Source organism: Arenibacter certesii DSM 19833 (assembly GCF_000429545.1).
Taxonomy (GTDB): domain Bacteria; phylum Bacteroidota; class Bacteroidia; order Flavobacteriales; family Flavobacteriaceae; genus Arenibacter; species Arenibacter certesii.
Map to the genome: position 1 here is coordinate 331,991 of NZ_KE386914.1, position 57,671 is coordinate 389,661.

45 protein-coding genes and 1 riboswitch (2 of these 46 running past the window's edge) are annotated in these 57,671 nt (G+C 37.8%); of the genes, 28 read left to right on the top strand and 17 right to left on the bottom strand.

Annotation, left to right across the window (positions count from 1 at the left end):
- Together G466_RS22900 and G466_RS0120220 are read right to left on the bottom strand one after the other, a co-directional pair.
- A protein-coding gene (locus G466_RS22900; protein ID WP_034236270.1) for an LTA synthase family protein crosses the window boundary here: on the bottom strand, positions 1-709 show its 5' end (the start). It extends 1,325 nt beyond the left edge of the window; only the first 709 of its 2,034 coding nucleotides appear in the window; it begins with the start codon at positions 707-709; the stop codon falls past the left edge of the window.
- A 417-nt stretch (positions 710-1,126) separates the two neighbouring features.
- Positions 1,127-1,816, bottom strand: a complete 690-nt coding sequence (locus G466_RS0120220) for a sigma-70 family RNA polymerase sigma factor (protein WP_026815239.1) — start codon at positions 1,814-1,816, stop codon at positions 1,127-1,129.
- Between the two features lie 266 nt (positions 1,817-2,082).
- On the opposite strand from G466_RS0120220, the gene G466_RS0120225 reads away from it, so the two are divergent.
- From G466_RS0120225 to G466_RS0120235, 3 genes are all read left to right on the top strand, one after another.
- The gene (locus tag G466_RS0120225; RefSeq protein ID WP_051315815.1) at positions 2,083-2,628 is read left to right on the top strand and encodes a DUF4142 domain-containing protein; all 546 of its coding nucleotides are present in this window, start codon (positions 2,083-2,085) and stop codon (positions 2,626-2,628) included.
- Positions 2,625-2,969 carry a plastocyanin/azurin family copper-binding protein gene (locus G466_RS0120230; protein ID WP_034236271.1) on the top strand — a complete coding sequence of 115 codons (345 nt, stop codon included), beginning with the start codon at positions 2,625-2,627 and terminating at the stop codon, positions 2,967-2,969. The genes G466_RS0120225 and G466_RS0120230 overlap by 4 nt, the downstream gene beginning before the upstream one ends.
- 253 nt (positions 2,970-3,222) lie before the next feature.
- Complete coding sequence (locus G466_RS0120235; protein ID WP_229797127.1) at positions 3,223-4,026, top strand: SDR family oxidoreductase; 804 nt, start codon at positions 3,223-3,225, stop codon at positions 4,024-4,026.
- A gap of 143 nt (positions 4,027-4,169) precedes the next feature.
- Here the strand turns inward: G466_RS0120235 and G466_RS0120240 are convergent, their stop codons facing one another.
- Entirely contained in the window at positions 4,170-5,555 is a 1,386-nt protein-coding gene (locus G466_RS0120240) for an exonuclease domain-containing protein (RefSeq protein ID WP_026815243.1), read from the bottom strand.
- Between the two features lie 431 nt (positions 5,556-5,986).
- Between G466_RS0120240 and G466_RS0120245 the strand changes: the two genes are divergently transcribed.
- From G466_RS0120245 to G466_RS0120260, 4 genes are all read left to right on the top strand, one after another.
- The gene (locus G466_RS0120245; protein ID WP_205622060.1) at positions 5,987-13,678 is read left to right on the top strand and encodes a T9SS type B sorting domain-containing protein; all 7,692 of its coding nucleotides are present in this window, start codon (positions 5,987-5,989) and stop codon (positions 13,676-13,678) included.
- A 2-nt stretch (positions 13,679-13,680) separates the two neighbouring features.
- Positions 13,681-14,679: a PorP/SprF family type IX secretion system membrane protein gene (locus G466_RS0120250; protein WP_026815245.1), complete on the top strand. Its 999-nt coding sequence runs from the start codon at positions 13,681-13,683 to the stop codon at positions 14,677-14,679.
- A 191-nt stretch (positions 14,680-14,870) separates the two neighbouring features.
- The gene (locus G466_RS22905) at positions 14,871-15,380 is read left to right on the top strand and encodes a peroxiredoxin family protein (protein WP_084419039.1); all 510 of its coding nucleotides are present in this window, start codon (positions 14,871-14,873) and stop codon (positions 15,378-15,380) included.
- The gene (locus G466_RS0120260) at positions 15,381-16,625 is read left to right on the top strand and encodes a hypothetical protein (protein ID WP_026815246.1); all 1,245 of its coding nucleotides are present in this window, start codon (positions 15,381-15,383) and stop codon (positions 16,623-16,625) included.
- Between the two features lie 71 nt (positions 16,626-16,696).
- Here G466_RS0120260 and G466_RS0120265 read toward each other — a convergent pair whose 3' ends face one another.
- Entirely contained in the window at positions 16,697-17,257 is a 561-nt protein-coding gene (locus G466_RS0120265; protein WP_373296565.1) for a DUF1572 family protein, read from the bottom strand.
- Positions 17,258-17,447: 190 nt separating this feature from the next.
- A riboswitch (cobalamin riboswitch) is annotated at positions 17,448-17,676 on the top strand.
- A gap of 101 nt (positions 17,677-17,777) precedes the next feature.
- Between G466_RS0120265 and G466_RS22910 the strand changes: the two genes are divergently transcribed.
- Genes G466_RS22910 through G466_RS0120285 form a run of 4 tightly spaced genes read left to right on the top strand, consistent with a single transcriptional unit; the run spans position 17,778 to position 24,185 of the window.
- Positions 17,778-19,829, top strand: coding sequence for a TonB-dependent receptor plug domain-containing protein (locus tag G466_RS22910; protein WP_084419022.1), 2,052 nt, complete (start codon positions 17,778-17,780; stop codon positions 19,827-19,829).
- A 30-nt stretch (positions 19,830-19,859) separates the two neighbouring features.
- Positions 19,860-21,017 carry a YncE family protein gene (locus tag G466_RS0120275; RefSeq protein ID WP_026815248.1) on the top strand — a complete coding sequence of 386 codons (1,158 nt, stop codon included), beginning with the start codon at positions 19,860-19,862 and terminating at the stop codon, positions 21,015-21,017.
- Between the two features lie 12 nt (positions 21,018-21,029).
- Positions 21,030-22,589: a PKD-like domain-containing protein gene (locus tag G466_RS0120280; protein ID WP_051315811.1), complete on the top strand. Its 1,560-nt coding sequence runs from the start codon at positions 21,030-21,032 to the stop codon at positions 22,587-22,589.
- 42 nt (positions 22,590-22,631) lie between these two features.
- Positions 22,632-24,185 carry a DUF5074 domain-containing protein gene (locus tag G466_RS0120285; protein WP_026815250.1) on the top strand — a complete coding sequence of 518 codons (1,554 nt, stop codon included), beginning with the start codon at positions 22,632-22,634 and terminating at the stop codon, positions 24,183-24,185.
- Between the two features lie 287 nt (positions 24,186-24,472).
- Here the strand turns inward: G466_RS0120285 and G466_RS0120290 are convergent, their stop codons facing one another.
- Positions 24,473-24,730 carry a hypothetical protein gene (locus tag G466_RS0120290; protein WP_026815251.1) on the bottom strand — a complete coding sequence of 86 codons (258 nt, stop codon included), beginning with the start codon at positions 24,728-24,730 and terminating at the stop codon, positions 24,473-24,475.
- A 109-nt stretch (positions 24,731-24,839) separates the two neighbouring features.
- On the opposite strand from G466_RS0120290, the gene G466_RS0120295 reads away from it, so the two are divergent.
- The gene (locus G466_RS0120295; protein ID WP_026815252.1) at positions 24,840-25,583 is read left to right on the top strand and encodes an SOS response-associated peptidase; all 744 of its coding nucleotides are present in this window, start codon (positions 24,840-24,842) and stop codon (positions 25,581-25,583) included.
- An 87-nt stretch (positions 25,584-25,670) separates the two neighbouring features.
- Here G466_RS0120295 and G466_RS0120300 read toward each other — a convergent pair whose 3' ends face one another.
- Both G466_RS0120300 and fabF read right to left on the bottom strand, forming a co-directional pair.
- The gene (locus tag G466_RS0120300) at positions 25,671-26,483 is read right to left on the bottom strand and encodes a DUF6503 family protein (RefSeq protein WP_026815253.1); all 813 of its coding nucleotides are present in this window, start codon (positions 26,481-26,483) and stop codon (positions 25,671-25,673) included.
- Positions 26,484-26,560: 77 nt separating this feature from the next.
- The gene (fabF, locus tag G466_RS0120305) at positions 26,561-27,802 is read right to left on the bottom strand and encodes a beta-ketoacyl-ACP synthase II (protein WP_026815254.1); all 1,242 of its coding nucleotides are present in this window, start codon (positions 27,800-27,802) and stop codon (positions 26,561-26,563) included.
- Positions 27,803-28,833: 1,031 nt separating this feature from the next.
- Between fabF and G466_RS0120310 the strand changes: the two genes are divergently transcribed.
- From G466_RS0120310 to G466_RS0120340, 7 genes are all read left to right on the top strand, one after another.
- Positions 28,834-29,712 carry an SDR family oxidoreductase gene (locus G466_RS0120310; RefSeq protein WP_026815255.1) on the top strand — a complete coding sequence of 293 codons (879 nt, stop codon included), beginning with the start codon at positions 28,834-28,836 and terminating at the stop codon, positions 29,710-29,712.
- Between the two features lie 29 nt (positions 29,713-29,741).
- Complete coding sequence (locus G466_RS0120315) at positions 29,742-30,707, top strand: nuclear transport factor 2-like protein (RefSeq protein ID WP_026815256.1); 966 nt, start codon at positions 29,742-29,744, stop codon at positions 30,705-30,707.
- Between the two features lie 62 nt (positions 30,708-30,769).
- A complete protein-coding gene (locus G466_RS0120320; RefSeq protein WP_026815257.1) occupies positions 30,770-31,078 on the top strand; it encodes an EthD family reductase in 309 nt (102 codons plus the stop codon).
- Positions 31,079-31,123: 45 nt separating this feature from the next.
- Complete coding sequence (locus G466_RS0120325; RefSeq protein ID WP_026815258.1) at positions 31,124-32,161, top strand: methyltransferase; 1,038 nt, start codon at positions 31,124-31,126, stop codon at positions 32,159-32,161.
- Positions 32,162-32,574: 413 nt separating this feature from the next.
- Entirely contained in the window at positions 32,575-33,201 is a 627-nt protein-coding gene (locus tag G466_RS0120330; RefSeq protein WP_026815259.1) for an FEKKY domain-containing protein, read from the top strand.
- A 311-nt stretch (positions 33,202-33,512) separates the two neighbouring features.
- Positions 33,513-35,030, top strand: a complete 1,518-nt coding sequence (locus G466_RS0120335) for a catalase (protein ID WP_026815260.1) — start codon at positions 33,513-33,515, stop codon at positions 35,028-35,030.
- Between the two features lie 118 nt (positions 35,031-35,148).
- Positions 35,149-35,718, top strand: a complete 570-nt coding sequence (locus G466_RS0120340; RefSeq protein WP_026815261.1) for a YceI family protein — start codon at positions 35,149-35,151, stop codon at positions 35,716-35,718.
- 46 nt (positions 35,719-35,764) lie between these two features.
- Here G466_RS0120340 and G466_RS0120345 read toward each other — a convergent pair whose 3' ends face one another.
- Positions 35,765-36,133 (bottom strand): winged helix-turn-helix transcriptional regulator, encoded by a 369-nt coding sequence (locus G466_RS0120345; RefSeq protein WP_026811292.1) that lies wholly within the window; start codon positions 36,131-36,133, stop codon positions 35,765-35,767.
- A gap of 201 nt (positions 36,134-36,334) precedes the next feature.
- Between G466_RS0120345 and G466_RS0120350 the strand changes: the two genes are divergently transcribed.
- Complete coding sequence (locus G466_RS0120350; RefSeq protein ID WP_026815262.1) at positions 36,335-37,261, top strand: ClpXP adapter SpxH family protein; 927 nt, start codon at positions 36,335-36,337, stop codon at positions 37,259-37,261.
- A 234-nt stretch (positions 37,262-37,495) separates the two neighbouring features.
- Here G466_RS0120350 and G466_RS0120355 read toward each other — a convergent pair whose 3' ends face one another.
- From G466_RS0120355 to G466_RS0120385, 7 genes are all read right to left on the bottom strand, one after another.
- Entirely contained in the window at positions 37,496-39,031 is a 1,536-nt protein-coding gene (locus G466_RS0120355) for a YifB family Mg chelatase-like AAA ATPase (RefSeq protein ID WP_026815263.1), read from the bottom strand.
- A 172-nt stretch (positions 39,032-39,203) separates the two neighbouring features.
- Complete coding sequence (locus tag G466_RS0120360; protein ID WP_026815264.1) at positions 39,204-41,600, bottom strand: penicillin acylase family protein; 2,397 nt, start codon at positions 41,598-41,600, stop codon at positions 39,204-39,206.
- 215 nt (positions 41,601-41,815) lie between these two features.
- On the bottom strand, positions 41,816-43,798 hold the full coding sequence (locus G466_RS0120365; protein WP_034236277.1) for a protein-disulfide reductase DsbD family protein: 1,983 nt from the start codon (positions 43,796-43,798) through the stop codon (positions 41,816-41,818).
- Positions 43,798-45,102 (bottom strand): tRNA lysidine(34) synthetase TilS, encoded by a 1,305-nt coding sequence (tilS, locus tag G466_RS0120370; RefSeq protein WP_026815266.1) that lies wholly within the window; start codon positions 45,100-45,102, stop codon positions 43,798-43,800. Before tilS ends, G466_RS0120365 begins: the two co-directional genes overlap by 1 nt.
- Before the next feature lie 72 nt (positions 45,103-45,174).
- Positions 45,175-46,020: an alpha/beta hydrolase gene (locus tag G466_RS22915; protein WP_034236278.1), complete on the bottom strand. Its 846-nt coding sequence runs from the start codon at positions 46,018-46,020 to the stop codon at positions 45,175-45,177.
- Positions 46,021-46,087: 67 nt separating this feature from the next.
- Entirely contained in the window at positions 46,088-47,404 is a 1,317-nt protein-coding gene (locus G466_RS0120380; protein WP_026815267.1) for an anthranilate synthase component I family protein, read from the bottom strand.
- 6 nt (positions 47,405-47,410) lie between these two features.
- Complete coding sequence (locus G466_RS0120385; RefSeq protein WP_026815268.1) at positions 47,411-47,944, bottom strand: NADPH-dependent FMN reductase; 534 nt, start codon at positions 47,942-47,944, stop codon at positions 47,411-47,413.
- A gap of 137 nt (positions 47,945-48,081) precedes the next feature.
- On the opposite strand from G466_RS0120385, the gene G466_RS0120390 reads away from it, so the two are divergent.
- Positions 48,082-49,281, top strand: coding sequence for a heparan-alpha-glucosaminide N-acetyltransferase domain-containing protein (locus G466_RS0120390; RefSeq protein ID WP_026815269.1), 1,200 nt, complete (start codon positions 48,082-48,084; stop codon positions 49,279-49,281).
- 56 nt (positions 49,282-49,337) lie between these two features.
- Positions 49,338-49,577, top strand: coding sequence for a CDGSH iron-sulfur domain-containing protein (locus G466_RS0120395; protein ID WP_026815270.1), 240 nt, complete (start codon positions 49,338-49,340; stop codon positions 49,575-49,577).
- A 1,020-nt stretch (positions 49,578-50,597) separates the two neighbouring features.
- On the opposite strand, the gene lpdA is transcribed toward G466_RS0120395, so the two are convergent.
- Positions 50,598-52,004: a dihydrolipoyl dehydrogenase gene (gene lpdA / locus G466_RS0120400; RefSeq protein WP_026815271.1), complete on the bottom strand. Its 1,407-nt coding sequence runs from the start codon at positions 52,002-52,004 to the stop codon at positions 50,598-50,600.
- 117 nt (positions 52,005-52,121) lie between these two features.
- Positions 52,122-52,580 carry an Lrp/AsnC family transcriptional regulator gene (locus G466_RS0120405; RefSeq protein WP_026815272.1) on the bottom strand — a complete coding sequence of 153 codons (459 nt, stop codon included), beginning with the start codon at positions 52,578-52,580 and terminating at the stop codon, positions 52,122-52,124.
- 157 nt (positions 52,581-52,737) lie between these two features.
- On the opposite strand from G466_RS0120405, the gene G466_RS0120410 reads away from it, so the two are divergent.
- From G466_RS0120410 to tpx, 6 genes are all read left to right on the top strand, one after another.
- On the top strand, positions 52,738-53,937 hold the full coding sequence (locus G466_RS0120410; RefSeq protein ID WP_026815273.1) for an aminotransferase class I/II-fold pyridoxal phosphate-dependent enzyme: 1,200 nt from the start codon (positions 52,738-52,740) through the stop codon (positions 53,935-53,937).
- A 248-nt stretch (positions 53,938-54,185) separates the two neighbouring features.
- Entirely contained in the window at positions 54,186-55,688 is a 1,503-nt protein-coding gene (nhaC, locus tag G466_RS0120415) for a Na+/H+ antiporter NhaC (RefSeq protein WP_026815274.1), read from the top strand.
- Positions 55,689-56,109: 421 nt separating this feature from the next.
- Positions 56,110-56,754: a peroxiredoxin gene (locus G466_RS0120420; protein ID WP_026815275.1), complete on the top strand. Its 645-nt coding sequence runs from the start codon at positions 56,110-56,112 to the stop codon at positions 56,752-56,754.
- A 76-nt stretch (positions 56,755-56,830) separates the two neighbouring features.
- Positions 56,831-57,145 (top strand): thioredoxin family protein, encoded by a 315-nt coding sequence (locus G466_RS0120425; protein ID WP_026815276.1) that lies wholly within the window; start codon positions 56,831-56,833, stop codon positions 57,143-57,145.
- Positions 57,126-57,380 (top strand): DUF6952 family protein, encoded by a 255-nt coding sequence (locus G466_RS0120430; protein ID WP_026815277.1) that lies wholly within the window; start codon positions 57,126-57,128, stop codon positions 57,378-57,380. The genes G466_RS0120425 and G466_RS0120430 overlap by 20 nt, the downstream gene beginning before the upstream one ends.
- A gap of 198 nt (positions 57,381-57,578) precedes the next feature.
- Positions 57,579-57,671, top strand: the start of a protein-coding gene (tpx, locus tag G466_RS0120435; protein WP_026815278.1) for a thiol peroxidase. It continues 414 nt past the right edge of the window; the window shows 93 of its 507 coding nt (coding positions 1-93); its start codon is at positions 57,579-57,581; its stop codon lies beyond the right edge, outside the window.

Sequence of the window (57,671 nt, forward strand, 5' to 3'; positions counted from 1 at the left end):
CTGGTCCCCCTAAATAGTCTTCGGCATAAATATCTACTTCATAACCATCACTAAAAAAGTAATTTGCTGCCTCACTATAGAAATGCTCCGATTTATTAATTATCATGTTATTGGCAAATTCTGTGCTTAATTGAGGCTTTGCAATTACACTGGCAATCCCCGTACTATAAAACAAGAAGGAAACTACAGGTAATGCAAAAGCTAAGACATTGGGGGCCTTCCATTTTTTAGGTATAAAATAAAGCGCCAATAAAAATGGGATCAGTACGATGAGTAAACTTATGACTGACATAAATGATACGCCACCAGAAGCCCCTACTGTCTGTTTAATATCTTTTATAGAATACCCAAAAAGGTCGGCGCCAAGTAAAACAAGTGATGTATTGTAGTAATTTATTAAGCTTAAATGGATAATAAATAGGAGAACCAATATGGACCCTAACAAAATCTTTGCAATTTTTTGATGTAAGATGAAAATGACTGTGAAAATAATAAAAGGAATAAAAACCCATTGTACCCAGAATACCGTATCAATAAGCAAGCTAGATTTCAACAAGCTAAAGTACCCTATTGGTAAATAGTGACTTTCCTTATAAATAAAGAGTTCTAAAGCACTAATAACCCACAGGAAAAACAGCGCAATAAGGGCATAGATACTAAAGGATTGTAAGGCTTTAAATAAGGACGATTTTAATGTACTTAAGGTCATAGGGAACTTCAAATTATTTACTTCAACTACCGGTCTTTATTTTATTACTTTGAAATTAACATTTTGCTTGATGATTTAAATTCAAGTGAGTCTGTAGTTTATCTAATACGACAAATATAAGTTTGTATTCTTAAAAAATCTCTATCGCTATAGTTTTAATAAATGACTAAACAATCTACTAAAGGTGAATAGTAAGAGCATCTATTATCTCAGAGAAAGTAGCTGCGACCTCTGATGGAACTAGTAACATGTAAACGCCCGTTCGGGCAGGCTTGCCCGAACGGGCGGGATTGTGTTAGAGTAATAACCTCAGTTATTAATAATGTACTACCCTATAACACTTAAAAGAAACTGTTGTAGGTATTAGAATCCAGTAACGGAGCTTTTACAACCAGAACCCTGAATAGTTTTATAAAGCTAATTCTGAACTAGACCTCTAATTTTATCCATTACACTTTGTACCAAAAGGTCGCATTTAGAGTTTCCAAATTCGAAAGCATTTTTAGCATTGGTAAGTTTAAGAATGGAATCTTGCATCATTTTTCTTGCCCTGTGCAGTCGCACCTTAACATTACTTATACTTAGGTCTAGGCTTTGTGAAACCACGGAAATCTCTAGCCCCTGGACCTCCTTTAACATATAAACAATCCGATACTTTTCTGGTAATTGGGCTATTGCTTTTTCCGCAATATGGACGGATTCTGAGTACATTGTTTCTCTCTCTGGATTCATAATGGAGGTATCAGCAATTTGAAAAATTCCTTTTTCGTTGTTAATACTTATTATTTTATTTCGTTTGAATTTCCTTTTCCGTTGTAATACCTCATTAATACCTATACGTATCAACCATGTGGAAAACAGGGCTTCATTTTTAAATTGATATAACTTCTGAAATGCCTTAATATAGGTATCCTGCATTACATCATCTATGTCTGATGGTCTGTCCATGTAACTCCTTATTGTCCTAAACAACAATTGGTTATACCTTCTCAGCAAAATCTCAAACAATTCGGTTTCACCTCCTAATACTTTTTCCACCACTACCTCATCTGGCAAGGTGGCATAAGGAGATCTTTGCAGTTTTCTTACGGGTCTACAGCTGTCCATTTCTATCATTTTATAATTTGATGCCTTGGAACAAGAAAGGTTACAAAATTGGTGCTCACTGTTTTTTTTAGGTGATTTAATAAAATCATACCAAAAGCACCTAGAAATCTAAATATCAAACTATTACAAGTTACAGAATTGGCCAACCAAATCTCATATTAATCTGTTAAATCGGTTATCAACCTAAATTAAATCTTGATTTTACTCTAATTGTAACCTTTTTTCAATTGCTGCATCAAATGGGTAAACAGTTAAACACAGAAAAGATGAAAAAGTTTGCAGATTACATCAGAGGGTTAGGAATCTTGTCATTGTTATTATTAGCCATTCCCATTCATGCCCAAGAATCGCCCCAACTTACCGATCCAGAAGTAGCCTCGGTTGCAGTAGTAGCCAATCAGATCGATATTGACTTCGCCAAGATTGCTTTAAAAAAATCAGATAACAAGGAGGTTTTGGATTTTGCGAAGCGTATGATAGAAGACCATACAGCTGTTATAGGGCAAGCCGTAGAATTAGTAACAAAATTAAAGGTTACCCCAATGGACAATGCTGTTAGCCAGTCCCTACTAAAACAAGCGGAGGATACCAAGGCCAACTTAAACAACACTAAGAAAAAAGATTTTGATAAATTCTATGTAGACAACGAAGTTGCCTATCACAAACAGGTAATTGGTGCGGTAAACGACCTTTTAATACCGCAATCCAAAAATGAAGAACTTAGAGAACTTTTGGCGACTGTAGTCCCCGCCCTGGAAATTCATTTAGGCCATGCCGAGATGTTACAAAAAAAAATGAACTCTAAGAAATGAAACAGTTTCAGTATTACTTCCGTAACGTTTTAATAGCATCGATTCTACTACTAGGTGGCTTTGGATTAAAAGATAATATCATCCAAGAACCACAAGTGCATACAGTAGAAATTATAAAGATGAAGTTTGTTCCGCAACACCTTACAGTAAAAAAAGGAGACAAGGTAATATGGATCAACAAAGATTATATTCTACACGATGTTACCGATGAGAAAAACGGAAAATGGACCTCAAAACCATTCGGTAAAGGCAAAAATTGGAGCAAAATAATTACCCATGACGAGGATTATTTCTGCAGCTTGCACAAGGTAATGAAGGGTACTATAAAAATTAGTTCTTAGTTGGTGTTTACAGTGAGGATAAGAACCAACCAGCAGCAATCTAGTTGGTTCTTAATTTTTAGCACCAAACAGCTACCATCAAAATATTATTTCCCTTTATGAATTGTAGGCTGACTTCTGTCATGGAAATTGCTTATATATTAAATTATCTTCGTGTAGAAGCACAAAACGATTTCCTCTTATTTAGAAAATAGATTTAGGGAGTGTTTTTTATGCTATTGACACCATATTGATAATATTAAAAACTATGACAATGAAGAAAACTATAGTAATTACTGGGGCTAGCGGAGGTATTGGAATGGCTTGTGCCAACGCTTTAAAGGAGTGCAAATTGGTATTGACCGATTATTCTGATTCGGTAGTAAAAAAGGTTACAGACCAATTTTCACAACAAGGATTTGATGTAACTGGAATTGCATGTGACATTACCAAGAAAGAAGATGTAGAAAAGTTAAAAGCATTCGTGCTAAAACAGGGGAATTATGGTGGAATGGTGCATACCGCAGGAGTAAGCGGAAGCGCACAGGATCTTAAAAAAGTTTTTGATATAGATCTAGTAGGCACGGATATTATAGTTGATGCATTTTATGAGCTTGCCAAAGAGAATACAGCTGTAATCCTTTTTTCCTCCATGATGGGCCATGTAGTTCCACCGAATCCTGAATATGACGATGCATTAAGAAATCCGCAGCAAGAAGGTGCTTTTAATAAAGTAGCCTCATTCGTAAATGGTGATGCAGATACCATGTACAACTTTGCCAAGAGAGGGGTGCAATTACTGTGTCAGGACAATGCAATGCGATATGGAGAAAAAGGAGGCCGAATTATCTCCCTCTCCCCTGGTGTTATTATGACGCCAATGGCAGTGAAGGCCGCCGAAGAACATCCAGAGACAATGGATAGGATGAAAAAAATAACCGCCTTAAAACGCAATGGCACTCCAGAAGATATATCTGATGTAGTACAGTTTTTACTTAGCGATAAAGCCCGTTTTATTAGTGGTAGTGATATTCTTGTGGATGGAGGGATTCTACCCCAATTATTAAAGTCTTCCTAGGGCTAACTATGTCCAAAAGAACTAAAGTTCCTTTCCATGATGGAAAGGGGCTTTTTATAAGACAGGTGTTCGTATTTTTGCGAACATCATCTTATAAGGTTATTACTTTAGTATTAGCCCATCTCGGCAAGAAACCTAGGAAATCACTGTAATATCTTTTGGGTTGGTTCTAGGACTATGCTCTTATTATCCTTTTGCCTTAAATATCTTCTTAAAATCTTATGCACGTCATTATTATCTTGCATGCGTATAATGTACGGCACGTATTCTTCAAATTGGGCTAAATTCTTCTTTTTCGGCAAATAACCAAACCCTTTATAAACTCCATTCTCAACCATCACAAAGGATTTCTCATCTTTATGTCTTCCCTCATCTTTAATTATATAAGAGGTATAGGGTTCAACGGTTTGCTCCAAGGCTTTCTCTACCCGTTTATTATAGGATTGCACTGACTCCGCCCCTATACATACTCCATTACAGCTCTTTAAGTGGAAATGGAAACAGGCCCCGGATCCATTTTGCAACTTGCAATACTTAGGGCAAAGATTATAATCCTTACAGAATTCTTCTAAGTAAGCGCGACATTCAGCTTGACTGTAAAAATTAAAAATTGGTGTTTTTAGGTTGTTTAATCGGTCATAGCTTAGGTTCTCTATCCCATTTTTATCTATATAAGTACCTATCCCGTATCGATAACCTGACCTTTTTTGAGCACGGTTATATTTTGGAAAGTGCTTTTTAATTTCGTCTGACTCCAGTAAAAAGGCTACTAGTTCGCTCCCCGTAGGCCTATACTCTATTTGTGCCGTTTCAAAACAGAGTCGCAACTCTTTAAACTCCTTACTATAACTATGACTAAGAACACGCTGTTTTATATCCTTGGCCTTACCGATATAGATAATCTCTCCAACAGAATTTTTAAAGTAATACACTCCTGTTGCATTGGGTAGCTCGTTTACGGTAGATTTAGGCCATAATGGGGGTTTTACTAACTTGGTGGTCCGGGTCCTCAGTAAAAACTGAAACGAACTATCTTTATCTATCTTCCATAATTTTTCCAATAATGCAAGCGTCGCCTCTGCACTACCTTCTGCACCCTGCGTACTACAAAAGTTGATTCCCATATGGCTACACATAGCCCCAAGACTATAACTTTGCTGCCCTGGAATAAGTTTACGCGATAATCTAGCCGTACATATCCTAGAACGTTTGAACTCCCCTCCTAGCGAGGTAAATTCGTTTTTTAAACATTGATGAGTATATTTTACAAAGTGAGAAATTATTATACAATCCTGCGTTAGCTCAACTACCCTTTTGGCAATCTCATAGAACTTTGGGGCAGAAAGTAGCATCTCGTCAGAAATTTCCGAATTTAATGACGGACTGAAACTAATTGGAATTTCAGGATTCACCAAAGTAGAAAATCGGTCTACAACTTTTATTCCATCGTGAATAAGGATACAGATCTCCGTTATCTTATTATTCTCCCCTCGAAGCCCGGTTGTGGCTATGTGAACAATGGCATACACTTAATATTCTACTCTTTAGATTCTGTTTGCTCACATAGTGAGAATTTAATTTGGCTACGCTAACCAGCCCGTTCCATTCAGGCAGGCCTGCCTGTTGCATTTAACCAGCGTCCAATCGTTATCGATCTGCTTTATCCTATGGATCATTGGCAGTAAAAAAAAGGAAAATACTGGATAAAATTTTAAATAAAACAATTTACCTCAACCGATCAATAAACATCTACGATCAGGTTACATTATGGTACTGGATGCTTAATCAGTTCATTCTAGTCTAGTCTTACCGATAAAAAGCAATGATTCACCCTTTCAATAACTTCTCAATACATCAGTAAGAAAAGTTTTGCAAAATGTAGACCACTATTATTCAGCACCGCGTATTTTGGTTTACATAAAAAAAGTAGTATAAAACCAATTCATACAGGTTAAACAAAGTGGGTCACAACACTTATTTCACGTTTCACAACAAACCGAAGTTTCCGTACAACATAACCCAAGATTATAGCAATATACTTTATATCCTTACCGTTATAGAGTCTTTTCCTACAGTTGGTAAAAATAGCATTTTATATAACGCTATTATAAAAGTAAAAGAGTCGATTATCATGATGAAAAACTCCATAAAATTAGTGCTTTCCATATTCTTGTTAACCGCAAATATATGGAATGGAAATGCTCAGCTTACTACTAATATAGAAAATTCCAGTTTTAATAGCTGCGGAGCCAACTTACCCACTAACGAACTAAATCTTGGTAGTTTAGTTCTCACAGAAGCCGTGGCAACAGATTTTAAAAATGGCACTTACTCTTTTTTTATAGAAGCACCCTCCACTTTTAATATTAATGCAGGTGCAGCCCCTAAAAATGGGAGTGACCTTACATCGGTTTCTGTAATGCAAGATCCTAATGACACATCCAGATTAAAAGTAACTGTTACTGCAAATGCCCAAACTTCCTTAGACGTTATTACAATAGATAATGTTCGCATACAATTAATTTCGCCTGAGACTACAACAGACGGGAAGTTAAAATATAGTCTAGACGGCAATACCAATAATATTAACGGTTTAGAGGATGGCGATGTAATTGCTACTGTTGGGTTTACCCCATTAAATGGTGGAAACGGAGTAAACCAACAGGTTTGTGCCCTTTCTAACGTACAAGCTATTGGTATTACAGGGTCTAATATTACTCAATCTAGAAATTATGTTTGGGAAAAGGAGATAGACGGCACCTGGACTACTATTACAGATTCCAATTATGAAACCTTACCTCTTACTATTGCCAATGTAACCAATGGAATAAACAAATATAGACGTTCAACCATCTTTAATCTATATGGGCAGTCCTGTACCCAAGTAAGCACCCCGGCAACAATTACCATAAATCAAATTACTCCTGGCCGTATTACGCAAGGAGCCTCGCAAACCATTTGTACGGGTGAAACTCCTGAATTGCTAAGCACCCCTGGCGCAGGTGATTTAGCAGTAACCCCGGGTGGTGAACATAGCTATCAATGGTATAAAAATGATTCGGGATCTTGGGAAGAGATTTCCAACGCTACAGAAAACTTTTATCAGCCCCCCGCCTTATCTTTTACTACCTCCTATAAAAGAAGGGTAACCAACGTTTTAAACGGATTTAGCTGTTATAAAGAAACACCTTCTATCACTATAACTGTAAGCTCCTCAATTTTAGGAGGTACGGTATCTAATCAAAACATCTGTTCTCTAGATCAGCTCCAGCTGTTAACTGTTAATAATGGGGACAATGGAACCTATCAGTGGCAAAAACGCAATGGAGATAATTGGGAAGACATTAGTGGCGCTACCAACATAAGTTACAATGCTGCTAATAACCTAACCCCTGGAGTTCAAGAATTCAGACGAATTACCACTGTTTCTGGAGCCAGCTGCCAGGGTATTAGTACCGTAGCTACCATTACATATACCAGTTTCACTGTAGGAAGTATTACCGGTGCCGAAACCATTTGTTATAATCAGATTCCTTCTAAGTTAACCTCGGAAACTAATGCATCAGGATCTGGTTCCATTTCCTACCAATGGGAACAATTTGATGGCAATGGATGGATGGTTATTTCCGGTGCCAACAATGCGGAATACCAACCTACTGCACTTACACAAACTACGCGATACAGAAGACAGGACAAAATAGAACTAAACGGACATAACTGTTTCGATTATTCCAATGAAATAGAAATTACCGTTCTCCAAAAAATCCTGGGAGGAACTGCTAGCTCAGATCAAACCCTTTGTAATGGAGAATACCCTGAATCAATTACTGTAATCAACGGCACTCCCCCTGGAACCAATATTACCTACCAATGGCAATCTATGACTACCGGGAATTTTACCAATATTAATGGGGAAACTAGTGCTACTCTTAGTTTTGCCAATACTCTGGAGACTACTACCACCTTTAGAAGGCAAACTATAATATCTGATAATAACAGTGTCTGTTACGAAAATTCTACAGAAAGCACGGTATATATTAACCAGATAAGTGTTGGAACAATAGGAAACAATCAGGATGTATGTGAGGGACAGCAGCCAGCTACAATTATTGCGCTAGGCAAAACAACAACGCCTGGAAATTTAACCTATGCCTGGGAAGCATCTACGGATAACGGACTGAGTTGGTCAACTATTCCCACAGCTATAGGAACTACCTATACACCAGAAATCCTAACGATTTCCACTAAGTTTAGGCGGAAAGATTCAAGCACATATAATGGCACACTTTGTACGAAAAATACTAATGAAGTGGTTATTAACGTAGCTGGAGCAATCTCTGGCGGAGAGGGATCCAAAGATCAAGTGGTATGTGAAGGCGAAGCTCCTGAAAGCGTAACCATTGTTAATGGTACCCCTGCTGGAACAGGTATAAACTTCCAGTGGTATTCTTCTATCGATAATATTAATTATTCAATAATTAAAGGTGAAACTGGGGAAAAACTAAATTTTGCAAATGGACTAACGAAATCTACCTATTTTAAAAGACATATAACCAATACAAACAATGGTTTTGCCTGTGAGGCATTTAGTACACCTACATTGGTTACTTTACTAAGTTTAACACCTGGAAGTATAGCAGATACTCAGACCGTTTGTGGCACTGAGAACATTCCTCCGCTTATCAGTATTGAGAATGCAACTTCTAATGGAACCATTACTTATTCTTGGCAAAGTTCCGCTGATGGGGAGATTTGGGAGGATATTGCCAATGAAAATCAACCAACCTATACCCCTAACAATTCTGGGGAAATACAAACCTATTATAGGAGGATTGCTACTAGTACCTTGGAGTTAACCACTTGTGAAGCCATAACCACGCCAATACTAGTTTATCTTAATAAATTTAAAGATCCAGAGGCTCACAGAATAACCTTTTCTTCAGGTGGAACAGGAAGCACCACTGTATGTAACGAAGGTGATCCACAGCCTTTTAGCGTGAATTTTCCGCTTATCGCTTCTGGTGAATTAACGCATCAATGGCAAATTTCCGCTAATAATATAAGTTTTACCAATATTGCTGGAGCCACCGATAGTTCTTATGATCCACCAATCGTAACTCAGGACAATTACTATAGAAGAATCACTACCTCTACTTTAAACGGCGTCACTTGTAGCCATACCAGCAACGTTCTTCTAATTTTAAACGGTGGAAATGCTACGGGAGGAATCATTGGAACAACTCACGCCAACGGAAGTAACGGCACAAATGAAGAAGTGATCTGCAAAGGGGATATTCCAAGTGAAATTGAACAACTGGAAGCTTCTACCGGAGATGATATTATTACCCATAAATGGTTTGCTAATGGTAGCTTAATACCTGGAGCCACCAATGTAAACTATATTCCTACAAATCCGGTAAATAAAACTACAACCTATATAAGAGCAACTACCAACACTGATATTAATGGTGTAGAGTGCACTGTAAACAGTAACCCTATCACTGTTTTGGTACCACAGGCCGATAACCTAGGTCCAGACATCACTTTATGTTATAATGATACATTACCCCCTTTGGGCAACATTAGCGCCATAGAAGGGCTCCCTTATTTAAATTTTCAATGGTACCAATCTAATGACAACATTGTATTTACCCCAATTGTAGGGGCAACAAATGCCACGTATTCACCTGGGAGCGTCCTATCAGCAGACAAATATTACCGTAGGGATTACCAAGCTACTGTAGATAATATTATATGTGGCCCTTATGTACAAAGCAATGTCATTAGAGTTTTCATTAATGATGTGGATGGAGGTACTATTTATGGAGATCAGAAAATTTGCTTTGGGGACGACCCTAGCTTATTGGGAAGTACGGTTGATGGAACTGCCGACGGAGTTCTAAAATATCAATGGTATTCCTCTGTTGATAACGCAACTTGGGGGCTAATAAAGGGGGCAATTAACGGTACTTATGACCCTAAACCTGGCAACTACCCAACAACTTATTTTAAAAGAACCACTATATCAACCCTCAACAGAGTAGTATGTAAGGAAGATAGTAATGTAATAGTAGTGCAAGTTGCAGATGAACTATTACCAGGCACTCTTAGCAACGATCAAACTATTTGTGAAGGCAATGTCCCAAACACCTTATCTGTTTCTGGAGCCAGCAATTTTCCGGATCAAAGTTATAAGTGGTTGGTTTCTATAGACGGTAATACTTGGACCGATACTGGTGCAACTACTGCAACCTATACCCCACCTACGCCTACCGAAACAAAATATTACAAGCGAACGATTACTAGGACTACATTAGGTGATATAACCTGTACGGTAGAAACAAATCCGGTTAAAATATCGTATAACGTGGTTAATGCTGGAATAATAGCCGATAACCAATCTGTTTGTATGGGCGACCAGCCCCTTGCCATAGTAGAACTTGAATCTGCTATAGGAGCAGGTGTGTTAACCTATCAGTGGTGGTCCTCAGAAGATAACCAAACCTATAATCCGGTTACCAATGCCAAGCAACCAAACTATACTCCGCCTACTACTTTAACAAAATCTACTTACTATAAGAGAGTAGTCACTAGTACCTTAAACGAAGTAGCTTGTTCTGATGAAACATCACCTATTTTAGTTACGGTTATTCCCTACCCCTTTATAAATAATGATTTAATAATAGCCAATGACATAACCAACGTTAGTTGCTTTGGTGGAAATGATGGAAGCATAATTATCCCAAACGACAGGATTACGGGTGGAAATAGCGCCCAAAAACAGATTAATACCATCTCTCTTTTTGGAAATCCCACTCTAGGCAATAAGTACAGCCTAATAATAAACGGAATTGCTTATGAACATCAGGTTACCTTAAACGGTATTAATCAGCCTCAAAATAACAATGAAGTTGCCGCTGCCCTTTCACAAAAAGTAAACATTGCCTCAGGAGCCAAAATGAGCGCTGTAAGTGCAACCGCTAATTTCAACGAGATTATAGTAACCGCTAAAGTAGAAGGCATTAGCTTTACGGTGTATGCTAGTACAGGAAGCGACTCTAATGTAAGTGCTTCCAATGTACTTACCCAAGCGAATGGAGTTGCCAATACATATGAATGGACGAAAGTTGGGGATCCAGATTTTACCACATCAACCCTTAGTATAAGCGACTTGCAAGCAGGAGTATATCAATTAGCGGTTTATAACGAATTCTGTGGTACTACCTCCTTGCCTTACCTAGTGTCCGAGCCAGAGAAATTAACGCTTACTATTGGCGATACTTGTAATACGGTTATTACTGCGAATAGTACTGGCGGTGTTGCGCCCTTTACTTTTACATTAACTAGGCCAAATGGTACCACTATGGTGCAAACGTCTAACAACCCCAATGTAACCTATACCGATTTAACAGGCGGTGCCAACTATACGGTTACTGTACAGGATGCTTCTTGCGATGTTTCTGTATCACAGGCTGTTACTCTGCCCATGGGGTTGAATTTTGATGAAGCATCCATAGAAGTGAAAAATGTGAGCTGTTTTGGTCAAAGTGACGGGTCAATAAGCTTAAACATTGGCACTACCACAGTTACTGGCGGATTCCCTCCATATAATTTTAGCTGGACGGGCCCCAATAACACTACTTATACTACAGAAAACATTAAAAATTTATTGCCAGGTGTTTACGTTCTGTCCGTTACAGATCAGATTGGATGCTCTACCACTTATACCGCTAATGTGGCTTCTAAAGGGATCTTGGAATTTAGTAGTGTGCAGGTAGTAAATGAACAATTACAGTGTGCTGGAGATTCTAATGCCGAAATTAACATTCAAATTAAGTCGGACCCAAGCAGTCAACTACAAATAAACTGGCTTAAGAATGGTACTAGCTATGCCACCAACACAACCCACATTAACCATTTAGGTGGTGGTACTTATGAGGTAGTGGTAACCGATACAAATAGTGATCCCAACGCCCCATGTACTATCCGAAAGACATTTTCAATAAATGCTCCCGAAGTGTTCGATGCTTTTGAAGGGGGATCAAAGAGTACAAGTTGTTTCGATCTAAATGTAGGAAGGTCATTTACTATAAGGGTACAAGGTGGTACTGCTCCCTATCAATATACCTTAGATAATGAAACTGCGGTACTATTTAATACCAAGGAAACCACTATAAATGGTCTTAATAACGATAGTCATATAATAACTGTAACCGATGCCAATCAATGTAAAGTAAAAAGCTTTCGCTTAGATGATTATCAAGCATTGACTTATACGGGAACCAAGGATGTTACCTTAGCTCCGTGTGAAGTAGATTATGATTTTGTTTTAGATACCAACTTCGTAACGGGTGGTACTCCTTTTATGGACACCAATAATACTCCCTATTACTTATATGATTGGACAGGTCCCAATAACTTTATTGCCCAAGATGTTACCAGCTTTACAGCTATTCCGGGCACCTATACCCTAACTATTACCGATAGTAAGGATTGTACATCACAACAAATCCAGTTTAACTTTAAAACCGCCTATGCTCCACTTGTAGTTAATAAGGATATAACATCGGTAAGTTGTGGGTCTACAAAAGATGGCGCTATATCCATTGCCGTTAGTGGCGGATCTAGACCTTATTCTTTAATCTGGGAAAAGGAAGTAGCTGGTAACCCTGATCCAGAATTTGCAACCATAGGACAAAATATAACCCAGTTGAGTAATTTGGAGGAGGGAAGATACAGACTCACCATAACCAGTTCTATTGATGGATGTACCAAGGAGAATCCCTCTTATTACTACAGAGAAATAATCCACATAAAGAAAACCGAGTCCCTAAAACTCTTGGACGGCCCATATTTAGATGAAGCCTTATGCTTAGGAAATCCGGGGAAAATTTCAGTATCGATTTTTAATACTCAGGGTGGCGATTTAAGCTTCTACTATAACAACGCATTAATGCCATCGGTAAAAACAGGCGCAGACACCTACAGCATTCAAATTGCAACTCCGATGGAGAATGCCATGCTAAACGTAGTGAACGATCAGGGATGTGGGTTTATACTCCCCATAAGTACTGGAGTAGCAGAACCCGTATTTAGTTATAATTCTGCTGAATTCGAAATTACCGGTCTCTTATTGGCTAAAGAAGAAATAAGATTCAGCATTAATAGTGAAGGGTATAGTAGAGCAAGGTGGGATTTTGGTGACGGTACTCCTGTTATGGATATAAATCCGAACATTGAAGGCTCTTTGGTTTCACATAAATACAGCTATCCCGGTAAGTTTATTACTGCCCTAACCCTTTATAACGAACAGGGATGTAGTAAAACAGTACAGCAGACCTTACAGATTGGTAAAGGCTTTGATGTAATGTTCCCTAATGTATTCTCTGCCAATGCCGATGGTATAAACGATTATTTCCAGGGAGAGTTTACAGGACTAGCATCCTTTACCTTCCAAATTTTTGATATGTGGGGCAGCCTAGTTTATAGCGTAGCCTATGACTATAACAATATGCCGGTGAACTGGGGTTGGAACGGAAATTATAGTACTGGGAAACCCTATGAAAATAAATCATTCCGATACTTGTTTATAGGGACTACCAAAGAAAATAATCAAATCACAAAAACTGGCGAAGCCTCAATATTAAGATAGCGATGAAATATAATAATCTATTAACCTTTCTGTTTATTATACTATCGGTTGGGACTTACGCTCAGGAAAAATATGTGCATAATCTCAGCAAGGTTCCCGCCTCCCTAAACCCTAGTTTTCATGCGTTTAAGGATAAGACTAGAGTGGGTGTTTTAGCTGAATTTGCTGGTCAGAATCAGGGCGCACAATCCCAACATAAATATGCCTTTGGTTCTACTGCTTTTGAGGAGTATAACTTTCAATTGGGTGTAGATCTTTTCAATAACAACCTCAACAACGAAGGATTTAAATATACTTCGGCGGCCATTAGTTATATGTACAGATTGAAACTCCCAAACGACTGGTTATTGTATCCCGGTATTACAGCGGGCTACAGTAACTATAGATACAATTTTAACAATCTTACTTTTCAGGATCAGATCAATATTTTTACTGGCCAAATAAGTGCTAACACTATAGACCCCATTACCGCATCGGAAAATGTTGGTTACTTGGATATGGGCGCTTCGGTTTTAATGCATAATGATATTAACATGCTATTTGGACTTTCGATGAAGCATTTAAATCAGCCGAGAATATCCTCAAAACAAAGTGATAACAACGTTAATTTAAATATGCTTGTTTCTGGGCAATTTGGGTACGAGCTAGATATTAACAAATACGGGCAGGCGAAATTACCGGAATATTCCTACCTCTACCTTTTTAATGCGATATCTGTTCAAGGTCCCAATACCCGATTAGACTTTTATCAAGATGTTACCCTAGGTAATTTTAGTATCGGAATTAATGAGCATGTAAATTTTATGGAAGATATCACTTTTACAGAAGTTGGGTTTGCCACTAGTTTAACATTGGAAACTTTTGAATTTGGACTAAACTATAGATTGCCTTTTGGAGCCGAAGCCAAACAGTTTATACCAAATTCCCTAGAATTATTTCTAGTGTTTGATATCTCCCGTTTTAAGGAACGCAGAAGATCTAATTACAGTAAATTTTATTAGGAAGTTTAAATAAAGCTGGTTAGAGCAGAGGTCTTAAATCGCTATACTAATCATTTACTTACTTTGAAACAACTTAAGGCATATAATTTTCTAGAAAAAACACACTATATTGTAGCCCAAAGCCTCTCATGAAAATAATAAGTCAGATTATTTTTCATAACTCTGAAAGGCTCCAAACTGTAAAAATAGGTATGAAAAAGACCGTATGTTTTTTGATCATTATTACCCTTTTTATTTCATGCAAACAAGTATCTAAGCAGAAGGAAAACCCCGAAACACCTTCTGCGGCTTCAATAGAAGCTCCTATTACAACTTCCCTATATGAAGATTTGGAGGGCAATCCAATATCGTTATCCGATTATAAAGGAAAGAAAATACTACTCAATTTTTGGGCTACTTGGTGTAAACCCTGTTTAGCCGAAATGCCATCCTTATTAAAGTCCCAAACCATTTTGGAAAAGGAGAACTTTGTATTCCTATTGGTGTCCGACCAATTGGTTAAAAAAATCAGCAATTTTAAAGAGAAAAACGATTATAATTTTAATTATATCCGGACTACCGCTGCACTTTCGCAATTAAATATCTACGCCCTACCCACCACTTTTATTTACAACGAACAAGGGGAAAAAGTAGATGAAATTACCGGAGCTGTAGAGTGGGATTCCGATCCTATTATTACCAAACTAAAAAGTATCCAATAAATGCGCCCCTATACACTTATTACCTTCCTAGCCCTTACTATACTAATTAGTGCATGCAATAACGGTGAGAAAAAAGCTAAAAAGGATTCTACTGACAACCAGCAATTAGTACATTCTATCCCATCTCCAGCGGGCACTGAGAGTTCCTTACCCTCCTTGTTTACAGATAAAAACATAGCAATGCTATCTTGGGTAGATAAGGTGAATGATTCTACGGTACGTTTAAATTATTCTTCTCTTTTAGATGGAGTTTGGCAGCAGCCAAAAGAGATAATTCAGGGCGAAAATTGGTTTGTAAATTGGGCCGATTTCCCTTCGATTACCGCTAGCAACGGGAATTTATTATCGCATATCCTTAAAAAGTCGTCCCAGGACACCTATTCCTATGATATAAGAATAAATGTACTGCCTGCGGGAGATTCTATATGGAGCAATGATCTCCCCTTGCATACGGATGGCACCGAGTCTGAACACGGTTTTGTTACCGCATTCCCTTACCAAGACAATTCTTTTTTTATTACTTGGCTAGATGGTAGGAATACTGTGGGGCACGGACATGGAAATGAACATGCTGGTGCTATGAGTCTTAGAGCTGCTGCGGTTTCTCCCAGTGGAACGGTAAGCAATGAAGTGATGTTAGACGATAGTACTTGCGATTGCTGCCAGACAACTGCCGCCATAACCAATAACGGCCCAGTAGTGCTTTATAGAGATAGGTCCGAAGATGAAATAAGGGATATTTCCATCACTCGATTAGTGAACGGGGAATGGACTGCTCCAAAAACTATATTTGATGATGGGTGGCAAATTAAGGGATGTCCTGTAAACGGACCTAAAGCCGCCGTTATGGGTAATTCACTTGGTGTAACTTGGTTTACTGCAGCCAATAATGAACCTAAGGTGAAAATGGTATTTTCTGCGGATGGTGGGGAACATTTTGATGCCCCAATAATAATTAGTGACAAGGCCCCTATCGGTAGAGTGGATATTCTTATGATTGATACCAAAAATGCCATTGTAAGTTGGATGGAAAACACAGAAAATAATGCTCGATTAATGGCGATGAAGGTGAACAGTTCCGGCAAAAAATCGGATCCCATTGTAGTAGCTAGTTTGGGAGCTTCCAGAAATTCTGGTTTTCCTCAAATGGGGCTTGTAGAAGATAAGATACATTTTGCTTGGACCGATGTGAATGACGAGACATCTACAATAAAAATGGCCTATACATTACTTGATAGTTTTTAATCCATTAAAAGTATAGAAACTCGATACTACTTTTTAGTAAACTAAAGTCTAATCTACAGGTGTTTCTCTTGCTACTTAAGATCATCGGAAAAATGACCGCCGTGCCTCCCTTTGGAAAATTTCTTTTTATTAAAATCGAGTGAATTCCCTTTGGGGATAGAAAGGCTTTTCCATTCGTTTCCCCTAATCATTCGGCCTATATAAACTAGTTGTCCCACATGATAGGCATAGTGGGCTAACTGCCTGTTTATGGCTTCTGAAACCGTATGTGCCTGATTCCTGATATAAATTATAGTATTAAAATTATCCTGGTCAATTGAACTCAGTGCATACAATACACATTGCCATCCCTCATTCCATTTAATGAGCAGTTCCTCTTTTGTTCTAATTACATCTTCAAATTCCATGTCGCGCTTTCGCCATTCTTTTTCTCCATCAGAGATCAGGAAGTCCGTCCATCTAGATTTCATATTTCCCCATAAGTGATTTACAATTATAGCTATGGAATTGGACTCTTCGTTATACTGCCAAAAGAGGTCCTTTTCTTCCAATTGATCAACCGTTTTTTCTCCTAGAGTTTTATAATACTCCATCTGCTGAATGCAATTTCTGAGGTAATCTTGTTCCATCATAATTTCTGATTTAACTATTTAAGTGTAAGCACTATACAATCCGTTCGACCTATCGCCCTGCTTATATAAATTTAACAAAATAGACTGATATTCAATGGGTTATTTGTAATCAATTTCACATCAAGACTATCTCAAGAAAAGGGTTGTTGCATTCATCCTATAAACAGCTCTTTAATTATAAGAGTTTAATTACCTTTGCCGCTGCAATGGTTCAGCTACGCTTTTCGGTGTAGATGACTAAGAGGGAATCAGGTGAAAATCCTGAACAATCCCGTTACTGTAAGTTCCATGCAACATTTTAAACACCTCGATATAGGTATAGTTTCGAGGATTAAACTTAAGCCACTGCATTGTGTAATGTGGGAAGGCGGTTTAAAATGGGAATAAGTCAGGAGACCTGCCAATGCAATTATTTTTTAAAGCTTTCGTGGAATAAGGCTTTGAAACCAAATGCAAGTTACGCACCCATTTGATTTCATTTTTCCATTGAAGCTATTTGGTATTGATCAAATAGTTTTTTATGATTTTCTATAAACAAAATGGTTTATGGATAAGGGCTAGCATGCTTTTATTCATGATAATATTTTCATTCTCGGCAAGGACTTCCGCACAAGAATCCACTAGCAAATCCTTGGACAGTTTAGATACTGTAAAGGGCTATATCTTGGGTGAGGTGATTGTTACCAGCTCCAAAAATAAGGTCCAAATAGAATCGCCCATGCCCATGCAAATCCTATCGGGCCAAAAATTAGAAAAACTTAACAGCCTTTCTGTTGCCGATGCCATTCGGTATTTCTCTGGAGTACAATTAAAGGATTATGGGGGAATTGGGGGAATAAAAACCATTAACGTTCGTAGTCTTGGCAGTGCTCATACGGCAGTCTTCTATGATGGGATGAGCGTTGGGAATGCTCAGAACGGACAGGTAGATCTAGGTAAATATTCGATGGATAACATCGAAACAATAGAACTTTATAACGGACAAAAATCTACTATTTTTCAGCCAGCACGAGGCTTTTTCTCCTCTAACACGCTATTTCTAAAAAGTAGGACCCCCAGTTTCAAGAAAGGGGAGACACATCATATACGATCGGCCTTTAAAACGGGTTCATTTGGACTAATAAACCCTTCGCTCCTATATCAACAAAAGATATCTCCTACCCTCTCCCTTTCTAGCAGTGTAGCGTGGGTAAAGGCCCATGGTAGATATACCTATAGATATAAAAAAGAAGGAGGGTATGATACCACTGCCGTTAGACAAAATGGAGATGTAAATTCCTTCCGCGCTGAAGTAGCTCTCCATGCAAAACTTGAAAAAACAGGACAGGCCAATTTAAAGGCCTACCTGTACGATTCCGAGCGGGGGCTACCAGGAGCCATTCTTGCCAATAGGTACAACCATGTGCAACGCCAATGGGATCGCAACTTCTTTCTGCACGGTTCGGTACAAAATTCGTTCTCCAAAAAACACCACCTCCTTGGGAATATCAAATTTAGCAGAGATTACAATCGATATATAGATCCCGATTACAAAACTTTAGAGGGGGCGTTAGACAATAAATATTACCAAAACGAACTGTACGCTTCATTGGTAAACTTATATGAAATAAAGGATTGGTGGAAAGTTTCCCTAGCCACAGATTTCTCCCTAAATACCCTAAAAGCGAATCTTTATAGATTCCCCTATCCTACCCGTTACTCTTATTTGGTAGCAGCCTCTAGTCAAATGCAATGGCAAAGAATGGATCTCCAAGTCAATGTCTTGGGAGGCTATATAAATGAAGAAGTGAAGTATTACCAGCAGGGCGATGATCAAACTGTTATTAGTCCAGTGATTTCGGCCTCATTCCAACCCTTCTCTACTAATGGTTTCCGCATCAGAGCATTTTATAAAGAATCGTTTCGCATGCCAACCTTTAACGATTTGTATTACACCTTTATAGGAAATAGCTCTTTACGTCCCGAATTTACTACCCAGTACAATTTTGGAGCAACATGGAATATAGCGGCGGAAGGTATTTTACAAGCTACCACTGTACAAGCTGATATATACTACAATCAGATTAAGGATAAAATAGTAGCTATGCCATCATCTAACCTATTTAGGTGGACTATGTTAAACTTGGGCGAAGTGGAAGTCAAAGGTTTAGAGGTCAATACTAATTTAGGGTTTAATCTTCCAGCCTCGGTGTTTTTAGATCTGGGCTTAAGTTATACCTATCAACAAGCTATAGATATTACCCCTAATGGCACTACCTACGGGGATCAAATTCCGTACACCCCTAAACATAGCGCTACCCTAACCTCTGCCATCATTTGGAAAGATTGGCAAATGAACTATAGTTTTATGTATACCGGGGAAAGGTATAGTCAGAAGGCAAACATCCCCGTAAATTATATACAACCCTGGTACACTAGTGATATCGCATTAAACTGGGATGGAGAATTATTAAAAAAGTCGGTCAAAATTGGAGTAGAAGTCAATAACCTATTCAATCAATATTATGATGTAGTACTGCATTTCCCCATGCCTGGACGTAATTTCCGGTTAAGCCTATCCCTTGAATTATAATTAACAATCACAATAAATAGAGACACGCAGATGCTAAAAAAGTACAGAAATACCATTTTAATATTTATTGCCATCCTTTCCATAACGGGTTGCAGGAAGGACGATCTTATTATTCCTGAGGAAGAAGATATTTTGCCCCCACAAACCGTAACTACCACAGAAGGTTTTTATCTGTTGAACGAGGGGAATATGAATATGAACAAAGCCTCCTTGGATTATTATGAATATGAGACGGGCAAATATCGCCGTAATGTTTATGGACAGGCAAATCCCGAGGCTACATTAGGATTAGGCGATGTAGGCAATGATTTAGGTATATATGGGTCCAAACTTTACGCCGTAATCAACAACTCCAACAAGGTGGAAGTTATGGATGTGGAGACCAGTAAACGACTTAAGGTAATTGACGTGAAAAACGCAAGGGATATTACTTTCTCTAATGGAAAAGCCTATGTAAGTGCATATGATGGCGACGTACAATTAGGAGAAGATTCCCCAAACGGATTTGTCGCTGAAATTGACACCACCTCCTTAGAAATAAAACGTACTGTTAAGGTGGGTCGCCAACCAGAGGAGATGGCAGTAGTAGACAACAAGTTATACGTAGCTAATTCCGGTGGATATAGTGCGCCCAACTATGAAAGTATAGTATCAGTAATAGACCTATCCAGTTTTACCAAGATAAAAGATATTGATGTTGCCATTAACCTGCACCGACTAAAAGCGGACGATTACGGAGATTTATATGTAAGCTCCCGAGGAGATTATTTTGACATTCCTTCGCAGCTTTTTGTGATCGACACTAAAACCGGTATGGTTAAAAAAAGTTTTGATCTCCCTACTTCCAACCTTACCATAGTAAGGGATACTGCTTATATTATTGGATCGGAGTTTAGTTATGAAACCTTTGGTTGGAATAGTAACTATTCCATGATAAACGTAAAAAATGAAACGCTCTTAGAGGGTAGCTTCCTACTAGAATCCGTTAGTGAAGCCATACAAACCCCTTATGCCTTGGCGGTAGATCCATTATCCCAATTCATTTATATATCCGATGCCGGGGACTATGTATCCCCCGGAACGCTTTACTGTATCGATAAAACCGGAGAACTGAAGTTCACGGTAACCACCGGAGATATACCTGCACATATTGCTTTCAAATCAAAATCAACAACAATAAATCAATAATTATAATTAATCATGCGAAAATTAGTATTTGCAGTAGCTACACTACTGCTATTAAGCGGATGTTACAAAGATGACATCAAAGACCTTAGAAATGATATCTCTGCACTTAAGGATAGAATGGCACAATACGAGAACCTATTGGAGGTACTAAATAAACGTCTTTATATAGTTGATTACGAAACAAATAATAAAGGCTATATCATCAGTATGAGCGACGGTTCTAAATTAAATGTTCGCAACACCTCTTCCTTTATTGAGATTGGGGAGAACGGCAACTGGTATATTGATGGGGAAGATACGGGTACTCCGGCTCAAGGAGATGCAGGAGAAAGTGGAAAAGCTCCCGAAATTAGTATTGGGGAAAATGGAAATTGGATCATTAATGGGGAGGATACCGGTACCTCCGCTGCTGGCCAAAGTGGTAAGGATGCCTCAGAGATTACGGCAATAACAATGGCTGATGGTACTATGACCTTCACCTTTGCGGATGGCCGCACAATAACCATTAATGCAAGTGCTCCTCAAATTCAGTTACCCCAGCCTACCGATGGATTTGTTATAGACAAAATGCAATGGTTCCGTCTTCAGCCTCAAATCATAAATGATCAGGAAGCAACATATAGCTGGTCAGTAAATGGTAGTGAAGTTTCACAAGCTGCAGATTTGCTCTATGTTTTTGCTGATGCAGGGGATTACCAATTAAAATTTGCTGCCAAAAATGGGGTGGATGAAAATTCGGAAATCTTTACGGTTACCGTAAATGAGCAGAACTACGCGAACAAAATCACACAAGTATTCGATTATTTCCCTGCTCCCGGCCAGTATACCAATAAAATGCCAGCAGCAACTGCGGAAGACAATGATGAAACTATTAGAGAAAAAGTGGAAACGGCTTTGACAAACAATAGAATGATTTCACTTGGAGGCTATGGAGGTTATGTGGTTATGGGGTTTGATCATACTATCATAAATAAAGAAGGAAACGACTTCGTAGTACTAGGAAATGCCTTGCCAACTTGGGCAGAACCAGGTATGGTGATGGTTTCTTATGATGCTAATGGTAATGGAAAGCCAGATGACGAATGGTATGAGATTCAAGGTTCGGAACACCTCAAAGAGACTACCATCCACAACTACGAAATTACTTATTATAGACCAGAGACCGAACCAGAAAACGCTAGCGAACCCAATTATATTCGATGGACAGATAACCAGGGGGAAACAGGATATGTCTCCAAGAACAGTTTTCATAGACAAACCTATTATCCTACTTGGAAAGCCGACAGTATTACCTTTAAGGGTACGTTCCTAAAATCTAATGTAACCGATCTCTCTGGACAAGGCACTAATTGGGCTAATCCTGCTTATGATTATGGATATACAGATAATTGGGGCAATAACGATGAGAGAGGACAAATAGATATCAGTTGGGCAGTGGACAAAGATGGTGAAAGCGTAACCTTAGAAGGGATCGACTTTGTAAAAGTGTACACCGCTAATCGCAATCAAGGAGGCTGGTTAGGTGAGGTTTCCACTGAAATATCAGGATTTAGGGATTTGAACTTAGAGTAAATAACACAGAGGAAAACATAAAGAAATCAAACTATAATAAAAATGAGAAAATTAGCATCCTTATTCTTTTTTGCAATACTAATACTACTTACGGGCTGTAACAAAGACGACATAAATGACCTGAACAGTAAATATGATCAACTGTCTCAAGAACAACAAGCTTTAAAGAAAGAACAAGAGCAGCAGGCAGCGTTATTAAAAAACTACGAAACGCTACTTAATGCCCTTCAAAACAAATTAACAATAGATGCTGTTGAAAATACGGCTAATGGTTATTCTATTATTTTCTCCGACGGTAGCAACATAGCCTTAACCAATGGTCACACCCCTGTTTTTACGGTAGGAGATAATGGTAATTGGTTAGTAGACGGTGAGGATAGTGGAGTAAAAGCATCTGGGAAAGATGGACAAGATGGCGAAGATGGAAATAGTCCAGAAATTAATATAATAGATGGGTTTTGGCATATAAACGGCCAAGATTCTGGAATTAAAGCAGAAGCTACGGATGGAAATGATGGTTTAGATGCCCCAAGCATTACTGATATTGTGGTATTAGACGGAACTATGGTGTTTACCTTTAGTAACGACACACAAATCACTGTGCCCATGGAGCAAACTGCGACATTTGATTATTCTAACGGGATTTTCATAATCAATGAAGGGTGGTTTGGAAAGGAATCGGGGAGCATTACCTTTTTAAGAGATGGATCCAATGAATTGGAAACGAGATTGTTTTCTACTGCCAATCCGCAAGATAGTCTAGGAAATACAACCCAATTTGCAACCATCTACAATGAGCAAATGTATATTGTATCTAAACAAGGTGCCTTAGTGGTGGCAAATGCCAAAACCATGAAAGAAACAGCACGTATCCCTAGTTTTAATACTTTAGCCGGGGACGGAAGGGCTTTTTGTGGGGTTTCTGAGGACTTAGGATTAGTAAGTACTTCCAAAGGCATTTACAAGCTAAATTTAGATCCCCTTACTCTAGGAGATAAAATTGAGGGTATTACCGGAGAGGTTGGAGAATTATTACAGTACAGACAGTACGTGTTTGCAGTTGCTAAGGGTAAAATTTATGTTATTAACACCAATACTTGGACAATCGATAAAACGTTCGATAAAGGTAAAGGTGGATTGGTAGTTAGTAAAGATGGTATGGTATGGAGTGCTGATGGCAACACCCTTTTAAAAATAAATCCCCTCACCTTAGAAATGGAAAGTATAATAATGCCTACTGGTGTAAGTGTTGCTCACAACGCTTGGGCTTGGACTGTTAGTTCCTTAGCAGCGTCTAAACAAGAAAATGCCCTTTATTTCCTTAATGGTCTAAAGGTATATAAGTATGTGATAGGCGATATTACCTCTTTAAATTCGCCCTTGCTCACTCTACCCTCGGGCAGAATGACTTCTGGAGCTGGACTAAATATTGATCCTAATAACAATCAGGTGGTGATTACAACAATAGATGGATGGGGTGCTTCGGCAGCAAAAAATAATCTCTATTTTTATGATGGTACTACAGGTGCGATGAAGAAAAATATCTTCTATGAACACTATTGGTTTCCTGCACTAATCGTTTTCGCTGAGGAATAAGTAAATGCATGTTAGTAAATAAAAGCATTAAACCCTATGATTATGGGGTTAGTGCTTTTTTCGTAACTGACTTTACCCACAAAATGTTAAAAATTTAATGGGAAGCGTTAATTTTTTTCAAGGTCCCTTTTTGTTGAATAGTTTTGCAGATCGTAATTTACTGTTCTACAGTAAACGGCGAAAAAAACAGAAAAAGGGCGTGTAATTTCGGGAGCGCCCTTTTTTTTATTTATCAGCACTTCAATTACTAAAGGTCTTCTTAAACCACTTTTTATTTATAGCTGTTTTTATTCCATGATTACCCTTGTCCACCCAGCTTCAGGTAGTTCGTACCTATCCAATTTCATAACTTTTCTTTCCCCATCATAATATTTATATACTAGATATACACAGGCATCTGTACTCTCTATATAAAATAGTCCCAATCTTTTGGGAAAAGGTAAGCGCATCTGCTCACACTCCTTAGTTAATTGGTGTGCTCCTATTTCCATAAGGAGTCGCTTTATGGCATAACGATCATGATTTCGATATACTATATTCTTCATTTCTATTGGATATTATCCTAGTTTATGGATTTTATCCAAAATTAGTAATTTATTCTATTAAGGCTTCCTCTTAAAAGTTAAATTCTTAAATTAGAAAAAAACTAATGTAATGTGTTTTGGCACTAGGGTAATCACCTCCGTAAAAAGCTTGCAAAAATCTTATAATGTATCCAAGTTAATTGGCAAAGCACCTATTAATGACGATTTAGTATATCACCATGCCAACGGTTGGGCCCATCCTATAATGTGGATGATTCCCCAAGAAAGCAGTGAGCACATTACCCCTTCAATGTGGGGCATTATGCCCGCTAACGAAAATGGTGCCAATTATAAAAATTACTATAAGGAAGCCGCACGGTTTGGTGCGGGATTAAATGCGCGCTCCGAAAAACTTTTTGACCATTTTATTTATAAGAACAGTGCCTTTACTAAACGATGTGTTGTTCCTGTAGATGGATTCTTTGAACCCCATACCGCCCCTAAAAACTTTAAAATTCCTTTTTATTTCGAACGAAAAGACAAGTCCTTACTTAGTCTTGCCGGACTTTATACCACCACCAAAGACGGATTTAATACTTTTACTATCCTCACCAAGGAAGCCACCCCCCTTTTTAAAAAAATACATAATACCAAGAATAGGAGACCCGTTATCTTAAATGATGAAGATGTGCAGATCTGGTTAAATTCTGATCTTACTCAAAATAATATTCTTAGTGTAATGCAGAACGATATGGATGATGCCGCCCTCCACGCCTACCCTATCAGTAAAGACCTGTACAGTCCCAAGGTAGATTCCAACAGACCCGATATCATAAACGAGGTACAGTATGAGGAATTGAAAATTGATTATTGATTCGTTCTATAAAAATAGGGTTAAAATTAAAGTCCAACCCTAATTTAAATACACCACCACTTTACAAATAGTGGAAAAGAAAATATCCTACTTTCTAAAATCTTCCTTTGTTAAGCCATTCCCTAATTTAATATTGGTCCAGGTCACCTTTATCCATGGCTCATCGGTTATGTCAGCATTCCAAGTAGATTTTTTATATTTTCGTATTGTTGGCAATAATAGTCCATCAATATTTTCATATTCCAATTTCATCAAATACGGATTTTCTATCACATCATAATCAGCGACAGTAAAAAGAAATTGATCTACTAATTCGGTCTCCTTGTTTATGTAAAGCTGATATGTATCGGAAGTTTTCTTCCCGGCTATATCAAAAGTCACTTTTACAATGTCATATTCAACATCATTAATCTTTTCATCCCCTAAATACTCGTATTTCAGCCCCTTATCCATTAGTTTTTGCATCATCGTAAACCAATAGAAGTTAGTGGGTCTATTAAAGACTACTCCTTTTAATAGGCTTTCATCATTTAGGATATTTCCATTGTGCTTTAGCCAGAATTCGCTGCCATCAAAACCTTGCTCCACTAGGCCCTCAAGTTGGGGAAGAGTTCTTTCATGTTTATTATAGGCACCATAAGAAAGCTCTCCGTTAAAAAGATACTTTTCCGTAACTACATCCTCTTTTCCATCGGGAGTTAGATATGTGTACGTATATATCACGTCCTTTTTATCTAGAAGTTTACGGTAATCACCAACTTTCTGAGTCATGGCATACACCAACTGATGCCCTTTATTTTGAAAGTCTGTTGCGACCTCTTTTTGCAATTTTGTTTTCTCTTTATTGCCGCAGGACAGTAAGAAGACACTTAGAATAATTAGGAGTAAATTAATTTTCATGTAAGTTGATTTAAATTTATGTGTACTATCCATTGTTAATAGATCTGTTTTAATAAAATAACATGACTCGGAAAAAATTAAATCCCCTTAAAGATTACGGTTGCATTATGTCCGCCAAAACCAAAGGTATTGCTCATGGCAACCTTAACTTGGCTCTCAACTGCATCTTTAATAACTATAGGCATTGTTTTGGGAATTTTCGAATCAATTTCTACCGTATTAATGGTAGGAGGGACTATATTGTTTTCTATCGCTTTAATAGACAAAATTGCTTCAATAGCCCCAGCAGCACCTATTAAATGACCCGTCATTGATTTGGTCGCACTAATTTTAAGGTTATTAAAATTATTATTAAATGCTTTCTCCACGGCTTTCATCTCACTTAAATCTCCCACGGCGGTAGAGGTAGCATGCGCGTTTAAATAGTTCACCTCATCAGGATTTAACTTTGCTTCTTCCATCGCCAATTCCATTGCCTTAATTGCCCCTATGCCTTCCGGATGTGTTGTAGAGATATGGTAAGCATCATCGGTCATCGCAGCCCCTACGACTTCAGCATAAATTTTTGCGCCTCGTTTTTTAGCATGTTCATACTCTTCAAGGACCAATGCACCCGCTCCTTCTCCCATTACAAATCCGTCCCTGTCCACATCAAAAGGTCTAGATGCTAGTTGCGGGTTGCTGTTTCGGGTCGACAAAGCTTTCATTGCATTAAAACCTCCTATAGAAGCCTCAGTAATGGGTGCTTCCGAACCTCCTGTAATCATTACTTTGGCTTTGTTTAAACGTATATAATTAAAAGCATCCATAATCGCCGAGTTAGATGAGGCACAAGCGGATACCGCTGTATAGTTAATCCCCATCAATCCAAATTTCATTGCGATCATTCCCGATGCCATATTCACAAGCATCTTTGGAACAAAAAATGGATTAAAGCGAGGCTGTTTTCCTTCTTGAGTATAATTCATCACCTCATTTTCAAAGGTTTGCATTCCACCCTGACCAGATGCCCAAATAACTCCTATATCAAAAGGAGATAGGGATTCTAGTTCTAAACCACTATTATTGATAGCCTCAGCTGCTGAATAGAGTGCATATTGGGTAAAGCGATCACTTCGTTTTATCTCATTCCGCACAAGATATTTTTCTGGGGTAAAATCTTTAAGCTCAGCTGCAAAAGTAGTTTTAAACAATGTGGGGTCAAATTTGGTTATTCTAGACATGCCACTTTTACCATTGATAGCACTTTGCCATAATTCATCTACTGAATTTCCTATTGGAGTTAATGCTCCCAAGCCTGTTATTACTACTCTTTTCATATGTAGGTATTTATTGTTTTTTATAATGGTCATATCTGCCCGACTGCGTCATTCAGGCGGGTGCGATTCGCATATCTTCATTCGTATTTACGACTAGATTTAGGTCATGCTCTACGTTCAATTTCAAATATGGAACCTTTATCCCAATGTCGTTTATAAAACCACTTACTTTAATTAACTTTTCTATTAAGGGGCAAATTTAAATGAACCATTGTAAAAACCTGAATCTTTTAAGAATTAAGTCCCTCTCTAACTCAGGCCCGAGAACATAAACTTTAGCAAACATAATTTTGGTGATTTATAATAATATACTGTTTAAATGGCGAAGCGAAACTCCTTATCCGCAGAGGAGCGCAATGTAAATGCAACGATTTGCATTTGCAGCAAGGGGCCAGTTGGCGCGCTGGCCTTCGCTGCGGCTGGCTCCTCTAAACCAAGGTGTACCGTACCTTAGTTTATCAGCCCTGTTCCTTACTGTATGGAACCATACACCAATAAGAGAAAAACTAGGAATTTGTTACATAAGAGAATCCTCGTTTTACTTTATAATAATATATTCTTCAATTAAGACCAAAAGATATATTACCAATACCCTTAATCATGCGCAGGATCCAGTTAGTATTCTGACCTTAATTTATGTTACTCATAATTCTGTTTCAAATCCTATAAATACAATAGCAGAATGCCCTTTGTCTTTGCAAGGTTGTTTTTAGTTTATTTTGGATAAATATAAATATGTCTTCGGACAATGAAACCACGCTTTGGTCCTTATCCGTATTTAAGCAAGCTAATAAATGGTTTACTTGCATATCCTCCCCCTAGTAACCGCCAATTAATATTAAAAACAACCCTAAGGTTTCATCATATTCCAACCAGGTGGGTGCTGAAGTTTACCTTAATAAAGGTAAGTTCTCTATACAAACTTGGTTTATCATAATAATCAAAGAACGAACTGTTGCATTTTGCCATCCTGTCTGTTTTTAATCAATCTAGACAGGAAATAGGCGTCTATTAAGCAAAAAACAACCAATATGAAAACAGCATTAATTACGGGAACAAGTAATGGCATTGGCTTAGAAACTGCTCTTTCTTTTGGACGCGCAGGATACAAAGTATTCGCAACAATGCGGTATCCGAAAATGGCACATCATTTCAGGGATATAATCTCCAAAGAATCTTTAGACATCACTATTCATAAAATGGACGTGGACTCCAGTGATTCGGTGAAAAAGTGTATAAAACCAATTCTTGAAGATTTAGGCACTCTAGACGTACTCGTGAATAATGCAGGGGTTGAGCGCCATGGATCTGTAGAAGAACTTACCGTATCGGATTTCAGAACGGTTATGGAGACCAATTATTTTGGGGTATTGCGATGCATAAAAAGCGTGTTGCCAGAAATGCGTAAAAACAAAAACGGAAGTATCATAAATATTAGTTCTGTTGCCGGACATATTTCCAATAGCCCTTTAGGGGCTTACGCGGCAAGCAAATTCGCACTAGAAGCCGTAAGTGAAGCTCTGGCACAAGAAGTAAAGCCTTTTAATATACATGTGTCTATTGTAGAGCCTGGTATCATTGACACCCAAATGGCGAACAATATTAGTATTGCTGCCGGCTCAATTTACCCCCATTCCAAACGATTAGGTGGATTGTTCGCTGCATCCCTTAAAACTCCTACCTCCCCAACCTTAGTGGCAAATAAAATATTAGAGATTGCAAATAGTAAAAATTGGAAACTTAGACATCCCGTTGGACCAGATGCACAGCCCTTTTTAGATTGGCGCGCATCAATGACCGATGAGGAATGGATAGACTGGAATGCAGCCAATGATGAAAATTGGTATGCGGCGGTAGAAAATACGTTTGGGTTGAATGCTAGAAATAAGGAACTATCAATAGAATTATAACCATAAGAAACCCTTAAAAAATATTAAAGATGAAAACAAAAATTACACTTTTAGCACTTGCTTTGTTAAGCATTACAACGGCTTTCGGGCAAAAAAAAACCAACGGTAATGTGTATATAGAACATCCGGCCATTAATGTGGTAGATGAGTTCGTTAAAGCTTCCGTAGCAGGTGACTCCCTTAAAATGGCTAGCTATATCACAGAGGATTTTAAAGCGTATTGGGGTACAACCAACGTACCAGATACAAAAGGGTTAGATAAAGCTGCTTTTATAAGAAATCAACTGCTTTATTTCAATGCATTGGATTATTATTCCGTAACTCCCTTTCCAGACTCTTATCCAGATGCTATAGAGTACAAAAAGGACAATAAAGACCAGGAAGTATGGGTACAAACTTGGGTAGAATTAAATGGAGTCCACAAAAGAACAGGCGTTAAAATAGACGCTTCTGCTCACAGATTATATAAACTTACCGAAGACAATAAAATTAATACCATTATAAATTATGCTAACGGAACCGTATTAGATGAAATCAGAGCCAGTTTTGTGGATAGAAAAAATGGCACCATTTATAACCACCATGACAATATAAATACCATAAGAAAAATGATCTATGCCATGGAAAAAGGAGATATGGAAAAGGCTTATAGCTTTTATGAAGAAGATGCCACCTTTGGTGACTTAAGCTCATTTAAAAACAGAGGGATTTCTTTGGCAGACCAAAAAGTGCAGGATAAAGCATTTTTAGAAAAATTTGATCTGGTTACTATCGAGATGTCCGGCTATCCAGATTATCTAGAGTATGAGATGGACGATAGTCGGGCTGTACTATCATGGTGGAATTTTCACCTAGTTCGTAAATCCGATAAAATGGCAATAGTGCTTCCCGTGTTTTTTATTGACGATTTTAATAAAGACGGTAAGATTATACGTGAGTCCGCTTATTATAACGAAAGGTTACTTGAACAACCATTTAAAGTCGCTAGCAACTAATTTCATTTAAATTATTATAACTAAAGCCTGTATAAATACAAGCTTACCATAACTAAAATATAATGATAAAGCTAACTGTATTGTACGGACATCCTACGAACGCAGCTGAATTTGAAGCCTACTATGCTAATACCCATTTATCTAAAGTTGCTAAAATGAAAGGTCTTGCAAAAATGGAGCTAACAAAATTTCTCAATTATTTCGATGGTAGTAAACCAGACTACTACCGGATGGCTGAATTTTGGTTTAACACCCCAGAGGCGATGCAAAAAACAATGAGTTCCTCTGTAGGTCAGGATGTAGCAGCAGATCTCCCAAATTTTGTCACTGGTGGCGTAACGCTATTAGTAGGTGAAGTGGAAGAACTATAGAAAATAAGAAATAATCATTTTACTTTTTTTTAAATCATTTAAACAATGAAAACCACTAAAACAACTCAAGTAGATCCCTCCAAAATAATGCAAATCGGAACGGGTTATTTTGCCACCAAGACTTTACTTACAGCGGTCAATATGGGGCTGTTTACCCTATTGGCCAAAAGTCCGCTTTATGGCCAGGAAATACAAGAAAAACTGGGGCTTCATTCCAGAAGCCTTTATGATTTTCTGGATGCTTTGGTAGCACTTGGATTTTTAAATCGGACTGGAATTAAAAAAACATCAATCTATAGCAATGCGGCGGATACCGCCCTTTTCCTGGATAAGAACAAGCCAAGTTATATAGGTGGAATCCTAGAAATGTCCAACAACCGACTCTACCCCTTTTGGAATAATCTTGAGGACGGATTAAAAACAGGCTTACCACAAAATGAAACCAAAAACAATGGCAAATCCCTTTTTGAAACTATCTATACCGATCCTGTAAAGCTCAGGGAATTTATCGAAGCCATGACGGGCGTACAAAAAGGCAATTTTATAGCCTTTGGGAAGGAATTCGATTTTTCCAGCTATAACACCCTCTGCGATATAGGAGGATCGGGCGGTACCCTATCGGCACATGTGTACCTAAACAACCCACATATGAAATGTACTTCTTTTGATTTGCCTCCCGTTGAATCGATAGCAAAGGAAAACCTCCAAAATATGGGATTATCTGATAAAGTCGATTTATTATCTGGCGATTTTTTTACTGATCCTTTCCCAAAATCTGATGTGATTACCATGGGGAATATTTTACACGATTGGGGAAAAAGTGATAAAAAAATATTGATCAAGAAAGCTTATGATGCTTTGCCAAAAGGAGGTTCCTTCGTGGTTATTGAAAATCTTATTGATGCGGATCGAAGGAAGAATGCCTTTGGCCTGTTAATGTCCCTAAATATGTTGATAGAAACAGCAGAAGGTTACGATTTTTCAACATCCGATTTTGAAGAGATGACCAAAGAAGCAGGGTTTGGGCACATTTCCATTATGCCCCTTACTGGCCCCACAAGTGCCGCTATTGCCATTAAATAAACGAACTAAAAGCATCTTTATCAACCTAGTGCAAACAAAGGATCTAGTTTTATAAATTTAAATGGTTTTTTAGTCCCATAATGGAATCCCCCTTAGGGCAATCCCATAAGATAAGCTACGGAAACCATCAATAACATTTCTAGACTCACCTGAACGATAAGGGCAGGCCCGCCTGAATAGATCGGGCAGGCCCACGTGTGCGCATTCACATCGTATTAAGTGAGTAAATGAAAAAAGATAACTTCGTCATGAAAAATTGACTTTTAAGACCAGTTAGTTAACTCTACAGAGGAAATTTATTCTATATTTAAATGTTATTTAGAATTCGAAATCAATCACGAAACGGCTTCCCTTCTTTAGTTAATTGGGAGCAAATAGGATTTATCCTATTTTAAATAAAAAAACTAATGACGATGATCAAAAGCCTTCTATCTTTACTATTAAGTTTATCATTCATAGTTTCTCATGCCACGGAAAAAGAAATCCTGGCTACGGTTGTTTTTGAAAAGGTAACAGCCTATAATAATATTGAAGGTGAATTCTTTGTTACGGAAACAAACCAAAGAATTAAAGTCAGCGGAACGCAAAGTTTTAAAATTACACTTCCCGAAAAAGGAAAGTACCAATTTGGATTTACCTCAAATGAATTGGCCGCCTATACCTATTATCCTTCAAAAATCACCAAACAAAAAAATACAATCACCGTCCGTTTATTGGAAAAAAGTGAACAGAATGCGGGTAGTATTAATTTAATCCCCGCTGTTGTGGCACATCATACCACCGATGAAGAGATAGATCAACTTTTTGAAAAGGGAGATCTCAATTTTATCATTCACGGAATTGATAATTCAATACCGAAAGAATATGTAAAGTTTAAAGATAAATATGGAGTTGGATTTGTTAAAGAAAACCGTGAAGTTAACCCTTTGTCCTATAAAAGAGCGACGGAAAACAATCAGATTATTTCTGACTATCTGAACAAAATATACGGGAAAAACTGGCTAAATGAATTACCAGCAAAACCTTTCGGAATAAAATAAGTCATTTTACTATTCTCAAAACTTACTAATATTCGTTTTCACCTCTCTATTTACATATATGAAAGTAGGCATCATGTCTAGCTCATAATTCGCAAAACATTGTTTTAATTGTATGAATCATTGATATAATTAAATGGATTTATGTCTCTGTTTTTGAGTTGAAAGATATCCCAGCCGCTACCAATTAGAAGAAGAATCTCCATAATTAAAAACAATTATTCACTTTCATAATACTAATCCGATCCATTTTTTAATTTTAAGAATTATCGTATCTTAAATGGCTAATTAAATCAATTAAAACAGCAAAAGTCATGGAGGATGAAAAATCAAAAAAATTAACAAGACAAACGGGTGCACCTGTTCCAGATAATCAGAACGTTCAAACCGCAGGTCCACGTGGACCAATGTTAATGCAAGATGCTTGGTTTCTTGAAAAAATGGCAAATTTTGACCGAGAAGTCATACCGGAAAGAAGAATGCACGCAAAAGGTTCCGGTGCTTTTGGAACGTTTACTGTAACTCATGATATTACAAAATACTCCAAGGCCAATATCTTCAGTGAAATCGGAAAAAAAACAAAGATGTTTGGTAGGTTTTCTACCGTTGCTGGAGAAAGAGGAGCGGCAGATGCCGAAAGAGATATTAGAGGCTTTGCATTGAAATTTTATACCGATGAAGGAATTTGGGATTTAGTTGGAAATAATACGCCTGTATTTTTCTTTCGCGATCCAATGAAGTTCCCAGACTTAAACCACGCCGTAAAACGTGATCCGAAAACGAATTTAAGGAGTGCCAATAACAACTGGGATTTTTGGACATTGCTTCCAGAATCCTTGCATCAGGTTACGATTATCATGAGTGATCGTGGAATTCCAAAAGGTTATAGGCATATGCACGGTTTTGGGAGTCATACCTATAGTTTAATAAATAAAGACAATGTTAGGCATTGGGTAAAGTTTCACTTTGTTACGCAGCAAGGCATAGAGAACTTATCTGATGAAGAGGCTATGAAAGTTGTAGGTATGGATAGGGAGTCGTCACAAAGAGACCTTTTCGATGCTATTGAACGAAAGGACTTCCCGAAATGGAAAATGTATATTCAGGTTATGACGGAAGAGCAAGCGAAAACATACCGCTTCCACCCATTCGACCTGACAAAAGTATGGTCTAAAAAAGATTTCCCACTTATCCCTGTTGGGGAGTTTGAATTAAATAGAAACCCAGACAATTATTTTCAGGATGTAGAACAAGCCGCCTTCAATCCAACTAATATTGTTCCTGGAATTGGGTTCTCCCCAGACAAAATGCTACAGGGAAGATTATTCTCTTATGGAGATGCGCAACGCTATAGACTAGGTGTAAATCACTATCAAATTCCTGTAAACAAACCAACTTGTCCTTATCACGCTTATCATAGAGATGGTGCAATGCGTGTGGATGGCAACTATGGTGGCACTAAACATTACGAGCCAAACAGTTATGGCGAATGGCAAGAACAACCAATGGCACAAGAACCACCATTAGAATTAAGTGGTGACGCTTATGCACATAACTTTAGAGATGATGATGAAGATTACTTCACTCAGCCAGGTGATTTATTCCGCATTATAAAAGCCGATGGCAAAGCAGATCTATTATTTAATAATACAGCAGCCCAGGTAGGTGGTGCAGAAAAATTTATTCAGATTCGTCATATTAGAAACTGTTATAAAGCAGACCCGGAATACGGAGAGGGTGTTGCAAAAGCACTTGGATTAACCATGGATGAAGTAAATAGCTTTGACATGACGCCATATAACAGATGGGCACCAAGACCTACCAATAAATAAACTATATAGGTGAGAAGTAACAATTGCCATAAATATTCAATTATTTATGGCAATGTTTTATCAATAACTAAGAGCGAGACCCTAACATAAATACTAACATTTTAAAAATTCTATTACTATGAAAAATCTAATGTCATTCGTTGCAATGATCTTCCTTACAGTAAGCTCATTTGCCCAAACCCAATGGAAAGTAGATCCGTATCATTCTTCTCTAAATTTTAATATAGAACATTCTGGAATTAGTATTGTGAATGGAAAATTTCTAGATTATACTGGAAATTTAACTACCGCTGGAGAAACGCTAGAGAACGCTACATATGATTTTACAGTAAAAGTAGCAAGTATAAATACGAGTGTAGAAGATAGGGATAACCACTTAAAGAGCGCTGATTTTTTTGAGGTGGAAAAATATCCTAACATGACTTTTAAAAGCACTAAAATTTTAGCTACAGGCAAGCCGGACCATTATTTACTATACGGAGACCTAACGATAAAAGATGTAACTAAAGAAGTGATTTTTGATGTGTACTATGGTGGGATAGCCAAGAGCGATAAAGGTGAAAAATTAGGGTTGAAAGCTAAAACCACAATTAATAGGTTTGATTATAATATTAATTTTGATCCGGTCGCAGCAGGAGTTGGAAAAGAGGTAAGCATTGTAGTCCACTTACAATTTGCCAAGCAGTAACCCATAGAATTATAACAGACGTAGTAGTCAAAAAAGGTATAGGCGATTAGACTCCTTTTGAACCATGAATTGACTGTCGGTATTCAATACCCCATTTTGCCAATTCATTTATAAGAGGAGAAAGTGTTGCACCGTATTCGGTAATGGCATATTCAACGGTTATAGGCTTCGTATCCATAACTGTTCTACTAACTAGGTGGTTCATTTCCAAGTCTTGTAGCTCTTTGGATAACATTTTACTACCAATACCGTCTATTTCACGCAACAAGTCCATAAACCCCAATTTGCTGCCTTCTATAAGAGTGCCTAGAATATGAAATTTCCATTTTCCTGACAAAATACTCATGGTATCACTTATGGCTTGCATCCTAACCTGACAAACGGGAGAATCGTTTATTACCGCTTTCTTTTTCATTATTTTATATTGTTTTTAATCACTTAAAACACCATTCATTTTATAGGGTAGTTTCCTTTTGGAAAGTACTTTCTAAAAGGAAACACCTATCAAATATACACTTATTTTCAGTATATTTGTAATTGTCTATCAGCCAGTTAGGATTAAGAGATAAATGAAGAAAATAATATTGGCTGAACTAAATAATTAAAAACAAAGAAAATGAGTAAAGAAACAGTAAACACTAATCCCCTATTATGCGATATTGAAACCGGAATGTGTGAAACCACTGAAGGTAATGCGGATACCGCATCACAAGGTAATATTCAATCTACCAAGAAATCCGTAAAAGCAATCTACTATACCGATCCTATTTGCTCCTCTTGTTGGGGAATAGAACCGCAGTTGCGAAAGCTTAAATTGGAATACGGTAATGTTGTGGACATAGAATATAGGATGGGTGGTTTATTGCCTGATTGGAATTACAATAGTGGTGGGATTGGAAAACCATCGGATGTTGCTGGTCACTGGGATGAAGTAAGTATTCACTACGACATGCCTATTGACGGAGATCTATGGTTAGAAGACCCTCTAGATTCGTCCTATCCGCCGTCCATAGCTTTTAAAGCTGCACAGATGCAAAGCAATGAGAAAGCAATTGATTTTCTTAGGGAGATTAGGGAAATGGTTTTTCTGAAAAAAATAAATATTGCTAAATGGGAGCATATGGAAAAAGCTGCCAAAAAAGTAGGATTAGATATTGCGCAGTTTAACACCGACTTTGAAGGGGACGCAAAAGCCTTGTTTGAAGAAGATTTAAAATTAGGAAGAGAACTGGGTGTAAGAGGATTTCCAACTATGTTCTTTGTTGACGAAGCAGGTAATAAAGACATCGTTTATGGGACAAGACCTTATGCGTTTTACGAAATGGCTATCCTAAAATTAAATCCTAAGGCTGAAAAAAGTGAATATAGTAAGGATTGGGAAACACTTTTCAACAAATACCCTTCACTAACTGCTAAGGAGTATTCCGAATTGTCAGGAACTCCAAGAAACGAAAGTGAAAATGTATTGAATGAACTTTCAAGAAACGGAACGTTGGAAAAATTAACCACCAAAAATGGGTCTATTTGGACATTCAAAAAATAGATTATACGTTATTTTATTAAACCTCAGACCTAGCTGGTTTGGTTTAAATAGCATTACATCAACCAAAAGTAACACAGGCATTTTGCCTGTGTTACTTTTTTGTATTATAATTATTATGATTTTTATTAAATAAGCTAATTATTATAGCCTCTCTTATTCGCGTGCGCCTTCCTATACTCACAGCCTCCACTCCTACCCTACTTTACAACCAGAACTTTCCTATAAAGGGAATAATTAACCCAACCAGCCTTCTCTATCCAAACTTCTATATTGGATGGCTTCTCCAATATGAGTACCGGTTATTTCGGGTACGTTCTCAAGGTCTGCAATAGTTCTGGCTACTTTTAGAATCCTGTCATACGCACGGGCAGAAAGGTTTAAACGTTCCATAGCATTTTTTAACAATTCTTTAGAAGCGTCGTCCATTTTGCAATGTTTCCTAATCTGCTTGGTATTCATTTGCGCATTGTAATGTACAGTGTCCGTATCGGCAAAACGGAGGGTTTGTAACTCTCTAGCCGCTGTTACACGCTTTCTAATGGCTACACTACCTTCGCCTTTCCTATCCTCCGATAGTTTTTCGAATGGCACTGGCGTGACTTCTATATGAATATCAATTCTGTCTAAAAGCGGACCCGAAATCTTACTCAGGTACCGCTGCATTTCTGCGGGCGAAGATGTGACGGGCGCATCAGGGTCGTTAAAATAACCACCAGGACTTGGATTCATACTAGCTACCAACATAAAACTACTGGGGTAGGTCACGCTAAATCGTGCCCTAGAAATGGTGACTTCACGATCTTCCAAAGGTTGACGCATTACCTCCAGCACCCCCCGCTTAAATTCTGGCAATTCATCCAAAAACAACACCCCGTTATGGGAAAGGGAAATCTCCCCTGGTTGAGGGTACGCCCCCCCTCCAACTAAAGCCACATCACTAATTGTATGGTGCGGACTCCGGAAAGGTCGTTGGTTCATAAGCCCCATATTCTTTATCTTCCCAACCACACTATGAATTTTAGTAGTTTCTAAAGCTTCTTGCATCGTCATGGGCGGTAATATAGAAGGTAATCGTTTAGCTAACATGGTCTTCCCCGCTCCTGGTGGACCAATCAGGATGATATTATGTCCGCCAGCAGCAGCAATTTCCATGCAACGTTTAATGCTCTCTTGTCCTTTTACATCCGAAAAATCATGTTCTGGAAAATCCAAGGTTTTATAGAATTCGGCCTTGGTATCTATAATAGTTTGTTCTAAGGCTGTGCCTTTATCGAAAAAGGATATCACTTCTATAATGTTATCTATCCCATATACTTCCAAACCTTCTACAATAGCCGCTTCGCGTGCATTTTCTTTAGGAAGTATAAAACCTTTAAATCCTTCCTCTTTTGCCTTTATGGCGATGGGTAGCGCCCCCTTTATTGGCTGTAAGCTTCCATCTAAGGACAGCTCACCCATAATAATGAAGTTCTCTATGGAATCTGATTTTATTTGTCCAGAGGCAGTTAAAATCCCTAATGCTAATGTTAGGTCATAGGCCGAACCTTCTTTCCTAAGATCTGCCGGCGCCATATTGATGGTTATCTTTTTACCAGGTATCCGGTAGTCATTATTGAGCAGCGCCGCAGCAATACGATAGTTACTTTCCTTAATGGCATTATCTGGTAAACCTACCAAATGATAGCCTACACCCTTGGCGATATTTACCTCAACAGTAATTGTAGTGGCCTCTACGCCAAAGACCGCACTCCCATAAACCTTTATAAGCATTCCGTTCTATTTTACTTAAATGTAAGTAATTAAAACTTTTTATGGGGAGAATATGGATCAAAAAAGGCCAAACTTCTATAAAGTCGGGTTATAAAATGTATAAAAACAGGATAAATAATTAGCGCTAATTAGACATTGAATTCAATCTTCCTTGAATCTCAAAAATTAATTATTACTGTTTAGGTTTTATGGTAAGAAGCGATTTTTTGGTACGAATGATCTCTTCCTTATTCATCATCATTTTCCTGAACTCACCCTTATTAAACATTTTAGCTTGGTCCTTATAATGTTTGCTAAACGGATTTCCCGATTGTCCGGTTGGTAAAATACTGGTGCTGTTTTCCACATCGGAAAAATCGATAACCCGCCTTGTGGAAGGGCCCGACGTTACTGGGTATTTTCCTGTTTCGTTATATCTAAAAGCCATATTATTAATAACCTCTCTAGTGGCACCTATGGGAAAAGGACCTACGTTAAAGAAACTTCTTAGGGCTTTCATTTTCCCAATGGGATGTTCGTGCTCCAGAGTATGCACCTTACCCCAAGTCCATTTTTTCTTATTGGGTCCAAAATCGGCTTCCAACGACTTTAACGCCATTTTAAAAGCGTGGTTTACTCTATTGGTTTTATTTTCTACGGTATCCGTAGTGTGAATATCATCGAACCAAATTGAATTTTCTTTTTTTGCCATGGGGGCAATCATCCGCTTATGCAAATGGGTACTTAGCAGTTGTTGGAACATTTCTGGTCCCAACTCGTCTTCAAAGGTGTTTTTTAAAAGGGCATAGATCCACCTGTGATAAATAGTAGGAGCTATACTATCTATTTCGTTTTCCCCTTTCCAGGCACTAATTTTATCCAAAGCCATAATCTCGGATTTATCCAATTGGGAGACATCCATCAATTTTGCCAGATCGGTAACAATTTCGGCATTAACATCAGATACGCCATCCAATAGCATAGCTTCTACATCGTCCTTTGTCCAATCGTTTTTGGGCTCCAATAGCTTTACAATCCGCTTAGCACGATTCTCTGGCAGGTAATAGCCAGGATATAACATCCCAGCTATGGAATCTGGCTGATTGTTGGCCGAATACACATAGTTCCAAGGTGGGTTAATAGCCATTGGGTTTTCTGAAAAGTCCAGATATTCCAGAGGTTCGTCTTTCCCGGAACTACCATCTAATATAAATTTGGTATGGGTACCATCGGGCATTTTATAAAGCTGTGCAGATGCAAACCAAGCAATATTTCCCGCTGCATCCCCATACATTAAATTAAGACCCGGAGCGTGAATTTTGGGAAGTGCTTCTTGGAATTCAAATAGATTTTGGGCATGGGTAATCCCATACAATGCTTCCATCACCTTATTCTCCATTTTAGTATATATCCAAGACATAGCAATGGGTTGCTCCCCATTTACCTCCTCTATAATTCCGTTTAAAATAGGGCCATGTGCCGTCTTTTTATAAGAAAAAGAGATGTCCTCTCCATTCTTTATTGGTATAGTCTTGGTGACCTCTTCATATTTTTCCCATCCGTTCGGAGTTTTATAGGTTGTAGGGTCAGACGGATTTTCTTCCTCGTAATAGAAGTCTATATCATCATTCTCGAACATGGTTATTCCATAGGCCAATTTTCTATCGTGCCCTAGCAATGGGAATGGAATTCCTGCCATATGGTAGCCATATTTTTCGTAATTAGGAGTACTTAAATGGGCCTCGTACCATACAGAAGGCTGTGCAAACCCAATATGGGGATCATTGGCCAAAATGACTTTACCGTTTTTTGTTTTTTGAGTACCAATTACCCAACTGTTGCTTCCTTCAAACAGAGGAAGTGGTAATTTATTTAGCACTTCATGTACCCTAGTTGCCATCTGATTGTTTAGCCTATCCTTGGAACTAGGTTTGAAGTTTTTTATAAAGGTGGTACTGGAATCTACATCTATTTCTAGATCTCTTAAATATTCCTGGCCAAGCTTATTCTTAATATTGGTTAAAAGGGGATCCGTCTTATGGGCCATGGCAAAACTGAATGCCATATAGCCCATTGTATTATGAATGTCCTTAATCGTAAAAGGTCTTTTTTCTATTCCTGTAAGATAGAATTCAACGGGGGTTGGTCCTTCCTTCAGAAATTGATTCACCCCATCCAAGTAGGCTTGGGCGAGTTTTACCATCGGTGCATTAAAGTCTAATTGATCTACCGTTTTCTGTGAGGCATCATCTATCCCTAAGGATAAGAAAAACTTATCTGTATCCACTAGTTCTTCCCCAAACATTTGGGAGAGTTTCCCTTCAGCGATTCTGCGCAATAATTCCATTTGCCAGAGTCGGTCTTGTGCATGTACATATCCAAGGCTCCTATAAGCATCTTCCTCCTCTTGCGCATAAATATGAGGAATACCATAGCTGTCATAATAGACTTCTACCTTGTCCTTTAAATTAGAAAGTTCTTGTTCCCCGGAGTATTTAGGAGAAAGTAAAAATATTACAATAGCGCCAATTAGCACCAATATAATCAGGATGCTAACAACACCCCATAAAAGTTTTTTAATTGTCTTCACTAAAGCAAATTAATTGCTAAAGGTAAATTAATAATAAGGATAAAAAAAGCACTCCTAGGAGTGCTTTCATGCATTTTCAAACTCTTCGATAATCCGCAAGAATTATAGCTGTAATGCTGAATTTTCTATGATGAAATGCTGGTAAACCCGACATAATGTAATGGGCGAATGTAAAGAAAATCCAGAATAGTCAAATTCCCCAATTCTAACTTATCCTATTTCAACATCGTTAGATTTTGGAAATTGGAAACTCCTTTTTTAAGCCATTCCTTATAGGTATCCCTATCTGTATATTGTATAGCCGAATTTAAAACTTCCAGATCTGGGGAAAGTAGAACATAATAGGGTTGTGATGCCGCATTAAAATTTAGGGTTTGAAATGTTCCCCATTTTTCTCCAACGGTAGTTATTTCCTTCACCCGACCAGATTTGTACTTAAAATCAAATTGCTCATCGCTTGGAAGTTCTTTTCTGTCATCTATATATAGGGAGATTAGCACATAATCTTCTTTCAATATAGGGTATATATCGGATTCGCTCCATACGTGCTCCTCCATTTTCCGACAGTTTACGCAAGCCCAACCCGTGAAATCCAATAGAATAGGTTTATTCACCTTTTTGGCATGGGCCACCCCTTCATCAAAGTCTTTAAAACAATCTATACCTAGAGGACAGTCGCTTTCCTGAGTTACTACACTATAAAAATGTGGTGGTGGAAATCCACTCAATAGTTTTAAATTGGTAATATTAGATACTCCCAAAATGAGATATATAGAAAATGCAGCGGATACTAATCCCGTAATCTTTCTCCCTTTGGATAATTTTTGTTTAGGACCATCATGTGGGAATCTTAAGATTCCGAATAAATAAAGTGTTAGTAAGACAAACAAAACAATCCAAACTCCTAAAAAGATCTCTCTTTTAAAAATTCCCCAGTTGCCTACTAAATCAGCGTTGGACAAGAATTTAAAGGCCAGGGCCAACTCTAAAAATCCTAGGGTCACTTTAACCGTAGTCATCCATCCTCCAGATTTTGGCATTGAATTCAGCCAAGCGGGAAATAGAGCAAACAAGCCAAATGGTAAGGCAAGAGCAAAACCAAATCCAACCATTCCTATGGTAAGGTTGGTAGCTACATCACCATCGGCGAGCGCAGTACTTCCCAGTAAACCTCCTAAAATAGGTCCAGTACAAGAGAAAGATACAATGGCCAGGGTTACTGCCATAAAAAATATACCTATCCCTCCGCCCACTTTGGTAGAAGCCGAGTCCATTTTATTGGCCCATGAGCTGGGTAGAGTCAGTTCATAATATCCAAAAAAGGAAAAAGCAAAGAATACAAATATCACAAAGAAGGCTATGTTTAGCCAAATATTGGTCGCTATCGTATTCAATATCTGTGAATCTACTGAATCAAACAAGTGAAAAGGTAGGCTGAGCAAAAAGTAAATTAGAACAATAAAAAAGCCGTATAATAGGGCATTCCCAACGCCACGGGATTTATTTTCGGACTGCTTTGTAAAAAAAGAAACCGTAAGGGGAATCATAGGAAAAACACAGGGGGTCAATAAGGCAATGAAACCTCCGAGGAAGCCTAAACCAAAGATGACCCACATTCCGGTCTTTTCATCCACATGGTCTCTATCCCCTTCAACTAAGAGGTCTTTGTTTTTAAGGTCTACTATAAGTGCTTCACCTAATTCCTTACTACGTTCATCTACCTCTTTTTCTATAATTACTGCCGCTTCTCCGGTAAGGGAAATATGAAACACTTCATCTTTAGGAATACAAACCTCGTTACAAATTTGATAGAAGAGACCTACTTCAACCTGGGTAACCTCTGGATTTAACAGTTTTATTTTTTGTGTGAAGATTGCCTCGTTCCTAAAAAAGGTCTCTTCCACCTCAAAAATATCGGAATATTCCGTTATGGTAGCACTTTCTTTAGTTTCCCCAATTAACTCGTAGTCTTCCCCCTCTTTTACAAAAGTAAATTCACTTGGTAGAGAACCGTTTTCATCTGTAAATTGGGAGAAGATATACCAACCTTCATATATATCGGCCTTAACAATCAAATTGTATTCGGTATCGGATATTTTTTCTGCCTCGTAGCTCCAAGCGGTGGGATTATCGTTTGATTGGGATTGACCCATAAACAAACCGAAGATAAATACAACTACTCCTATTAATTTCCTCATTATACTAAACTAATCTTTACTATTTTCTTTGTTGATTCTGTAATTTTAAAGCGATCGTCGGCACGTTTTCCTATTACCCAAACCACTTTATTACCAGAACACAGTAACCACTGGTTTTCTTTAGAAAATTTATCAAACTTTTCGTCCTTGAAATATTTGGACAATTTTTTCTTGCCCACCATTCCGAGCGGGTAAAAATAGTCCCCTTTTTCCCTTTTTCGGAGTATTAAGGGATACTTTAACGTTTCTTTGTCTAGATATAGTACTTTTTGGGAAAATTTTTCAATTTGATTTACTTCATCTATTTTCATTGAAAAGGGAACACGTATTTCCGATGTGCCTTCATGAATTTCATAAAGATTATCGTTTTTAGACGTCTTTTCCTGTAATAACAAAAACTCCCTATCCTTTAAAAGACGATGAGAGGGGGATTGCACTTCTTTCCCACTGTTAGTCGTTAGAAGCCCAAGAATGTCTTCCCATTGGGTAAATCCGTACTCCCTAAAAAAATGAAATAAGTAGCTCTTGGTGGGCTGTAAATTTAAAAGTGCAGCAGTTGCCACCTTTATCTGACCATCTTCAACTATAAAAAGCCTTTCCTTCAGCTCTTTTAAATAAACCTGATTGATCTTCAAGGTATCTATTAAATGCTCCTGGGTCTTTAAAAAGTTATCCAAGAAAGTGGGGTGTAATTCCTTTAGTCGAGGAACGATGGTATGGCGAATATTATTTCTCAAATATTTAGTATCCTGATTACTAGCATCTTCCCTCCATTCCAACTTTTGTTCTTGGGCATAAGAAAGTACCTCATCTCTAGAAAATTTAAGTAGAGGTCTGGAGATGGAATCCGTCATTTCCGGAATTCCTGTCAGGCCTTCAATTCCTGTACCCCGGGACAGGTTAATAAGGAAGGTTTCCAAATTATCATCGGCATGATGAGCGGTGACCAAAGTTTTTATGTTCCGTTCTTGCATTAATTCCTTAAACCAGGCATACCGCAATTCCCTAGCCGCTATCTGTATGGAAAGTTTGTGTTCACTTGCATAATCCTGTGTATTGAAATGGGTTACATGCAGGTTTTCACCTAATGAATCCGCCAATTCCCTCACAAAGACCTCATCCTTATCACTTTCTGCTTCCCGTAAATGAAAATTACAATGGGCCAACTCAAAGTCCAATTTACATGATGCACATAAATGGGCCAAAACAACACTATCTACCCCCCCACTGATTGCCAGCACAAAAGCCTCTCTTCCAAGATGGGAGAAATTTTCTACTATGTGATTTTTAAATCGGTCTAACACGGCACTAATTTAAGGAAGAAAAATGGATTGATTCCCTTCTGTAGATGCTGATATCCACATCTATGTATCCGCTTAATCACCGGAATGTCTTATAATAGTTTTCAGCTTTAACCAATGGGATATTTTTTGCAGTACCTCTTTACTGCAAAGGTCCTTATGCAATTCGTGATATCCCCCTTCAAATAATTCTAAAGAGGTCACGGAGGCGTTATTATGAAAATCCTGAGTGCCTCTATAATCTATTATTTTGTCTCCAGTCCCATGGAGTAGCAAGGTTTTAGTTTTTAATTTGGAAGCATTTTCAATTGCCCATTGTCCCGCTGCAATCACCGGAAAGGCAAACATGGGGCTTACCATATCATGACCTAAGGGATCTTGTTTATAATGTTCCACCTCTTCAGGAATTCGGGATATTCCCTCTGGATCTAATCCTGAGGACATGGTAATATGAGGAAAAATCCCCATAATAGCCTTTCCAAGAATCATTTTCCATTTAGGGGGTTGGAACGCTAATTTTAAATAGGGACTGGAAGCTACTATTCCTTTAAGGGGTGTTTTTGTTCTTATCCCATAATTAAGCACTAAATTCCCTCCCATACTATGGCCGTATAAAAATACTGGAGTTCCGGGAACAACAGACTTGCCTTTAGCGATCACCATATCCAACAACCCCATTAGATCTCCATAGCTAGGACAATCCCCTCTTTTACCTTCAGTTTGACCATGCCCAAAATTGTCATACCCAATTACCGCCATATTTACTTTTAATAGCGCTGGCACTACATCTGTAAAATAGCGCCCGGAATGTTCACCAAAACCGTGTACTAACACTACAAGACCCTTTATTACAGGTGGCGCTACATACCAACAGTATATTGGAGTGTCCTTATATTTTAATGGAAGAGTTATTGTTTCCATAGCTAAATTTATATTTTATATTTACTAAATGTTCTTGTTAATCCGACAATAAGACCTAAAAATTTCACTATCTCATTTTGTTGTGCACATCTTCCAAAACCTGGTGCATAGCCTTAGCCTTTAAAAGACATTCTTCATATTCCTTTTCTGGGGAGGCTTTTGAGGTTATAGCACTCCCTACAGAAAAGGAGGCATAGGATTTTGATTTTTTGTAAAGGATACTCCTGATCACTACATTTAGGTCAAAGTCGCCTTCAGGAGTAAAATACCCCACACTACCTGAGTAAAGTCCTCTTTTAGTGGCTTCCAGTTCATCTATTATTTTCATGGCAGAAACTTTAGGTGCCCCCGTCATACTTCCCATGGGAAATGTTTCTTTTATAATATCTACTGGGTTTTTATTGTCTGACACCTCTGCAGTAATAGTAGAAATCATCTGATGCACTTGATCAAAAGAATAAACCTTACAGAGTTCCTCTACTATTACAGTTCCTTTTAAAGCACTCTTAGACAAGTCATTACGAACAAGATCAACAATCATAATATTCTCTGCCCGTTCTTTTGGGTCCGCCGCCAAGTTAATTGCCAATTCCGAATCTTCATGCAACTCCTTTGATCTTTTTGAGGTGCCTTTTATTGGTTGTGATATGACCTTTGCCCCCTCTTTTTTAAGATAGCGTTCAGGAGAGGCAGACATAAGATAATTGTCATTCAATTTTAAAAAAGTAGCAAATGGGGCATGTGAGATCGCATTTAAACGTAAATATGTCGCTAAGGGATTTATCTGAATGTCATCTGCATAAAATTCCAGACAAAAGTTAGCCTCGTAAATATCACCTCTATGAATATGCTCCAACATGGTGTTTACCTTGGAATAATATTCCTCTTTATGTATCCTTTGTTTTATCTGTACTTCCGATTCAGCAAATAAGTTATAAGCATAAGGCTCATCTGGACTAGTTAGCGCTTCAAAATCAGCTTCAATTTCATCGTCCACCATATTGAGATAATTAAAGCTAACCAGATTCCCATCTATATAAATAATCTTTTTGGGCTGAAAAAAAAACAAGTCAGGAAAATTCAAACCATCAAAATTAGAAGACATCAATACTTCTACATCATTTTTAAGGTCGTAGGACAAATAACCAAAAATATAATCCTTAGTATTGGCCTGATAGGTTTTTAAATCCTCAAAGGCATTTTCGGTATCCGTAACAATAGAAGTTATTGCATCTACAGCAAGGATGGCATCAAAGGAAGTGTATTTTTCATTGTGTCCATTACTATCACGCCATACCACCTCATTAAATTGCTGAGCCCATTGCAGCAAGTTATTTTTAAATCCTTTAATATCCGAAACCGTAAACGATAACTTTTTTCGCAAAAGATTCTAAATTTTAGAAAGAAAGCTTTGTAACGCAGTATTATGTGCCTCCTTAAGTTCCAAATCTGTTATTCCTTCCTTTTCTGAAAAGGTATGATTAAATGAGGGCAAAGAAAAGGTAGATACTATTTCTCCCCCAAATCTTGATAATAATTTATTGGCTATTTCTTGAGACCCATTTGCACCTCCTCTACCCCTAGAAGAAGACATCAATAAAATTTTTGTGTCCTTTAAGAATTCCCTATCCACTCTAGACAACCAATCAATAAGATTTTTAAAGAAGGCGGATACATTGCCATTATGTTCATTTACGGAGACAATAAGTCCTTTTGTCTCTCTTATTTCATCTAACAACTCCGTTAAAACTGGAGCATATCCTTCTTCTCTTTCCAGATCATCACTGTAAACGGGAAGCACTAGTTCTGTCATATTTAATAAGCAAACCTCCTTATTGGTTACTAATGATGCGGTATGTTTTACCAATTGAAAATTGATGGATCGGGTGGAGTTACTCCCTGCAAATGCTACTAATTCTGACATCTTTTAATCTAGATAATATATTATTGCAACGAAAATACCGCAAAATAGATTGAATTGCGAGTTATTTATCTAATTTTGCACCCCGAAACATCCAAAGCAACTGTTTTACAAGTATATAGGATATACATAAATTATAAATGGGCAATACCAACCTGAGACTTTATTTTATTGATGCAATAAGAGCCTGGGCCATCTTAATGATGCTGCAAGGACATTTTGTTGATGGTTTATTGGACAATGGCTTTAGGGACAACTCCAATACATACTATTCTGTTTGGAAGTATTTTAGAGGGGTTACCGCTCCAGTTTTCTTTACAGTATCCGGATTTATATTCACCTACTTACTTATTAAAGGAGATAAAATTGGATTTGCTAACCCTAGGGTAAAAAAGGGTGTTAAAAGAGGACTCCAATTGATAGTAATTGGGTACCTACTCAGATTAAACTTTTTTGGTCTCTTAAAAGGCCAGATTTATGGCTCCTTTTACCTTGTGGACGTATTACACTGTATAGGATTATCTATTTTAGGGATCATTGGCATCTATCTGCTGACGGCTAATAGAAATAAATTTTTATTTCCCAGCATTTTACTTATCATCACCTTGGTCCTATTTGTAATGGAACCCTATTACAAACAATATTCCCATCATTATTTACCCAGCTTATTAGCCAATTATCTTACTAAGGCCAACGGTTCCGTATTTACTATTATGCCCTGGTTTGGGTATGCCAGCATAGGGGCTTTTCTTTCTGTTTGGTTCCATAGATTTAAGAGCAGCATTTATTTGTATCCGGTTGCCATTTTAAGCTTTACGGTTATAGGAACCTTATTGCTGTTTTATTCTTCTGGTTTCTTTCTAAAACTATCCAACCTTACGGGAATGGCCTTGTTTTCTAAAGTGTATTTAAATAATTATTTGTTCATTAGACTGGGCGATGTGTTTTTGGTATTTGCCGTTTTTATGCTGTTTAGAAGATTCATGACCAACAGTACCTTGTTAAAAATAGGCCAAAGCACGCTTTCTATTTACGTATTCCATTATATTATCCTTTATGGAAGTTTTACGGGATTAGGCGTATACTACTTTTTAAATAATTCCCTTTCTCCTTATATAGTTATTCCAGGGGCTATGGCGTTTATTATTGCTACTACCCTGTTAGCCTTAAAATATGAAGATAATAAAGTGCAGATTAAACTACATTTGGCTACGGGAATTAAGGTAGTTCAAGATAAAGCAGCCTCATTAATAGGAATGGAAAGTTTACCAAGTGCTAAGATAATATGGTCAAAATCCAAACTAAGCTTGCAGCGCTTATTTAGACTGGTAAAGAATTAGCGCTATAATGCTCCTTTCCATAAAGGTTTGTCCTATTTTCGCGCAAAAAAATAAACATGAGCGAACCAGTTAAAAAATTCTCTCCCGTTGCAATAGCTATGGAGAAAGACAAAAGATATTCTTGGTGTACTTGCGGTCACAGTATCAATCAGCCTTTGTGCGACGGATCCCACAGAGCAGCAAAAGCCACTACTCCTTTAGCATATGTAGCTACAGAAGATAAAACCGCTAATTTCTGCACTTGCAAACTAACAAAAAACCCTCCTTTTTGTGATGGTTCACATAAAGGGATTTAGTATTAAGTATTAAGTAGTGAGTACAAAGTATTAAGTATTGAGTTCTTCCCTCGGGCAGGCCCGAGAACACGAACTTTAGCTAACTTAAGTTTGGGTATCTTTTTAATAATATCCTATTTAAATAGCGAAGCAAAATTCCTTATCCTCAGAATAATGGGCCAAAGCTCCGAAATCAGGAGCGAAGGAACGTAGCGACGCGGAGTTTGGCCCCTGGTTTTTCGACCTCGGTGTCGAAAAAATTCATAAGAGAAGGCGCCTTTTTCTTTGTTTCGTTTCTTTTGGGCGAGCAAAAGAAACCGACGAAGGAGGTTCATGAATACCTTTAAAAAGGAAATAGAAAGCAATGAACTAAATGAAAGCAAGTAGGTTAGAGAAATTGATAAAAAGCACTTATGATTCAATTACAAAACTAACAACATAATGCATACCCAATATATGTTTAGTTAGATGATAGATATGAAATACTTTAATTACATAATACTCTAGACATAAAAAAAAGTCCTGTTGGCACATGTCAGCAGGACTTTATGGTTATAGATCAGATTTATCGATATGAAATGGGTTCGCGCTTTTCTTAAAATAAAATTATTGGGCGTTTCCCTATCGGGTCGCTCTTTACGCTATACCCGCCTGACAACCGGCAGGTCTTTTTTGGCTATCGGCCTATATCGGTAATTTTGCTTTATTGAGGTTTTATTCAAAATACCCCAAGGTTTACAAAACCTTGCAGGATTAGGAGCTAAAAATCCATAACTCAAAAAAAGGATGACGCTACAATAGCTAACGCAAATTAATCTGACGATTTAGTAATGTGTTAATTTGAAAATGAAATAATAGCCTCCCCCAAAAAAAACATGGAGCGGCCAAATGTGAAATCGGTTTAAATACTGAAATATTTTTTGTGTAGGTCTCTGATATAATAGGTTGTCCACTTGAACTTTTAACTTTGTTTACACAAAAAAAGGCCTATTGGAATTCCAACAGGCCTTTTTGATTATATATAATTACTATTACTCCTTATTATATGTGCAATGCACGATCTTCGGTTGCTGCCAAGGCTGCTTCCTTCACTGCCTCTGCATAGGTAGGGTGTGCATGACTCATCCGGGCGATATCTTCAGCTGACGCTCTGAATTCCATAGCTGTAACGGCTTCTGCAATTAAATCTGCCGCACGGGCTCCAATCATATGCACCCCTAATACTTCATCGGTCTCCTTATCGGCCAAAATTTTCACAAATCCGTCTAAATCCATACTAGCACGGGAACGTCCCAATGCTCTCATTGGAAACTGACCAATCTTATAATCTACGCCTGCTTCTTTTAACTGCTCTTCGGTTTTTCCAACTGCAGCAACTTCTGGCCATGTATAAACTACTCCTGGAATAAGGTTGTAATCGATATGTGGCTTCTGTCCTGCCAAAATCTCAGCTACCATACTACCTTCTTCCTCGGCCTTATGGGCCAACATAGCGCCCCTTACTACATCTCCAATAGCGTATATATTGGAAACATTGGTCTGTAAATGGTCATTAACCGCAACAGTACCGTTTTTTTCCATCTTTACCCCAGCCGCTTCTAGATTTAAGCCATCGGTGTAAGGTCTTCTTCCTACAGCTACCAAACAGTAATCTCCTTTGAGCTCTACTTCAGCACCTTTCTTATCATCAGCTTTAATGATTACTTCGTTGCCATTGGTCTCAACAGATTTGACTTTATGAGATAGAAGGAACTTAACTTTCTGTTTCTTCAACACTTTGGTTAATTCTTTGGATAGACCAGCATCCATCCCAGGGATAATACGATCCATGAATTCTACCACTGTTACCTCTGCCCCCAGACGCTTATAAACCTGACCTAATTCCAAACCGATAACACCACCTCCGATGATGATCATATGTTTTGGAATCTCTTTAAGCTTTAAAGCTTCCGTGGAAGTAATTACGCGCTTCTTATCCAATTTTATAAACGGAAGAGTTGATGGTTTAGAACCTGTAGCGATAATTACATTCTTCGCTTCAATGGTTTCCGTTTCTCCATCTGTTTTATCAATATTGATATGAGTGGCATCCTTAAAGCTCCCCAATCCTTCAAAGACGGTAATCTTGTTTTTATCCATCAAGAATTTTACCCCATCACAGGTCTGGTCTACTACAGCTTGTTTACGGGAAATCATTTTTTCCAAGTTTACCTTTATTTCTCCTGGAATTTCAATACCGTGCGTTTCAAAATGCTTCACTGCATCCTCATAATGGTGTGAAGAATCCAACAAAGCTTTAGAAGGTATACACCCAACGTTAAGGCAGGTTCCCCCTAAAGTGGAATACTTTTCTATAATTGCGGTTTTCATTCCTAATTGGGCACATCTAATTGCAGCGACATATCCTCCAGGACCTGAGCCAATAATGGCTACATCGTATTGGGTCATATTAATAATGTATTGAAAAGATTAGATTTAACTTAATTGGAACAAAAATACAAATGTTTTATGGTTGCACAACAAAGCAACTTTATGAAAATATCAGTTCCGATTTTTTTTATTAAACTAAATAGAAATCTCCGTGCTATTCTTCACTTCTTTTATAACAAAGGCACTTTGCGAACTACCAATATGGTTAAGAGCGGTGAGCTTGGTCACCATAAAATCGCGATACTCCTCCATATTCCCAACATATATTTTCAAAATATAATCGTAATCGCCACTAATGTGGTGGCATTCCATTACTTCCTTCAATTTTAATACCTCCCGCTCAAACTGCGATATATGTTCTTTGGTATGTTGCGTCAATTTAACATGACAAAGCACGACGAAGGATTTTTTGACCTTCTTCTTGTCTACTAAAGCTACATATTTGGTAATAACCTCCAATTTCTCCAAACGCTTGATTCGTTCATAGGCGGCGGTTACCGATAACCCTAAGGTTAGGGCATATTCTTTGGTGGTGCGTTTGCTATCTTGTTGTAGCAATCCTAATAATTTTATATCCGTTCCATCCAATTTCATCCTGATAAATTTTCGGTATTACGAGCCAGATCATTGTTTTTATCAATCATAATCTAAATTAATTAGATAATATAGTTTTATATTCCGAATATCTTTATAAATATTGAATTTACATCTGCTTATACATAACTTTATAGGAAAACTAATAATAAACATTATGAAATATAAAGGTGCTGATCACTTACAAGACTTACAATATTTTGGAGAATATGGAGGAGTCAACCCCTCAATTTCGGATTCGTCTACCTATACATTTTTATCCGCCAAGACCATGTTCGATACCTTTGAAGGGAACACAGAAGGATGTTATTTGTACAGCAGGCATTCTTCCCCCTCCAATTTATATTTAGGAGAAGCTTTGGCGGCCCTTGAAGGAACTGAAACCGCCAATGTAACTGGTAGTGGCATGGGTGCCATAACATCCGTGATCCTACAGTTGTGTGATGCTGGTGACCATATTGTAAGCAGCAGAACCATCTATGGGGGCACCTATGCATTTATGAAAAATTTCCTGAAAAAATTTGATATCAGGATCTCTTTTGTAGACACTACCAATATAGAGTCCGTTACTGAGGCCATAACCTCTAAAACAAAATTGATCTACTGCGAGTCCGTAAGCAATCCGCTTTTAGAGATAACAGACATTGCACAAATGTCAAACATTGCCAAAAGGAACGGTATCCCATTAGTGGTAGATAATACCTTTTCTCCTCTATCCATTAGTCCTGCAAAATTAGGCGCAGATATCGTAATCCATAGTCTAACCAAGTTTATTAATGGCACTAGCGATTGTGTGGCAGGTGCTATTTGTGGAACCAAGGAATTCTGTCTCAGCCTTAAAGATGTGAATTCTGGCGCAGGGATGCTCTTAGGGAGTACGCTAGATAGTTTACGAGCCTCATCTATATTGAAAAATATGCGAACACTTCATATTAGAATGCAAAAACACAGTGAAAACGCGTTGTTTTTAGCCCAAAAATTTGACAAGGACGGATTAAAAGTGGTTTATCCAGGTTTAAGCTCTCACAAAGACCATAGAGTAATGACGCAACAATTTAATCCGGAGTATGGCTATGGTGGGTTATTAACTATTGATGTAGGCTCTCTCGATAAAGCCAATGCCCTTATGGAACTTATGCAAGAAAAAAATCTTGGATATTTAGCAGTAAGCTTAGGCTTTTACAAAACCTTGTTTAGTGCACCAGGTTCTTCCACCTCTTCTGAAATCCCTATGGAAGAACAATTAGAAATGGGACTTTCCAATGGGTTAATTCGTTTCTCTATAGGTTTGGACAGTAATATTGAACGCACCTACAACACCATGAAAAGCTGTCTCCAAGAGTTAAATATAATATGAATACCTATATTGTTCGAACTAGATAGTACATAAAACCATAAGACCACAATTCCTTTTATTTAAATAATAACACAATTGACAGCACCAACAACACTATCTAATTTCAATCCCTCCAAAAAAAATAAAAAATGGAAAAAACAAGGAGCTAGTTGAAAACACAAGCTTAGCTAAAATGGTTACTATTTTATTTAGGTTTGCAGAACAAGGGGCAAAATCGTAATATTACGAAGTAACAAAGACTTTTTTAAATGCAAAACAATAGCATCAACCCGAGTGGACCTGAAAATGAACATATTGTCGAAAATAAAGAGTTAAACATTTGGGAAGCATTAATACCTGTATTTGCTCTGGTAGGAATGTTGGCCTACAATGTTTTTATTTTTGGTGATGATGCCCTAAGCGGTTCCAATCAGTTTATTCTCCTTATGGGAGGCGCAGTTGCTGCAATAGTAGGCGTTTTAAATAAAGTTTCCTATGAAAAAATGTTCTCTGAGGTAGCCGAAAATGTAAAATCTACTACCGGCGCACTACTCATCTTATTAATGGTAGGGGCACTATCTGGAACTTGGCTTATAAGTGGAATTATCCCTACCATGATATATTACGGATTACAGATCCTAAACCCCACTATTTTTCTAGCGGCCTGCGTTATAATCTGCGCAGTAATCTCAGTGGCCACCGGAAGCTCCTGGACTACCTCTGCAACCGTGGGTATTGCTTTGATCGGAATAGGAACCACACTTGGTATTCCCTTGGGAATGACGGGAGGAGCCATATTATCTGGCGCTTATTTTGGAGATAAAATGTCCCCGTTAAGCGACACCACAAACCTAGCTCCCGCTATGGCCGGTAGCGATCTCTTTAGTCATATTAAGTATATGGCATTAACCACCGTCCCTACAATAATTATAACCATATTGGTCTTTATAATATTAGGTTTCACCGTAGATACTAGTGGCACAGCCGATACCCAGGGTATAATGAATGCCATAGAGAAGACCTTTAATATTAATGGATGGTTATTCTTGGTGCCCATTGCGGTAGTTGCCCTTATTCTAAAAAAAGCACCTCCCCTTTTAGCACTATTGGTCGGAACCTTATTAGGAGCCGTCTTCGCACTAATTTTTCAGCCTGATATTGTAATGGGACTCACCGGAGCACCCTCTTTAACAATGGAATCTGGGTATAAGGGTGTAATGAACGCTATAACGGTACAAACAAATATTGCCTCCGAAAACGCGATTCTTAGTGATCTTTTCTCTTCAAAAGGAATGGCAGGAATGCTGGGAACTATTTGGTTAATTATATGTGCTATGGTATTTGGGGGAATCATGGATGGCATTGGAGCATTATCTAGAATCAGTAGCGCCTTGTTAAGCATGGCAAAATCCACTTTTAGCCTTTTTGCCAGCACCGTTGCCAGTTGTTTGGCGCTAAACCTTACAGCTTCAGATCAGTACTTGGCAATTGTAGTACCCGGAAAGATGTTTTCTAAAGCTTATAAAGACAAGGGGCTTGCCCCTGAAAACCTTAGTAGGACCTTAGAAGATTCTGGTACCGTAACCTCAGTACTTATTCCTTGGAATACTTGTGGCGCTTATCATTCTGGCGTATTAGGCGTTGGAGTGGCCGACTATTTTGTATACGCCATTTTTAATTGGCTAAGCCCGTTCATGACCTTGATCTTTGCCGCTTTTAATATTAAAATAAAACAACTCGCTACCAACGTGGTTGGAGCAGATAAATACTAATCAATTAAATCTTCAAACTTTGTTTAGTAAAATAGTTTGTTAAAAATTTACAATAAATTAATTTTTAAAAATCGAAATACAACTGAGATACAGTTTAGTAATTTAAACCTGTAGCAATAGGCATAGTACACGTCATAAAACTGTACTTGCAATAAAGATTCACTTTGGAATACAAAATCATAACTGAACCAACATATCATACCATATCAGTAATTGAACAATTATTAAATCTACATTCCTGTTTTTGAGAATTTACCGTTCTGTCAACCACAGAAATGAGAATAACACAATCCCACCCTCAAGGTATACCTAGCCATCTATTAAAGCTATAACCTTATAAATTTTTTAAATTACAATTCCTTCCTATCACCTGATATAAGCAGTAATTTTACATCAGAAATCAATAATAAAAATTAAAAATATGACTTTAGTAGGAAAAAAATTTCCAGATCTTAGCGTAAACGCAATGAATGAAATGGGCGATACTTTTAAACTTAATGTTTTAGAAGAAGCTCAAAAAAACAATAAAAAAGTAATCTTGTTTTGGTACCCTAAGGATTTCACCTTTGTATGTCCAACTGAATTACACGCTTTCCAGGCAGCTTTAGGTGAGTTCGAAAAAAGAAACACCATAGTAATAGGTGCTTCTTGCGACACTGCTGAAGTTCATTTTGCTTGGTTAAATACTTCTAAGGACAACGGTGGTATTGAAGGAGTTACTTACCCAATCTTAGCAGACAGCAACAGAAACCTTGCATCTACTTTAGGTATTTTAGATATCACAAATGAGCAATTCAACGACGAAACAGGAGTTGTAACTGTAGAAGGTGATAATGTTACTTACCGTGCTACTTACTTAATTGATGAAGAGGGAACTGTATTCCACGAAGGTATTAACCATATGCCTTTAGGAAGAAATGTTAATGAATACCTACGTTTAATTGATGCTTATACCCACGTTCAGGAAAAAGGTGAAGTTTGTCCTGCAAACTGGGAAGAAGGTAAAGATGCTATGACTGCCGATAGAAAAGGAGTAGCAAGCTATTTGGCTACCCACTCCAACTAACATCAAACAATAAATTTACGGAGTCCATTTTTAGGATGGACTCCTATTCTTTAGTACGAATTTAAAATTTAGAGTTATGTTATTAGAATTAGAGAATGATAATCTTAAAGAGATTATAGATCAAAATAAAAAGGTTGTAGTACAGTATTCTGCCACATGGTGTGGTAACTGTAGGATTATGAAGCCTAAGTTTAAAAAAGAAGCTTCCGATAATGAGGATATTACCTTCGTATTGGCGGATGCTGAAAAGTTTCCTGAATCTCGTAAATTAGCAAAAGTGGACAACTTGCCTACTTTCGCAATTTTTGAGAATGGGGAGATCAGAAATCAGGTGCAAACAAATAAGTATGACGTTTTAAAAGAGTTGATAAGTGAAATTACCAGTAATTAAGCACCTCACACAGTTTATTGCCGATAACGACGAGGACTATGTATTGGAAACAATAGAAACCTTGGAATCTATTACGGAAGTTTCTTCTATAAAAGAGGATGAAATGGATGTTATTGGCGAATTACTATCAAATCTATATGGCGCGTTGGAAGTCAACAAGTCCATAAAAGAAGGGAAATCCCAAAAAGACGCCCTAAATGAGTTTATGCAACGGGTGATGGGATCTATTGACTAATAAAAGTTGCTAAGGCAATTTCTGTAAGCAAATCACAAACAAAGCCGTCAGTAGGAGGTAAACCCTTTTATAGACGGCTTTTTGTGGAAATTAGCGCTATTTCCCTACACAATTTGGGAGCGACAACTTTTTTCTCTCTTATTACTTACATATCCGCTATATATTTTTTATTTTCACAGCAAATTAAAATTTAGAACCATGGCTACTGTAACACTTAAAGGAAACCCCATAAATACAATAGGAACATTACCTTCCATAGGAAGCACAGCTCCTTCTTTTTCATTGACTAAA

Bases quoted from the DNA above. Each gene is read 5' to 3' on its own strand.
- G466_RS0120220 (WP_026815239.1), bottom strand. From the start codon at position 1,816: ATGGACAGCTGTAGACCCGTAAGAAAACTGCAAAGATCTCCTTATGCC.
- G466_RS0120225 (WP_051315815.1), top strand. From the start codon at position 2,083: ATGAAAAAGTTTGCAGATTACATCAGAGGGTTAGGAATCTTGTCATTG.
- G466_RS0120230 (WP_034236271.1), top strand. From the start codon at position 2,625: ATGAAACAGTTTCAGTATTACTTCCGTAACGTTTTAATAGCATCGATT.
- G466_RS0120235 (WP_229797127.1), top strand. From the start codon at position 3,223: ATGAAGAAAACTATAGTAATTACTGGGGCTAGCGGAGGTATTGGAATG.
- G466_RS0120250 (WP_026815245.1), top strand. From the start codon at position 13,681: ATGAAATATAATAATCTATTAACCTTTCTGTTTATTATACTATCGGTT.
- G466_RS22905 (WP_084419039.1), top strand. From the start codon at position 14,871: ATGAAAAAGACCGTATGTTTTTTGATCATTATTACCCTTTTTATTTCA.
- G466_RS0120260 (WP_026815246.1), top strand. From the start codon at position 15,381: ATGCGCCCCTATACACTTATTACCTTCCTAGCCCTTACTATACTAATT.
- G466_RS0120265 (WP_373296565.1), bottom strand. From the start codon at position 17,257: ATGATGGAACAAGATTACCTCAGAAATTGCATTCAGCAGATGGAGTAT.
- G466_RS22910 (WP_084419022.1), top strand. From the start codon at position 17,778: ATGATTTTCTATAAACAAAATGGTTTATGGATAAGGGCTAGCATGCTT.
- G466_RS0120275 (WP_026815248.1), top strand. From the start codon at position 19,860: ATGCTAAAAAAGTACAGAAATACCATTTTAATATTTATTGCCATCCTT.
- G466_RS0120280 (WP_051315811.1), top strand. From the start codon at position 21,030: ATGCGAAAATTAGTATTTGCAGTAGCTACACTACTGCTATTAAGCGGA.
- G466_RS0120285 (WP_026815250.1), top strand. From the start codon at position 22,632: ATGAGAAAATTAGCATCCTTATTCTTTTTTGCAATACTAATACTACTT.
- G466_RS0120290 (WP_026815251.1), bottom strand. From the start codon at position 24,730: ATGAAGAATATAGTATATCGAAATCATGATCGTTATGCCATAAAGCGA.
- G466_RS0120295 (WP_026815252.1), top strand. From the start codon at position 24,840: ATGTGTTTTGGCACTAGGGTAATCACCTCCGTAAAAAGCTTGCAAAAA.
- G466_RS0120300 (WP_026815253.1), bottom strand. From the start codon at position 26,483: ATGAAAATTAATTTACTCCTAATTATTCTAAGTGTCTTCTTACTGTCC.
- fabF (WP_026815254.1), bottom strand. From the start codon at position 27,802: ATGAAAAGAGTAGTAATAACAGGCTTGGGAGCATTAACTCCAATAGGA.
- G466_RS0120310 (WP_026815255.1), top strand. From the start codon at position 28,834: ATGAAAACAGCATTAATTACGGGAACAAGTAATGGCATTGGCTTAGAA.
- G466_RS0120315 (WP_026815256.1), top strand. From the start codon at position 29,742: ATGAAAACAAAAATTACACTTTTAGCACTTGCTTTGTTAAGCATTACA.
- G466_RS0120320 (WP_026815257.1), top strand. From the start codon at position 30,770: ATGATAAAGCTAACTGTATTGTACGGACATCCTACGAACGCAGCTGAA.
- G466_RS0120325 (WP_026815258.1), top strand. From the start codon at position 31,124: ATGAAAACCACTAAAACAACTCAAGTAGATCCCTCCAAAATAATGCAA.
- G466_RS0120330 (WP_026815259.1), top strand. From the start codon at position 32,575: ATGATCAAAAGCCTTCTATCTTTACTATTAAGTTTATCATTCATAGTT.
- G466_RS0120335 (WP_026815260.1), top strand. From the start codon at position 33,513: ATGGAGGATGAAAAATCAAAAAAATTAACAAGACAAACGGGTGCACCT.
- G466_RS0120340 (WP_026815261.1), top strand. From the start codon at position 35,149: ATGAAAAATCTAATGTCATTCGTTGCAATGATCTTCCTTACAGTAAGC.
- G466_RS0120345 (WP_026811292.1), bottom strand. From the start codon at position 36,133: ATGAAAAAGAAAGCGGTAATAAACGATTCTCCCGTTTGTCAGGTTAGG.
- G466_RS0120350 (WP_026815262.1), top strand. From the start codon at position 36,335: ATGAGTAAAGAAACAGTAAACACTAATCCCCTATTATGCGATATTGAA.
- G466_RS0120355 (WP_026815263.1), bottom strand. From the start codon at position 39,031: ATGCTTATAAAGGTTTATGGGAGTGCGGTCTTTGGCGTAGAGGCCACT.
- G466_RS0120365 (WP_034236277.1), bottom strand. From the start codon at position 43,798: ATGAGGAAATTAATAGGAGTAGTTGTATTTATCTTCGGTTTGTTTATG.
- G466_RS22915 (WP_034236278.1), bottom strand. From the start codon at position 46,020: ATGGAAACAATAACTCTTCCATTAAAATATAAGGACACTCCAATATAC.
- G466_RS0120385 (WP_026815268.1), bottom strand. From the start codon at position 47,944: ATGTCAGAATTAGTAGCATTTGCAGGGAGTAACTCCACCCGATCCATC.
- G466_RS0120390 (WP_026815269.1), top strand. From the start codon at position 48,082: ATGGGCAATACCAACCTGAGACTTTATTTTATTGATGCAATAAGAGCC.
- G466_RS0120395 (WP_026815270.1), top strand. From the start codon at position 49,338: ATGAGCGAACCAGTTAAAAAATTCTCTCCCGTTGCAATAGCTATGGAG.
- lpdA (WP_026815271.1), bottom strand. From the start codon at position 52,004: ATGACCCAATACGATGTAGCCATTATTGGCTCAGGTCCTGGAGGATAT.
- G466_RS0120405 (WP_026815272.1), bottom strand. From the start codon at position 52,580: ATGAAATTGGATGGAACGGATATAAAATTATTAGGATTGCTACAACAA.
- G466_RS0120410 (WP_026815273.1), top strand. From the start codon at position 52,738: ATGAAATATAAAGGTGCTGATCACTTACAAGACTTACAATATTTTGGA.
- nhaC (WP_026815274.1), top strand. From the start codon at position 54,186: ATGCAAAACAATAGCATCAACCCGAGTGGACCTGAAAATGAACATATT.
- G466_RS0120420 (WP_026815275.1), top strand. From the start codon at position 56,110: ATGACTTTAGTAGGAAAAAAATTTCCAGATCTTAGCGTAAACGCAATG.
- G466_RS0120425 (WP_026815276.1), top strand. From the start codon at position 56,831: ATGTTATTAGAATTAGAGAATGATAATCTTAAAGAGATTATAGATCAA.